Source organism: Longimicrobium sp., assembly GCF_036387355.1.
GTDB lineage: Bacteria > Gemmatimonadota > Gemmatimonadetes > Longimicrobiales > Longimicrobiaceae > Longimicrobium.
Genome location: NZ_DASVTX010000080.1, coordinates 1 through 50201, shown reverse-complemented (window position 1 = coordinate 50201; position 50201 = coordinate 1). Strand labels below are relative to the sequence as shown.

At 69.5% G+C, this 50201-nt stretch carries 49 protein-coding genes and 2 pseudogenes; 33 read left to right on the top strand and 18 right to left on the bottom strand.

Annotation, left to right across the window (positions count from 1 at the left end):
* A partial coding sequence (locus tag VF665_RS25850; protein WP_349263094.1) for a DUF6157 family protein occupies nucleotides 1-133 on the bottom strand: 133 nt, incomplete at its 3' end.
* Nucleotides 134-146: 13 nt separating this feature from the next.
* The gene (locus VF665_RS03920) at nucleotides 147-803 is read right to left on the bottom strand and encodes a hypothetical protein (protein WP_331052101.1); all 657 of its coding nucleotides are present in this window, start codon (nucleotides 801-803) and stop codon (nucleotides 147-149) included.
* A gap of 360 nt (nucleotides 804-1163) precedes the next feature.
* Between VF665_RS03920 and VF665_RS03915 the strand changes: the two genes are divergently transcribed.
* From VF665_RS03915 to VF665_RS03905, 3 genes are all read left to right on the top strand, one after another.
* Nucleotides 1164-1721 carry a hypothetical protein gene (locus tag VF665_RS03915; RefSeq protein WP_331052100.1) on the top strand — a complete coding sequence of 186 codons (558 nt, stop codon included), beginning with the start codon at nucleotides 1164-1166 and terminating at the stop codon, nucleotides 1719-1721.
* Nucleotides 1722-1840: 119 nt separating this feature from the next.
* Complete coding sequence (locus tag VF665_RS03910; protein ID WP_331052099.1) at nucleotides 1841-3535, top strand: alkaline phosphatase family protein; 1695 nt, start codon at nucleotides 1841-1843, stop codon at nucleotides 3533-3535.
* Nucleotides 3536-3757: 222 nt separating this feature from the next.
* Nucleotides 3758-3967 (top strand): hypothetical protein, encoded by a 210-nt coding sequence (locus VF665_RS03905; protein WP_331052098.1) that lies wholly within the window; start codon nucleotides 3758-3760, stop codon nucleotides 3965-3967.
* Between the two features lie 218 nt (nucleotides 3968-4185).
* On the opposite strand, the gene VF665_RS03900 is transcribed toward VF665_RS03905, so the two are convergent.
* The gene (locus tag VF665_RS03900) at nucleotides 4186-4905 is read right to left on the bottom strand and encodes an ABC transporter ATP-binding protein (protein ID WP_331052097.1); all 720 of its coding nucleotides are present in this window, start codon (nucleotides 4903-4905) and stop codon (nucleotides 4186-4188) included.
* Between the two features lie 230 nt (nucleotides 4906-5135).
* Here VF665_RS03900 and VF665_RS03895 point away from each other — a divergent pair, with 230 nt between their 5' ends.
* Together VF665_RS03895 and VF665_RS03890 are read left to right on the top strand one after the other, a co-directional pair.
* Nucleotides 5136-5486 (top strand): hypothetical protein, encoded by a 351-nt coding sequence (locus VF665_RS03895; protein WP_331052096.1) that lies wholly within the window; start codon nucleotides 5136-5138, stop codon nucleotides 5484-5486.
* Nucleotides 5487-5749: 263 nt separating this feature from the next.
* A complete protein-coding gene (locus VF665_RS03890) occupies nucleotides 5750-6190 on the top strand; it encodes a hypothetical protein (protein WP_331052095.1) in 441 nt (146 codons plus the stop codon).
* Between the two features lie 737 nt (nucleotides 6191-6927).
* Here the strand turns inward: VF665_RS03890 and VF665_RS03885 are convergent.
* Complete coding sequence (locus VF665_RS03885; RefSeq protein ID WP_331052094.1) at nucleotides 6928-7476, bottom strand: DNA-3-methyladenine glycosylase I; 549 nt, start codon at nucleotides 7474-7476, stop codon at nucleotides 6928-6930.
* Between the two features lie 333 nt (nucleotides 7477-7809).
* Here VF665_RS03885 and VF665_RS03880 point away from each other — a divergent pair, with 333 nt between their 5' ends.
* From VF665_RS03880 to VF665_RS03870, 3 genes are all read left to right on the top strand, one after another.
* On the top strand, nucleotides 7810-8754 hold the full coding sequence (locus VF665_RS03880) for a hypothetical protein (RefSeq protein ID WP_331052093.1): 945 nt from the start codon (nucleotides 7810-7812) through the stop codon (nucleotides 8752-8754).
* 354 nt (nucleotides 8755-9108) lie between these two features.
* Nucleotides 9109-10800: an AarF/ABC1/UbiB kinase family protein gene (locus VF665_RS03875; RefSeq protein WP_331052092.1), complete on the top strand. Its 1692-nt coding sequence runs from the start codon at nucleotides 9109-9111 to the stop codon at nucleotides 10798-10800.
* A 65-nt stretch (nucleotides 10801-10865) separates the two neighbouring features.
* Nucleotides 10866-11420 (top strand): DUF4142 domain-containing protein, encoded by a 555-nt coding sequence (locus VF665_RS03870; RefSeq protein WP_331052091.1) that lies wholly within the window; start codon nucleotides 10866-10868, stop codon nucleotides 11418-11420.
* 232 nt (nucleotides 11421-11652) lie between these two features.
* Here the strand turns inward: VF665_RS03870 and VF665_RS03865 are convergent, their stop codons facing one another.
* Entirely contained in the window at nucleotides 11653-11793 is a 141-nt protein-coding gene (locus VF665_RS03865) for a hypothetical protein (protein WP_331052090.1), read from the bottom strand.
* A 569-nt stretch (nucleotides 11794-12362) separates the two neighbouring features.
* Between VF665_RS03865 and VF665_RS03860 the strand changes: the two genes are divergently transcribed.
* The gene (locus VF665_RS03860; protein ID WP_331052089.1) at nucleotides 12363-13484 is read left to right on the top strand and encodes an MGDG synthase family glycosyltransferase; all 1122 of its coding nucleotides are present in this window, start codon (nucleotides 12363-12365) and stop codon (nucleotides 13482-13484) included.
* Nucleotides 13485-13608: 124 nt separating this feature from the next.
* Nucleotides 13609-14019: an SRPBCC family protein gene (locus VF665_RS03855; protein ID WP_331052088.1), complete on the top strand. Its 411-nt coding sequence runs from the start codon at nucleotides 13609-13611 to the stop codon at nucleotides 14017-14019.
* An 85-nt stretch (nucleotides 14020-14104) separates the two neighbouring features.
* Here VF665_RS03855 and VF665_RS03850 read toward each other — a convergent pair whose 3' ends face one another.
* Both VF665_RS03850 and VF665_RS03845 read right to left on the bottom strand, forming a co-directional pair.
* Nucleotides 14105-14956, bottom strand: a complete 852-nt coding sequence (locus VF665_RS03850; protein WP_331052087.1) for a formyltransferase family protein — start codon at nucleotides 14954-14956, stop codon at nucleotides 14105-14107.
* Between the two features lie 134 nt (nucleotides 14957-15090).
* The gene (locus tag VF665_RS03845) at nucleotides 15091-16668 is read right to left on the bottom strand and encodes a Ppx/GppA phosphatase family protein (RefSeq protein ID WP_331052086.1); all 1578 of its coding nucleotides are present in this window, start codon (nucleotides 16666-16668) and stop codon (nucleotides 15091-15093) included.
* A gap of 235 nt (nucleotides 16669-16903) precedes the next feature.
* On the opposite strand from VF665_RS03845, the gene polA reads away from it, so the two are divergent.
* Both polA and VF665_RS03835 read left to right on the top strand, forming a co-directional pair.
* The gene (gene polA / locus VF665_RS03840; protein ID WP_331052085.1) at nucleotides 16904-19732 is read left to right on the top strand and encodes a DNA polymerase I; all 2829 of its coding nucleotides are present in this window, start codon (nucleotides 16904-16906) and stop codon (nucleotides 19730-19732) included.
* Between the two features lie 879 nt (nucleotides 19733-20611).
* On the top strand, nucleotides 20612-21433 hold the full coding sequence (locus VF665_RS03835; RefSeq protein ID WP_331052084.1) for an HNH endonuclease: 822 nt from the start codon (nucleotides 20612-20614) through the stop codon (nucleotides 21431-21433).
* Between the two features lie 423 nt (nucleotides 21434-21856).
* On the opposite strand, the gene VF665_RS03830 is transcribed toward VF665_RS03835, so the two are convergent.
* A complete protein-coding gene (locus tag VF665_RS03830) occupies nucleotides 21857-22429 on the bottom strand; it encodes a hypothetical protein (RefSeq protein ID WP_331052083.1) in 573 nt (190 codons plus the stop codon).
* Between the two features lie 152 nt (nucleotides 22430-22581).
* On the opposite strand from VF665_RS03830, the gene VF665_RS03825 reads away from it, so the two are divergent.
* From VF665_RS03825 to VF665_RS03800, 6 genes are all read left to right on the top strand, one after another.
* Entirely contained in the window at nucleotides 22582-22842 is a 261-nt protein-coding gene (locus VF665_RS03825; protein ID WP_331052082.1) for a hypothetical protein, read from the top strand.
* A 114-nt stretch (nucleotides 22843-22956) separates the two neighbouring features.
* Nucleotides 22957-23583 (top strand): hypothetical protein, encoded by a 627-nt coding sequence (locus tag VF665_RS03820; protein ID WP_331052081.1) that lies wholly within the window; start codon nucleotides 22957-22959, stop codon nucleotides 23581-23583.
* Nucleotides 23576-23947: a winged helix-turn-helix domain-containing protein gene (locus VF665_RS03815; RefSeq protein ID WP_331052080.1), complete on the top strand. Its 372-nt coding sequence runs from the start codon at nucleotides 23576-23578 to the stop codon at nucleotides 23945-23947. Before VF665_RS03820 ends, VF665_RS03815 begins: the two co-directional genes overlap by 8 nt.
* A gap of 31 nt (nucleotides 23948-23978) precedes the next feature.
* Entirely contained in the window at nucleotides 23979-24704 is a 726-nt protein-coding gene (locus tag VF665_RS03810) for a di-trans,poly-cis-decaprenylcistransferase (protein ID WP_331052079.1), read from the top strand.
* Between the two features lie 221 nt (nucleotides 24705-24925).
* Nucleotides 24926-26644 carry a DUF4173 domain-containing protein gene (locus VF665_RS03805; RefSeq protein ID WP_331052078.1) on the top strand — a complete coding sequence of 573 codons (1719 nt, stop codon included), beginning with the start codon at nucleotides 24926-24928 and terminating at the stop codon, nucleotides 26642-26644.
* A 140-nt stretch (nucleotides 26645-26784) separates the two neighbouring features.
* Nucleotides 26785-27462 carry a hypothetical protein gene (locus VF665_RS03800; protein ID WP_331052077.1) on the top strand — a complete coding sequence of 226 codons (678 nt, stop codon included), beginning with the start codon at nucleotides 26785-26787 and terminating at the stop codon, nucleotides 27460-27462.
* An 81-nt stretch (nucleotides 27463-27543) separates the two neighbouring features.
* Here VF665_RS03800 and VF665_RS03795 read toward each other — a convergent pair whose 3' ends face one another.
* From VF665_RS03795 to VF665_RS03785, 3 genes are all read right to left on the bottom strand, one after another.
* A complete protein-coding gene (locus VF665_RS03795) occupies nucleotides 27544-28305 on the bottom strand; it encodes a hypothetical protein (RefSeq protein WP_331052076.1) in 762 nt (253 codons plus the stop codon).
* Between the two features lie 119 nt (nucleotides 28306-28424).
* Nucleotides 28425-29423 (bottom strand): tRNA glutamyl-Q(34) synthetase GluQRS, encoded by a 999-nt coding sequence (gluQRS, locus tag VF665_RS03790; protein ID WP_331052075.1) that lies wholly within the window; start codon nucleotides 29421-29423, stop codon nucleotides 28425-28427.
* A 564-nt stretch (nucleotides 29424-29987) separates the two neighbouring features.
* Entirely contained in the window at nucleotides 29988-30554 is a 567-nt protein-coding gene (locus VF665_RS03785) for a hypothetical protein (RefSeq protein ID WP_331052074.1), read from the bottom strand.
* 558 nt (nucleotides 30555-31112) lie between these two features.
* Here VF665_RS03785 and VF665_RS03780 point away from each other — a divergent pair.
* The 6 genes from VF665_RS03780 to dacB all read left to right on the top strand — a co-directional run bounded on the left by VF665_RS03780 (nucleotide 31113) and on the right by dacB (nucleotide 36771).
* A complete protein-coding gene (locus tag VF665_RS03780) occupies nucleotides 31113-31517 on the top strand; it encodes a response regulator (protein WP_414678104.1) in 405 nt (134 codons plus the stop codon).
* A gap of 2 nt (nucleotides 31518-31519) precedes the next feature.
* Nucleotides 31520-33421 (top strand): PAS domain S-box protein, encoded by a 1902-nt coding sequence (locus VF665_RS03775; protein WP_331052072.1) that lies wholly within the window; start codon nucleotides 31520-31522, stop codon nucleotides 33419-33421.
* Nucleotides 33422-33633: 212 nt separating this feature from the next.
* A complete protein-coding gene (locus VF665_RS03770) occupies nucleotides 33634-34023 on the top strand; it encodes a Panacea domain-containing protein (protein ID WP_331052071.1) in 390 nt (129 codons plus the stop codon).
* Between the two features lie 199 nt (nucleotides 34024-34222).
* Nucleotides 34223-34489: a hypothetical protein gene (locus VF665_RS03765; protein WP_331052070.1), complete on the top strand. Its 267-nt coding sequence runs from the start codon at nucleotides 34223-34225 to the stop codon at nucleotides 34487-34489.
* A 150-nt stretch (nucleotides 34490-34639) separates the two neighbouring features.
* The gene (locus VF665_RS03760) at nucleotides 34640-35236 is read left to right on the top strand and encodes a GNAT family protein (RefSeq protein WP_331052069.1); all 597 of its coding nucleotides are present in this window, start codon (nucleotides 34640-34642) and stop codon (nucleotides 35234-35236) included.
* A gap of 38 nt (nucleotides 35237-35274) precedes the next feature.
* On the top strand, nucleotides 35275-36771 hold the full coding sequence (gene dacB, locus VF665_RS03755; protein WP_331052068.1) for a D-alanyl-D-alanine carboxypeptidase/D-alanyl-D-alanine endopeptidase: 1497 nt from the start codon (nucleotides 35275-35277) through the stop codon (nucleotides 36769-36771).
* A gap of 377 nt (nucleotides 36772-37148) precedes the next feature.
* Here the strand turns inward: dacB and VF665_RS03750 are convergent, their stop codons facing one another.
* The 3 genes from VF665_RS03750 to VF665_RS03740 form a co-directional block, all read right to left on the bottom strand.
* Entirely contained in the window at nucleotides 37149-37658 is a 510-nt protein-coding gene (locus tag VF665_RS03750; RefSeq protein WP_331052067.1) for a hypothetical protein, read from the bottom strand.
* A 51-nt stretch (nucleotides 37659-37709) separates the two neighbouring features.
* Entirely contained in the window at nucleotides 37710-38867 is a 1158-nt protein-coding gene (locus VF665_RS03745; RefSeq protein WP_331052066.1) for a hypothetical protein, read from the bottom strand.
* A 150-nt stretch (nucleotides 38868-39017) separates the two neighbouring features.
* Entirely contained in the window at nucleotides 39018-39428 is a 411-nt protein-coding gene (locus VF665_RS03740) for a hypothetical protein (protein WP_331052065.1), read from the bottom strand.
* 125 nt (nucleotides 39429-39553) lie between these two features.
* Between VF665_RS03740 and VF665_RS03735 the strand changes: the two genes are divergently transcribed.
* The 3 genes from VF665_RS03735 to VF665_RS03725 all read left to right on the top strand — a co-directional run bounded on the left by VF665_RS03735 (nucleotide 39554) and on the right by VF665_RS03725 (nucleotide 41658).
* Nucleotides 39554-39901 (top strand): arsenosugar biosynthesis-associated peroxidase-like protein, encoded by a 348-nt coding sequence (locus VF665_RS03735; protein WP_331052064.1) that lies wholly within the window; start codon nucleotides 39554-39556, stop codon nucleotides 39899-39901.
* 113 nt (nucleotides 39902-40014) lie between these two features.
* Entirely contained in the window at nucleotides 40015-41061 is a 1047-nt protein-coding gene (arsS, locus tag VF665_RS03730) for an arsenosugar biosynthesis radical SAM (seleno)protein ArsS (protein WP_331052063.1), read from the top strand.
* 372 nt (nucleotides 41062-41433) lie between these two features.
* Complete coding sequence (locus tag VF665_RS03725) at nucleotides 41434-41658, top strand: pinensin family lanthipeptide (RefSeq protein WP_331052062.1); 225 nt, start codon at nucleotides 41434-41436, stop codon at nucleotides 41656-41658.
* Nucleotides 41659-41796: 138 nt separating this feature from the next.
* Here the strand turns inward: VF665_RS03725 and VF665_RS03720 are convergent, their stop codons facing one another.
* Entirely contained in the window at nucleotides 41797-41985 is a 189-nt protein-coding gene (locus VF665_RS03720) for a hypothetical protein (RefSeq protein WP_331052061.1), read from the bottom strand.
* Between the two features lie 331 nt (nucleotides 41986-42316).
* On the opposite strand from VF665_RS03720, the gene VF665_RS03715 reads away from it, so the two are divergent.
* Nucleotides 42317-44278, top strand: coding sequence for a RecQ family ATP-dependent DNA helicase (locus tag VF665_RS03715; RefSeq protein ID WP_414678090.1), 1962 nt, complete (start codon nucleotides 42317-42319; stop codon nucleotides 44276-44278).
* 77 nt (nucleotides 44279-44355) lie between these two features.
* On the opposite strand, the gene VF665_RS03710 is transcribed toward VF665_RS03715, so the two are convergent.
* Entirely contained in the window at nucleotides 44356-45513 is a 1158-nt protein-coding gene (locus VF665_RS03710) for a glycosyltransferase family 2 protein (protein ID WP_331052059.1), read from the bottom strand.
* 314 nt (nucleotides 45514-45827) lie between these two features.
* On the opposite strand from VF665_RS03710, the pseudogene VF665_RS03705 reads away from it, so the two are divergent.
* Nucleotides 45828-46031, top strand: a pseudogene (locus VF665_RS03705) (cold shock domain-containing protein); the annotation flags it as partial.
* Between the two features lie 255 nt (nucleotides 46032-46286).
* Here VF665_RS03705 and VF665_RS03700 read toward each other — a convergent pair.
* Both VF665_RS03700 and VF665_RS03695 read right to left on the bottom strand, forming a co-directional pair.
* The gene (locus VF665_RS03700) at nucleotides 46287-47357 is read right to left on the bottom strand and encodes an LLM class flavin-dependent oxidoreductase (protein WP_331052058.1); all 1071 of its coding nucleotides are present in this window, start codon (nucleotides 47355-47357) and stop codon (nucleotides 46287-46289) included.
* Entirely contained in the window at nucleotides 47357-48346 is a 990-nt protein-coding gene (locus tag VF665_RS03695; protein ID WP_331052057.1) for a hypothetical protein, read from the bottom strand. Before VF665_RS03695 ends, VF665_RS03700 begins: the two co-directional genes overlap by 1 nt.
* 350 nt (nucleotides 48347-48696) lie before the next feature.
* Between VF665_RS03695 and VF665_RS03690 the strand changes: the two genes are divergently transcribed.
* From VF665_RS03690 to VF665_RS03675, 4 genes and pseudogenes are all read left to right on the top strand, one after another.
* Nucleotides 48697-49059 (top strand): hypothetical protein, encoded by a 363-nt coding sequence (locus VF665_RS03690; RefSeq protein ID WP_331052056.1) that lies wholly within the window; start codon nucleotides 48697-48699, stop codon nucleotides 49057-49059.
* 64 nt (nucleotides 49060-49123) lie between these two features.
* Nucleotides 49124-49447 (top strand): hypothetical protein, encoded by a 324-nt coding sequence (locus tag VF665_RS03685; protein WP_331052055.1) that lies wholly within the window; start codon nucleotides 49124-49126, stop codon nucleotides 49445-49447.
* A 21-nt stretch (nucleotides 49448-49468) separates the two neighbouring features.
* Entirely contained in the window at nucleotides 49469-49831 is a 363-nt protein-coding gene (locus tag VF665_RS03680) for a cupin domain-containing protein (protein WP_331052054.1), read from the top strand.
* A gap of 46 nt (nucleotides 49832-49877) precedes the next feature.
* Nucleotides 49878-50201, top strand: a pseudogene (locus tag VF665_RS03675) (hypothetical protein); the annotation flags it as partial.

Here is a 50201-nt window from a genome sequence, read left to right as displayed (position 1 = left end):
TGTACGGGGCGGAGGCGAGCAGCTCGTACTGCAGCAGCGGCACGGTCTTCTGCCCCGCGCGCGGCTCGGGAACCACGCTGTGCGACACCGGGCAGTCCGGCGCAACGCGGATGAAGGTGTTCTTGTACGACATGCAGGTCCGCGGGTCAGAAAGGGTTGGGTGCGCTGCGCGCCCGCCGCTGGCGCGCGGGCCGAAGCCGGCCGCCGGCCCAGACCACCGGCTCCCTGGGCCGGTTGCGGGCCTCCGCCACGTGCGGGTGCTCCTCGTCCAGCAGCCACGGTACGTCAGTCCAGAAGCAGACCTCGATCAGTCCCGGGATGGGCTCCCGCAGGGGAGGCTTGAACGGGAAGTGGTAGACCAGCCGCTGCGGCGCCACCGACACATCCAGCCGAGTGGGACCGGAACGGAGCGGGTAGAACTGGTGCAGCCTGTCCGTCTCGAGCACGGCGTCTGAGCGGTACAGAGCCGGCCCGTCGCGCACCACGCCGACGCAGTGGTAAAAGACGCTGTACTGCGTCGTCGCGGGCGTCCGGTCCGCCGCCTTCCGGTCTGTCGTGAACGGGCGGGTCGCGTACAGGTCCGTGGGATCGGCGGGATCGATGCCCAGCCGGCGCAGCGCACTCGCCACGTCGGGCGGAAGCACGCGGTTCCACGCCGCCGCCCAGTTGCGGCACCACGCGCACCGGCATCCGCGCGCCAGCGCCGGTGCGGCCGCGATCGCGCGCGTCCCCTCCAGGTCCAGCGCAATGCGCCACGGGCCGAACGGAACGGTGGGCCGCCGGCGATGCACGGGCATCTTCATCCCTGATCCTCCTCGTCGGCACTCCGGGCGGGTCCGGATCCGTGAATCCCATCCGCGGCATCCCGCGCGAATGAAACCTCGTCAGGCGATCGCCGCCGCGCAACGGGGGCAGTCATCCGCAACCTCAGCAGCGGCGCGGAAATGTGCTGCCGGTGGCCGCTTGGGGTGGGCCGCAGCGCCCAATCCGCCAACCCGAACAAATCCCCAAGACACCTATCGCCATTTCGCGGTTATATTGCCACAGCAGCCTGTAGCACGGTTGAGCACGATAATGGCATTGGCGCCGCCGTACGCGGCCCACTGCGCACCGCCCATCGGCCCCAGAGGCCCGCGTTCTGAGTCACCCCCGGAGAGGCGAGGATGGACCAAAAGCGCTACGAGGTGGAGATCACGTTCCGCCAGACGATCCGCTACGCGGTGGATGCGACCAACCGCAAGCTGGCGGAAGCGTCGGCCATGGACCGCTGGAAGCACGGCGACGAAAAGATGGTGGTGGGCAGCGACTGCTGCGAACTCGTGGAGATTCGCGCCAGCCCGGTGCCCTGCGACGACCGGTGCGAAAAGGACGCGCGCGACGCGTACCGCTACCTTCGCGACCGCGAGCTGGTGATTGAGACGCTGGACGAAGACCAGTTCAACCCCACGGTGCACGACGCCGTGAGCGCCGAAGAAGTAGCCCTTCACCTTTCGTGGAAGCGCAAAGGCGAAGGCGTGGAAGGACTTGCTGACGTACCCCGCGCGGCCCGCGCGCTCGACCGCCTGTGCGCCGAGCGGCGGGTCGTCTGCTTTACGCGCGAGCGGGTGCGCGCCGGCGAGCGGGGCGAGATCCGGCTGTACTGCACGCCGCAGCACCTGGCGCTGCTTTCCGCCGCGCTGATGGAAGACGAGGACGCCGTCGCGGTGGGTACCGCGGCCTGACCTCCATCCGCACGATGATGACGTGACCGGCGCGGGTCCGCGGGGCATGCTCCCTGCGGACCCGCGCCGTTTCCCTCCCCTTCCCGCGATTTCCCTTCTCCCCGTCCCCCTCCATCGCCATGCGCAGGCGCGTCTGGATCATCCCCGCAGTGGCCGCGCTGGTCGTGGCCGGCGGGCTCTGGCACTTTCGCCGCTCCGGCGGAACCGTGCGCGAAATGGCGGAACTGGTTGCGCAGGGGGGTGAAAAGCTGCTGCGGGAACCCCTCCGCCCCGCCCGGCCCGGACCGCGCGTCCTGGTTCTGGCCCTGGACGGCGTGGGGGAGTCCATGCTGCGGCAGGCCATTGCCGGCGGCCGCCTTCCCCACCTCTCGTCGGTGCTGGGCGCCGCGCGCGCGGACAGCGGGCTTTTCGAGCATGGCTGGTCGCAGCCGGGGGTGCTGAGCATCCTTCCGTCCACCACCTACGCGGCGTGGGCATCGCTCTTTACCGGCGCGCCGGCCGGGGAGACGGGCGTGCCCGGCAACGAGTGGTTCGCGCGCGAAGAGCGGCGCTTCTACGCTCCCGCCCCGGTGTCGGTCACGCAGAATGAGGACGCCCTGCAGGTCTACACCGACCAGTTGATGGGGCGCGTGCTCAAGGTGCCCACGCTCTACGAGAGAGCGGAGGTTCGGTCGTACGTTTCGCTGCAGGCGTACCACCGCGGCGCCGACCTGCTCACGGTTCCGGAGCCGGAACGCTACGGCGCCATGGTAGGCGAGGCGGCGCGCGGGCTGGGAGGCAACGATTCCCCCAGCCAGGAGGCGTACGAAGAGCTGGACGTGTCGGCGGTGGCCAGCCTGCTCGGCAGCATTCGCGAGCGGGGCGTGGCGGACCTCCAGGTCATCTACTTTCCGGGCGTGGACCTGTTCACGCACGTGGCCCCGAATCCGCTGCAGGACCAGCTGCGCTACCTGGGCAACGTGGTGGACCGGCAGATCGGCGCGGTGCTGCAGGCGTACCGGCAGGCGGGTGCGCTGGACGACACCTGGATCGTGGTGGTGGCGGACCACGGCCACACCCCCGTGCTCTCCGACGACCTGCACGCATTGGGCGCCGAAGGGGCAGACGAGCCGCCGGAGGTGCTGCGCCAGGCGGGGTTCCGCACGCGTGCGCTGCACCTGGAGTTGGAAGAGTCCGAAGAGGACTTTCAGTCCGTGGTTGCGTACCAGGGCGCGTTCGCATACGTGTATCTGGCCGATCGCTCGGCCTGCCCGCGCCCCGGCAGCCGCTGCGACTGGAGCCGTCCGCCGCGCATGGCGAAAGACGTGCTTCCCGTGGTGCGCGCCTTTGATGCGGCCAACCGCACGGGGGCGGGCGTGCCGCAACTGCGGGGCGCGCTGGACCTGATCCTGGCGCGCGAACCGCGGCCGGCCGGCCGGGACGCGCTCCCGTTTCAGGTGTGGAACGGAACGCGACTCGTTCCGGTGGGCGACTGGCTGAGGGACCACCCGCGCCCCGAACTGCTGGACCTGGAACGGCGCCTGGCGGGGCTGGCCGCCGGCCCCTACGGCAACCACGCGGGAGACGTACTGCTGCTGGCGCGAACGGGGATGCACCTTCCGCTGGAGCAGCGCTACTATTTCAGCGGGCGCTACCAGAGCTGGCACGGCAGCCCCACGCGGCAGGACAGCGAGATTCCGCTGCTGGTGGCGCGCGTGGGGATGAGCGGCACCGCCGTGCGCGACCGGGTGCAGGCTGCCGTGGGCGCCCGGCCCACGCAGCTGAGCGTCACCCCGCTCATTCTGAACCTGCTGGCCGCGCCGGCGCAAAGGTAGGCGCCACACCGCGGCCCGGACCGTGCGGGCGGGCGCGGGGCGGGACGGGCGGGAACCGCAGGGGCTTGATTCGGTACGTGGTTTGTGAAATCTTCGGCTCGCGCCGTGCGCGGGCATGGCGGTGGCAGGTGCTCAACCCGCGGGACCTTCGTGCGATCCTGGCCCACGGTGGCCGGAGACGCGGATTCTCCTCTCCCTTTTCACGCAAACGGAGCAACGACGATGGGCACTGGAACGATGCAGGTATTTGCGCGGCGCGGGCTGCACGATGAGGACGAGGGCTGGGAGGAGCGCCTGTTCGACCGTTCGGATGACGACGACGAGGAGGAGGATCCCGATCTCCTGGAGGACGACGACGACCTGCTGGACGACGATGACGACGACCTCGACGAGGATGACGAGGACTTCGCCGACGACGACGATGACGACTGAGCCGCGCTGACCTCGCGGACCGTCATGGAAGAGACTGTGCCGCCAGCCCGGATGCATCGGGCGGCGGCACAGTTTGTTGTGGTACCTCGCTTTGCGATCGCCGCTTCTCACAACAATCACGGAGGTCACGGCGGGAACAGCGACTCAATTTCACACAGAGGCACAGAGGAGGAACGACGGAAGGGAGAGAATCCGAGATCCTTTGTTGTTCCTATTCCCTATTCCCTATTCCCTATTCCCTGTTCCCTGCCGTTCCCCCGCACCTCATCCGAAACCACGCGCCCGTCAAAGAGCCGCACCGTACGATGCGCGTGCCCGGCGTAGCGCGGATCGTGGGTCACCAGGCACACCGTCGTGCCCTCCGCGTGCAGCTCGGCCAGCAGTTCCATTACCGCTTCGCCGTTCGCCGAATCCAGGTTGCCCGTCGGCTCATCCGCCAGCAGAAGCGGCGGCTCGCCCGCGATGGCCCGGGCTACCGCGGCGCGCTGCTGCTGGCCGCCGGAAAGCTCGCCGGGCAGGTGCTCCATGCGGTCCGCCATCCCCACCCGCTCCAGCGCCGCCTCCGCACGCGCCCGCCGCTCCGCCGCCGGCATGCCGCGGTAGACCAGCGGAAGCTCCACGTTCTCGCGCACGGTGAGATCGCCGATCAGGTTGTAGGCCTGGAACACGAAGCCGATCTCGCGGTTGCGCACCCGCGCGCGCTCGGCGGCGGCGAGCACGGACACGGCGCGCCCGTTCAGCAGGTACGCGCCCTCGTCCGGCGCGTCCAGCAGGCCCAGAATGGCCAGCATGGTGCTTTTTCCGCAGCCGGACGGGCCCGCCACGGCCACGTACTCGCCCGCGTGCACGCGCAGGTCCACGCCGTCCAGCGCGCGCGTGGGCACGTCGTGCGAGGTGTAGGTGCGGCGGATCTGCTGCAGCTCAATCAGCGGCGTCATGGCGCGCGGCGGTGGCGGGAAGGGACGGCGAACGGGTCATTTGAAGCCGCGCCGGGGGCATGCGGTTGCCGCGGGCGGGCATCATTGTGCGCGCGGAACACTTGACCGCGCCGCGACTGCATTTTACGCTGTGTCGCGCCGCGCGAACATGCGGCCAGGTGAGGGCGGCGGACCGGGCGCACCGGCCGGGCGGCGCCGACGGAACGTGAGCCAAGCAACGAAAGACCGGAATGAGCAATTCGAGGGTGGAAGAGCGGTTCGACTCGCTCGTGTCGCAGGTGCATGACTGGGTGGAATCGGCGGTGGCGCTTGACGAGGGGCACTTTCCCAGCGAAATGCTCAGCGACCTGCGCGACCTGATCGAAGAACTGAAGTCGTTCCTGGAAGACGAGGAATCGACGACCGAGTACAAGCGCGCCGACGTGCTGGAAATCTTCGTCACGCCGGAGATGGCCGAGGTGATGCACCGCTTTCCCAAGGTGCGCCGCCTTCTGGAGAGCGCCTGGGGTTCCACGCTCACCGACCAGATTGAAGAAGAAGCCATGGGCTTCGAGTCCGACAGCGACGACGACGACGACTAGTTCGCTTGCGGACGGCGCCCGCGCGGCGCCGGCCGTTCGCACCGCGGGGCAGCGCCCGGCGACGGTTTCCGTCGGCCGCGGCGCTGCCCTGTCGTGCATTCAGCCACTGCTCCAAGTTGTCCGTACTTGTCCACTATTACCACTTCTTGGCCGCTCTTGCGCGGGTACGAACGAGCGTCTAGAATCTCCAGTGTGCCAAAACGCTTAGTGGACAAAATGGTCGCGATGTCCCCGCCATCTCGTTCGACGACGAGTGGCGCTCGGTGCGACTGGAGGAAATGCGCAGCTTCATGCACGAGCTCGTGCTGGAGACGAACCTGCGCGATGCCTCCGCGCTTGTCGGTCTGGGGCACGAGGCGCTGCGCAAGTTCGTCAACGGCGAAACGGACCGTCCGCACGAGCGCACGCGGCGCCGCATGGGCAACCTCTTTCTGGAGCGGCAGAAGCTGTCCGCCGCCGAAGGGGACTCGCGGCCCGTCGCCGGCCAGCTGAAGCTGCAGCTTCCCCGCGGGCTGGAGGCTGCCCGGGACGCCGTGCGCGCCGAGTTCGAGGCGCTGCGGCAGGCGGACCCCGATCGCCCCACGGCAGCGGCGCTGGAGAAGTGGCTGCTGCGCCGGCTGGAAGAGGAGTACGCCCGCGAGCAGCCGTACCCCGAGGAAAAGCCGGCCCGCCGTCGCAAGTCCGGCAAGAAGCCGCCCGCCTGACGCGCGGTTCCTGAATGAGTTGACGCCCTCCCCGGCCATGCCGCGGAGGGCGTTCTGTTTGCGGGAGCGGGCTTCGTAGCTTCGGGGCGAAAGGCGAGGATTGGTGCCGCCGGGAGGAGCTGAGCGACTGAAGTCGCCGCAACAACGGCGGAAAGTCTCCCCAAACAGACGGGGAGACTTCACCGGCACGAGGGCGGCGGATTGCCGGTGCAGGATGGATGGCTTCGCGTCGCGCGGAGTGTCCTGAGCAGATGAATCCGCCGCTCCAGAAGCGGTAAGCCCCGACTCGTGGCCGCTGACGCGCCCACGATCGGGGCTTCAACCGCACGGCGGGGGGCAGGGTGCCGTATGAAGTCCTCCCCTCTCCGTGCGCAGTTTGCACGGGGAGGGGCTGGGGTGGGGCCTCCGCGGCCCGGCGACGCGCGCCGACCTTCGCCCCGGCGCCGAAAGGCTCCCCCTCTCCCGCGGCGCGGGTGGAGGGGGCTGGGGGGAGGGGGCCTCTTCGGCCGCATCGGCACCGTCCGAAGCGCACGGATCTGCTGTCCTCCCCTCTCCGTGCGCAGTTTGCACGGGGAGGGGCCGGGGGTGGGGCCGGGGGAGGGGCGCCGTTGCCGTGTGCCCCCTCTCCCACATCTGTTCGTGGGAGAGGGTGGACGCGTCTCAGCGCGGCCGGGTGAGGGCGCGGACGGGTGAGGGCGCGGACGGGTGAGGGCCCCCGCCGGACGCAGGCACTCGCTTCACGCCCCCGCATCCCCCGTGCGCGTCCACGGGGGCGCGGCGGCCAGCACGCGGGGGTAGACGGGACACTCGGGAACGTGCGCGCCGGGCAGGTACCCCAGGCTCATCAGGAACTCGCCCACGATCTCCCCGCCCGTGAACCGGAAGGTTCGCTTGAACAGCTTCACCCACTCCGCCTTGGGCAGAGGATGATGGGCATCCAGCCACGCCGCGAACGATCCGTGCGACGCGCGGATCTGCTGGATACGCTGGGCGTTCTCGATGGCGGCATCCACCTTCAGGCGGTTGCGGATGATCCCCGCGTCCGCCAGCAGCCGCGCGCGGTCCACGCCGCCGTATCCGGCCACGGTGTCCAAGTCAAAGCCGTCGAACGCCGCCCGGAACGCCTCGCGCTTCTTGAGGATGGTGAGCCACGACAGCCCGGCCTGGTTGATCTCCAGCACCAGCCGCTCGAACAGCTCGTCATCCCCGCGCAGCGGAAAGCCGTACTCGGTATCGTGATACGGCCCGTGCCAGGGATGGCCGGGCGCGGCGTCGCAGTAGGTCATGGGCGGTTGGGGATCGTGGGGTCGCCGGGCGGCGCGGAATACGCGGAGGGGGCGCGGCGGGAACTCCGGGCGGGCCGACGGTTTTCTATCCATCCCGCCGCGGAAGGTCCGTACAGCGTTTTCGCGCCCGCCGCGGTCTCATCAGGCGGAACACAGTGGCCCCGGCCGGCACGCCGCGCAACGGACGCGGCGCCCCGTCGGCTGTGCGCATTGTACAGGATCAGGCCCGATCGGCGCGGTTTCGCGAAGGCGGGCGGCGCGCTAGGTTGTCGCGTTCACCTCGTCAATCCATCGGAGGACCGTTCATGGCCGGCACTCTCAGTGACCCGTTCCATGTCTGACGCGCAGGGCGACGCCGAGCGCCACCATCCGTTCGTCCTGGGCATCATCGGCGACTCGGGAAGCGGAAAGAGCACGGTCGCCCGCGGCGTCCGCGAGCTGATCGGCGCGGAGCGCGTGTCTACGCTGGAGCTGGACGACTACCACCGGTACTCCCGCGCCGAGCGGCAGGAGCTGGGGCTCACCGCGCTGAACCCCATGGTGCACAACCTGTCGCTCATGCAGGAGCACCTTCAGCTTCTGCGCCGCGGCCGGCCGGTGCGCAACCGCAGCTACGACCACACGGACGGCAGCTTTGGCCCCATGCGCACGCTGGAGCCGGAAGAGGTCGTGGTGGTGCGCGGGCTGCTGGGCTTTCCCACGGAGGAGCTCGCGTCCACGTACGACCTGACCGTGTTTCTGTACCCGGAGCCGGAACTTCTCTTTCGCTGGAAGCTGCGGCGCGACACCAAGACGCGCGGCTACACCGAGGCGGAGGTGCTCAAGTCCATCGCCCGCCACCTGCTGGACAGCAAGCTGTACGTGCTGCCGCAGGCGGACCGCGCCGACCTGGTGGTGCGCTACGAGGTGCCGGAGTGGGACGCGCCCGACACCGAGGTGCGCACCACGCTTCTCCTGCGCCGCGCCGCCGCCGAGGCCGTGCGCCGCGACGGCTTGGGCGGGCGGTTTGGCGAGCACGTGACCTCGGAAGATGGCGAGGGCGGCGAGCTTACGGTGCGCGTGGCGGCCACCGTGGACCGCGAGATGGTGGATGCGTGGGGCGCCGAGCTGTTCCCCGACACCTATGAGGCCGCGCACTTTGGCGTGCACCAGGACGACGACGGCAGCGAGGGACACAAGGTGCCGCTGGCGTTTACGCAGGTGCTGATCGCCGACCTTACGCAGAGGCTGCGTCGCCCGCACGACGCGCCCGTGGTGAACGCGAGCCAGCCCGCCTGACGCCGTCTCTGCTGGATGAAAGAGCCCGCCTCGATCGCGATCGGGGCGGGCTGTTTCGCGTCCTCGGTTAAGGGAAACTGAAACCGCGTCTCTCACGGAGTTCACGGAGCACGCACGGAGGTCACGGTACATCCGTGTGTCGTTCCGTGTTCTCCGTGAACCTCGGTGCCCTCCGTGAGAGACGCGGTTCAGATCCTCATTGCTGCCAAACAGTACAGTGCGCGCGATTGTACAAGGATCGTAAAACGTTGCACGCGCACGGTTTCTGCGCTTTGGGGTTCCAGAATCCGCACGTTCCGGGCACCCAGGGCACTCGGCCCGGGAACCGGGCAGGATCCCCGACTCACGCGTCTTATGGGCATTTCGCTCCGCCCCGAGCACCTGAAGCGCTACCGCGACATGGCCACGCTGCTGTGGAAGCACGGCCGCGGCGACCTGGTGCGCAACGCGGGGCTGGAGGACGCGCTGCAGCCGGACGAGGAGGCCGCGCTGGACCCCGGCGCTCCGCGGCGGGCGGACGAGCTGGCGGCGGATCTGGAGCGCATGGGGCCCACGTACATCAAGCTGGGCCAGCTGCTCAGCACCCGCCCGGACCTCATCCCCGCCACCTACGCCGATGCGCTGTCGCGCCTGCAGGACCGCGTGGAGCCGTTTCCCTCCGAGGACGCGGAGCGCATCATCGCCGAGGAGCTGGGCGTGCGCGTCAGCAAGGCGTTCCTGGAGTTCGAGCGCACGCCCATCGCCGCGGCGTCGCTGGGGCAGGTGCACCGCGCCGTGCTGCGCGACGGCCGCCCCGTCGCCATCAAGGTGCAGCGCCCCGGCATTCGCGAGCAGATCGTGCGCGACATGGACGCCATCGAAGACGTGGTGGAGTTCATGGACCGGCACACCCGGGCGGGTCGCCAGTACGAGTTCGGCCGCACGCTGGATGAACTGCGCCGCAGCCTGCTGGCGGAGCTGGACTACCGGCGCGAGGCGCGCAACGCCAGCACGCTGGACGCCAACTTGGCCGAGTACCCGCGCATCATCGTCCCCCGCCCGGTGGAGGACTTCACCAGCGCGCGGGTGCTTACGATGGAGCTGGTTCGCGGCCGCAAGATTACGGCGATCAGTCCGCTGGCCCGGCTGGAGGTGGATGGCGAGGAGCTGGCGGAGGAGTTGTTCCGCGCCTATCTGAAGCAGATCCTGGTGGATGGCTTCTTTCACGCAGATCCGCACCCCGGCAACGTGTTTCTGACGGATGACCGGCGGATCGCGCTGCTGGACCTGGGGATGGTGGGCGTCATCAGCCCGGAGCTGCAGCAGCACCTTGTGCGCATGCTCATCGCCATCAGCGAGGGGCACGGGCAGGAGGCGGCGGACGCGGCCATGGAGGCGGGAACGGTGCGGTCCGGCGCGCACCCGGACCTGTTCTCCGCCGACGTGCAGGCGCTGGTGAGCGACTTTGCCCACGCGGGGAGCGCGCGCAACCTGCAGGTGGGCCGGGTGATGCTGGAGGTGACCCGCAGCGCGGCGGAAAACGGCATCCGCCTTCCCGTGGAGCTGACCATGCTGGGCCGCGCACTGCTGGCGCTGGACCAGGTGGGGCGCACGCTGGACCCGGACTTTGACCCCAATGCCTCCATCCGCCGCAACGCGAGCGACCTGCTGCGCCGCCGCATGCTCAAGAACGCCTCGCCCGGGCGGGTGTTCGCCAACATGCTGGAGCTGAACGAGCTGGTGCAGAAGCTTCCCGGGCGGCTGAACCGCGCGCTGGAAGCGGTGAGCGACCAGGGGCTGGAGGTGCGCGTCCGCGTGCCGGAAGAGGTGTGGATGCTGGCCGGGATGCAGAAGATCAGCAACCGCATCACCCTGGGGCTGGTGGCCGCCGCGCTGATCCTGGCCGCGGCGATGATGATGCAGGTGCCCACGCGTTTCACGCTCCTGGGCTATCCGGGGCTGGCGATGCTGCTGTTCGTGGCGGCCGTGGTGCTGTGCTTTGTGCTGGTGACGGACATTCTGCTCAGCGACGTGCGGCAGCGGCGGCGCCCGCGCGACCGCGAGTAGGTGGCACGGCATCCGCAGTCTGCCGCCGTGTCCCCATCCTTTTCCGCCCGCCGGAGGCTCTGCGCATGCGTGCCCGCCCTCTCGTTCTTGCCGCGATCATCGTGTCTGCCACCAGCGCGGCGTGCGGCCCGGGGTTCCCCGATCCGCAGGTGCAAGCGGCGTCCATCGGGATGGCGAACCCGGACGTGGCCGACATCGCGCTTGCCGCCAACCGCGCGGAGATCGAGACGGGGCAGCTGGCGGTGCAGCGCGCGGAGTCACCGGCGGTGCGCACCTACGCCCAGCGGATGGTGACGGAGCACACGCAGGTGGAGGAACAGATGCGCGCCACGCTGGAGCGCGCCGGCATCGCCCCGCGCGAAACGGAGCGCAGCCGGGCACTGCGGCAGAGCACCGCCACCACGCTGGTGCCCCTGGGCCAGCGGACGGGGGCCGATTTTGACCGCGAGTACATGCGCGTGCAGGTGCAGCAGCATCGCTGGTTCCTCAACGCGCTGGACGAGAGCCTCGTTCAGGCCGCGGCCAACGACGCGCTGCGCACGCAGTTGCAGCGCATCCGCCCGGCCGTGGCCACGCATCTGCGCGACGCGGAGCGCCTTCTCCGCACGCTGGGCGGCTGATCGGTTTCGGCTTGGTGGATGAACAGAAGCGGGCGGCGCCGATGGTCCGGTGCCGCCCGCTTTCCATCGCCCGCAACCGCCGCCAACGGGTCGCCCCCCGGATCGCGGACGATGCCGGGGGGCGCAGGTGTACTTCATTGCGATTGAACGAGCCACACTTCGGTTTCGCGGCTGGGCCTCCGCCCGCCGATGCCCGACTGAAGGGCAACCGCCGTGCCAGAACAGATGCAGGTCAGGCCCCGGGCGCGCCCGCAGCGGCAAAGGCGAGCAGGGCCAGCATCCACCCCGCGACCACGTCACCGGGATAATGCACGCCACCGCACAGCACAGGCTTACGCGGCAGGGCGCTGTCATCCTGATCGAAGCGCTGCACGGCGCCTTCCACCGCGCCGGACTGTGGCGCGGGCTCGAAGGATCTACTCGCCGCCGAGCCAACGTCGCGACCCGCACGCCCGTTCTCACGGGGACAGCAGATCCTTCGTCGGCGCCAGAGCCGGGTGCCGCGGCAAGTGCCTCCGGCGCCTCCTCAGGATGACAAGCTGCTGGGTTGTAACCAGTTAGGGGCACAAGCCCTGTCATCCTGAGCGAAGCGCTGCACGGCGCCTTCCACCGCGCCGGATTGTGGCGCGGAGTCGAGGATCTACTTGCCGCGGAGCCAACGTCGCGACCCGCACGCCCGTTCTCCCGCGGACAGTAGATCCTTCGTCGGCGCCAAAGGACGGTGCCGCCGACACCTCGGCCGGCGCCTCCTCAGGATGACAAGCTGCTACGTTGTAACCAGTTAGGGGCACAGAGGCGTCCTCCGCCGGGGTGCGGTGCGGGCATCGGCGTTGCGCGGAGCTTGCGCGGCGCGGTGCCTTTCCCGAACGTGCGCGTGACGGTGCCGTGACCGCGCTCCGCCAAGATTTCCGGCATCCGCTTCCCGCCACCCGCGACCGCCCGATGCACGCTCCCCTGCTGCTGCTTTCCGCCGCGACCGGCACCGGGCACCTGCGCGCCGCCGCCGCCGTGCGGCAGGGGCTGGCCGTCCACGCGCCCGACCTGGCAGTGGAGGAGGTGGAGCTGCTTTCCATTGCGCCGCGGTGGGTGCGCGCCTTCTACGGCTCCATGTTCGAGGCCGTGGTCACCCGCGCGCCCAAGGTGTGGGGCGGCATCTACCGCATGACGGACGGCTACGAACAGGACCACGCGCGCTGGGGTCCGCTCGCGCGGCGGCTGCTCTTTGCCGAGTTCCGCCGCCTGCTGATGTCGCGGCCCTGGAGCGCCTGCGTCAGCACGCACTTTCTGCCCTGCCAATTGGCGGCGGCGCGCCCCGGTTTTCCGCGGTTCGGGCTGGTGGTGACGGATTTTGAGATGCACCGTGTGTGGGCGCAGCCGGCCGTGGACCGCTGCTTCGTGGCCACCGACACGCTGGGGCACGAACTGGCGCGGCGGGTGCCGGGCGCCCGGGTGCACGCCACGGGCATCCCCATCTCCCCCGCGTTCACGGCGGCGCCGTCGCGCGCGGATGCACGGGCGGAACTCGGCTTGTCGATGGACCGGCCCATCGTGCTGGTGATGGGGGGCGGGCTGGGGATCGGGGTGGAAGAGGCGGTCGCGGCGGCGCTGGACGCGGCGGATCCCGCGGTGCAGATCGTGGCGGTGTGCGGCCGCAACGAGGGCGCACGCATCCGCCTGGCCTCGTGCGGCGCGCACCCGGAGCGGCTGCGCGTGTTCGGCGAGGTGCGGGGGATGGAGCGGTTCATCGCCGCGGCGGACGTCGTGGCCACCAAGCCCGGCGGGCTGACGGTGAGCGAGACGCTGGCGCTCGGAAAGCCGCTGCTCCTCACCCGCCCCATCCCCGGCGCGGAAGAAGGGAACCTGCGCGCGGTGGTAGCGGAGGGCGCGGCGCTGGGCGCGTTTACGGATGCGGAGATGCGGCAGGCGTTCGCGGCCGCCTTTGAGAGCCCGGCGGTGCTGGAGCGACTGTCCACGCAGGCGCGCCGCATCGGCCGCCCGGACTCCGCCCGCGCCATTGCCGAGATCATCCACCGCGAGTACGGTCCCCGCGCCGCCCTCGCCTGATTCAGCCCCGACACGCACTCCGGCCGCCGAGCCGCTGTCCCGCCCCGAAGGCGGGTGTCGAATTCCGCGCTGCTCGTTCGACGCGTGGGTGTGCAGCGCTTTTCACCTCCGATTTGAGACTCCGATGAAGATTACCGTTGAGACGCTCGTAAAGGCCGGCCTGGGCAAGGTGTGGGATGCGTGGAACTCGCCCGAAGACATCATGCAGTGGAACACCGCCCACGAGAGCTGGCATACGCCCCGCAGCACCGTCGATCTGCGTGAAGGGGGAACGTTCCTGTCGCGCATGGAGGCCCGGGACGGCAGTATGGGCTTCGACTTCGAAGGAACGTACACGCGCATCGTGCCGCAGCGGCTCATTGAGTACAGCCTGGGCGACGAGCGCACGGTGAGCGTGGAATTCAGCGAGCAGGAGGGCGGGGTGCTGGTGCGGGAAACGTTCGATGCCGAAACCCAGAACGATGCGGAGATGCAGCGGCAGGGGTGGCAGGCCATTCTGGACAACTTCGGCCGGCACGTGGAGCAGAAGGGCTGAGGCTCGCCCGCGCTCGGCGGTCGCGTATCCAGACGAAAACGCCGGCGGAGCATCGTGCTCCGCCGGCGTTCGTTGTTCCAAATAACTATCGCTCTTTGGCGGGCGGCAGCGTCACCGTCGCGGGCGTGGCGAGGTCGGCGGGGAGGATGAGGCGTTCGGGATCGGCGCACAGCGGGCGCCACGCGTCAAAAAGCGCGCGGGCGCGGACATCGGCGGGCAGGGCCCGGTGCCGCCGCGCTTCGTGATCCGTGGGAAAGGTGAACAGCGGATAGCGGGCGGACTGCGGGGTGCCCGCCGGCAGTTCCCCGCCGCCGACGATCGCCTGCACCGCGTCGGCCATCATCTCCGCGGCGAGCTGCAGGCAGTTCAGTTCGAGCGCATCCAGCGTGGCGCCTTCCGTGCCGACCGGGATCAAGCGACGCTGCAGGATGGCGCCGGTGTCGATCCCGCGATCCACCCGGTGCAGCGTGGCACCGAGCGCGACCCCGTGCTCCAGCGCGTGCCCCGTGACGCCGGTTCCGCGAATCCACGGAAGCAGCGCGGGATGCGCGTTCAGCACGCCGAGGCGCGCCGCCGCGATCACCTCGTCGCGCAGGATTCCTCCGCCCCCGAGAACGATCCAGTCCGGCGACAGCGCGCGCAGATCGCGCAGCAGCCGCGGGCTGTTCATCGCGCCCGTGCCGACCACACGCGCACACCGGCTGGCGTACGCTGCCCGCCGCTCCCGCACGAACCGCAGCCGGCGCCGCGCCGTTCGGGCGACGGCACGCGGCCACTGGGCGATCCGCCCCATGAACCCCACGCCTCGCGGCGCCGGGAGTCCATATCCGCCCGTAAGATACAGCGCCGCGTCCAGCACGATGCCGCGTTCCCACAGCGCCTGCAGCACGCGGCGCCCGTGCATGCTGTCGTTGGTGATCAGGACGACGCGGGCCATGCAGCCGTGGGTGGCCGGAGAGGTGCGCCGCGGGAGCAACCCGCCGGGCGCGGAAATCATGCGGAACGCGGAGCGGAAATCATCCGTTCTCGCGAATGCGGAGAGCGCGGGGAGGGACCCGCCGCGCCGCCCGTCTACTCGGACTTTTCGCCCGCGACCTCCACCTCGAGGCCGAAGGTCTCGGTGAACAGGCCCGCCTTTCTGCGCAGGGCCCAGCGCTCCAGCAGCAGGTCACCTTCGCCGTCCAGCTCCAGCGTGAGCCTGGTCTTGCTCGTGTTCGCCTTCACGGAACGGACGGCCTGCAGATGCTCGCGGTCCAGCGCGTCGGCAATGCGCAGCAGCGAGGCCAGCTTGACCACCCGCTCGCGGTCGTCCGAAGCCAGGCGGGTGAAGTGCTCGTGGTGGACCGCCGGCGTGCCCTTGCGGTGGTAGCGCGCCACGTTGGCCATGATGTCGATTTCCCGCGGCGTGAATTCGGGAATTTCGCTCTGGCCAATGATGTACAGCGAGTGCTTGTGGTGCTTCTTGTGGCCGATGAAGATGCCGATGTCGTGCAGCACCGCGGCGGCCATCAGAATGCGGCGGTCGGAGGCTTCCAGCCGATGCACCTTCTGGAGCTGGTCGAACAGCGACCCCGCCAGCCGCGCGACGTGCGTGGCGTGGTTTTCATCGAACAGGTAGCGCTTGCCCAGCGCCAGCGCGCCGGCCACGGCGTCGCGCTCCTTGCGGTCTTCGTGCGCCTCGTGGGTGGTCAGGTCCTCCACCAGGTCCACCAGCACGCCGTCCTTGAGGCCCACGGCGGGCACCAGGATCTCCGTCGCGCCGGCCAGCGACGCCACGCGCTCGTACACCATCGCCGCGGGGAGAATGACGTCCGCGCGGTCTTCGCGCAGGCCAAGCTGTTCCACCCGTTCGCGATACGAAAGGCGCGACAGCTTGTCGATGGCGCCGCGCAGGTCCGCCAGCGACACCGTGGCCAGCCGGCCGCGTCCGGGCTCCGCGCCCACCAGCCGCGCGAGCGCCTCGATGTTGCCGCCCGTGGCGATCAATCCCGCCGGGTTCCACTGCTTGGTGATGACGGGAATGCGCAGCGTGGCCGCGTATTCCGCCAGCAGGCGCTGAAAGCGGCCGGGCTCCTCGCCGGAGGTGGCCAGCTCTTCCAGCAGGCGCACCGAGCCCATGGTGTGCGACTCGCTCCACAGAATGCTGCTGGAGTCCACCAGCGACACCTCCACGCTGCCGCCGCCCAGGTCCACCAGCATCCACTTCTTCTTGCCGAACGGCGTGTTGGCGCGAATGGCCTCATAGACCAGACGCGCCTCTTCGCGGCCGGTGATGACCTCCAGCTGAATGCCCGTTTCGCGCGCCACGCGGGCCACGAACTCGCCGCCGTTGCGGCTTTCGCGCGTGGCGCTGGTGGCCACCGCGCGGTAATGCGCGATCCCGAGCGATTCCATGCGGTCGCGGAACCCGCCGATGGCTTCCACGGCGGCTTCCATGGCGGACCGCGCGAGCTTGCCGCTCAGGAACACCTCATGGCCCAGGCGCACGGGCTGGCGCACCTCGGCGAGGACCTTGTAGGTGGTGAGCCCGGTGAACTCCGCGGCCAGAAAGCGGATGGCGTTGGAGCCCACGTCCACGGCCGCCGCGCGCAGCGGAAAGCCGGGCACGGCATCGGGGGCCTTGGACGAGCGAGACAGCAGCTGGATCATTGGCAGACCGGTCAGGAGGTGCTTGGGACGGGCGCAAACCCCGGACCGCGGGTAACGACAGGGAATAGGGAATGGGGAATAGGGAATAGGGACTGATGAGGATGATCCCTCATCCTCCGCGCCTCTGCGCCATACGGGCGGATCGGCGCGATCACCCATGGCTTGGCGGCGGCGCGTGCGGACGGGTAGATTGCCCGCGCTCCATCCATCCCATGACCCGGCCTGCGAACGCCCCGTGGAAAAGCCCGAAAAAACCCGCGAACGCCTGTACCTGATCGACGGATACGCGTTGATCTACCGTGCGTTCTTCGCCCTGATCTCGCGCCCGCTGGTGTCGTCGCGCGGCGAGAACACCTCGGCGGCGTTCGGGGTGGCGCGCTTTCTCATCAAGATCATCGACCAGCACCAGCCGGACTACCTGGGCATGGTGTTCGACGCGGGCGACAGCGAACGCGTGGAAATGTACCCCCAGTACAAGGCCACGCGCGAAAAAATGCCGGACGAGCTGGCGCTTTCCATCCCCCGCATTCGCCAGCTCGTGGAGGCGTTCCGCATTCCCGTGCTGGAACTGCAGGGCTACGAGGCCGACGACGTGATCGGCACGCTCGCAAAAAAGGCGGTGGATGCGGGGCTGGAAGCGGTCATCGTGAGCGGCGACAAGGACTTCTACCAGCTCATCCGCCCGCACGTGTGCCTGCTGAACCCCGGCCGCGGCGGCCCCACGGCGGTGGAAGAGGAATGGGTGGATGAGCGCAACGCGCACGAGCGGCTCGGCGTGCCGCCCAGGCACGTGGTGGACTACCTGGGATTGATCGGCGACAGCAGCGACAACGTCCCCGGCGTCAGCGGCATCGGACCCAAGACCGCCATTCAGCTGATCGAGCAGTACGGCTCCATCGAAGACATCATCGCGCACACGGCGGAGATCAGGAGCAAGCGGGCCCGCGAGGCACTGGAGGCTTTTGCCGACAGCGCCCGCCTGTCGCGCCGGCTGGTGACCATTCGCGAAGACCTTGCGGTGGAGCTGGATGCGGATGCGCTGCGGCTGCGCGAGCCGGACCGCGGCGCGCTCAAGGACCTGTTCCTGGACCTGGAGTTCAACACGCTGGCCCGCGAGTTCGCCGCCTCCCTTCCCGCCAGCACCGGCGAAGCGGGCGACGGCGCACCCTCCGCCCCCAGCCGCCTGGCCGGCGAGTACCGCCTGCTGAGCACCACGGAAGAGGTGCACGAGCTCGTGGCCCGCGCCCGCGAGGCCGGCCGCTTTGCCGTGGACACGGAAACGGACAGCAAGGACCCCATGCGGGCCACGCTGTGCGGCATCAGCATCGGCGTGGTGGTAGGCGAGGCGTTCTACCTCCCGTTCCGCCACCGCACGCGCGGGCCGGACCAGGGCGAGTTGCTGGGCGACGATACGCCCGTCGTGGGGCCGGACGGCCCGCAGTGCGCCGTCCTGCGCAACCTGCCGGACCTGCACTCGGCCGAGATGCGGCCGCTGCTGGACCTGCTGGAGGACGCCGCGGTCGAAAAGGTGGGGCAGAACCTCAAGTACGACTATCTCGTGTTCCGCCGCGAGGGGATCGACCTGCGGGGGATCGCGTTCGACACCATGGTGGCCAGCTACGTCCTGGAGCCGGGGCGGCGCGAGCACGGGATGGATTCGCTCGCGCTTCAGCACCTGGACCACAAGACGATCACGTACGAAGAGGTCGCCGGAAAGGGCAAGGCGCAGATCCCGTTCGCCGAAGTGGAGCTGGACGTCGCCTGCACCTACGCCGCCGAGGACGCCGACATCACGCTGCGGCTGGCGGACAAGTTCGGCCCGGAGATGCAGGCGCTGGAGCTGGACCACCTGTTCCGCGACGTGGAGCTTCCGCTGGTGCACGTGCTGGCGGAAATGGAATACAACGGCATTCGCATCGACGAGCCGTTCTTTGCGCGCATGAGCGAGGACCTGCGCGCGCAGCAGAGCCAGCTGGAGCGCGAGATCTACGCGGAGGCGGGCGAGGAGTTCAACATCGGCAGCACGCCGCAGCTGCGGGAAATCCTGTTCGGCAAGCTGGGGCTCCCCGTCATCAAGAAGACCAAGACGGGTGCGTCGACGGATGTGGACGTGCTGCAGGCGCTGGCCGCGCAGGGCCACCGCCTGCCCACGCTGCTGATGCAGTACCGCCACGTGGACAAGCTGCGCGGCACCTACGTGGACGCGCTGCCGCTGATGGTGAACCCGGAGACGGGTCGCATCCACACCTCGTTCAACCAGACGGTTGCCGCCACGGGGCGCCTGTCATCTACCGACCCCAACCTGCAGAACATCCCCATCCGAACGGAGATGGGGGCCGAGATCCGCCGCGGCTTCGTCCCCGCGGAGGGGCACGTGTTCGTTTCCGCGGACTACAGCCAGATCGAGCTGCGCATTCTGGCCCACTACTCCGAGGACGAGGCGTTCGTGGAGGCGTTCCGCGCCGGGGCCGACATTCACCGGCAGACGGCGGCGCTGATCTTTGAGGTGCCGGTGGAGTCGGTGACCAAGGAGATGCGCGACCGCGCCAAGACGGTGAATTTCGGCATCATCTACGGGCAGGGGCCGTTCTCGCTGGCGCAGCAGCTGGGGATCAGCCAGGCGGAAGCCAAGGCGTTCATCGAGGCGTACTTCACGCGCTTTCCGGGCGTGCGGCGCTACCTGGACGAGCAGATCGAGCTGGCGCGCACGCGCGGGTACGTGGAAACGCTCACGGGGCGGCGGCGGTACATTCCCGAGATCCAGTCCCGCAACTGGAACGTGCGGGCGTTCGGCGAGCGGGCGGCCACCAACGCGCCCATTCAGGGCTCGTCGGCCGACCTGATCAAGATCGCCATGATCCGCATTCAGAACGACATCGCGGCCGGCGTGGTGCCCGCGAAGATGCTGCTGCAGGTGCACGACGAACTGCTGTTCGAGACGCCCATCGGAACCGAGGACGCGGTGCGCGAGTTCGTGCGGGAGCGCATGGAGGGCGCGGCCACGCTCAAGGTGCCGCTCAAGGTGGCCGGTGGCGTGGGGCACAGCTGGTTCGAGACCAAGTAGGGTCGAGGAACCCGCGGCCAAGGAGCGGTTCTCCCGGGATCGTTGCCGCCTCGGCTGTGGCCCTCACCCGTCCGCGCTGAGACGCGTCCACCCTCTCCCACGAACAGATGTGGGAGAGGGGGCACACCCCAGATTGGCGCGGGAGGCGAAGTTCGGCGCCGCGGAGAGAGGCCCCCATCCCCGACCCTTCCCCCAGAAAACCCTGGGGTAAGGGAGACCTCAGCGCGAGGGCTGCGTTCGGCATCGAACTCATCGCCCGAGCGGGAGCAGCCTCACAGCTGTATCGTGAGGCTTTCAGCCGTTGTTGCGGCGACTTCAGTCGCTCTGCAGGCGCCCCGCCGAGCCCGGATCCCCACCCGAAACCTCACGCCCCGGCAACCCTCCCCCAGTCTTTTTTGGCGAGGGTGGGCCGGTGGTGCCGGCCCGGGTGGGGGCCGCCCTGGACTCCGCGACCCCCACCGGCATCCGAACGCACGTGCAGGTACAGTCTCCCCGTCTGTTTGGGGAGACCTTCCGCCCGTGTTGCGGCGATTCATCCCCCAGCTCCCCCACGCCGGTCCGGGCGGCGGATCCAGCGACAAGACTCTTTCGTTTCCGCGCCCGGCACACTACCTATTGTGCACGACGGCCCGTCCGGAGCCGCCGGGACCCAACCCGTGCCCACCCTCCTCCTTTCCCGGACACCCCGCTGAAACTACCAGGACCGGTACACGGTACAACGGATACGTACACGTGGGGCCGCTGTGACGAGCAGCGGCCATCCTTGGCACCGAAGTAGCACTTCCGCAGACCAGACATCCCCTACCCGCGCACCGCACGGCAGGCGGTACGCGGGCCGCACCGGCCAGCAGGCCGGCACTCCTTTGACCGGGAGCGTACGTGCGCGAACACGGATCGGGCGGGGCGCTGCAGCGCGAGCTGGAGCACCGCATCAGAAACGGAAGATGTGTGTACTGCCGGGCCCCCGCGGCACCGGACCGGCCTTTGACCCGGGAACACGTGATCCCGCAGGCACGCGGGGGACGCAGACGAGACGCCCGCATCATTGTTCCCGCCTGCGCCGACTGCAACCAGCGGCGGGGCTGCCAGGAAATCGTTCTCTTTCTCCTCGCCCGTCCCGGGCGCATCCTGGCTTTTCTGGAATACCTCTCCACCCTCGATCAGAATACCGTCCGCCAGATCGACGTCCGCGTGTTCGCGGAGGTCTACGCGGCCATGCTGCTGCTGGCGGAAAGCTCCGCCGGCGACCAGCCCTGGCGCACGCAGCTGGACCGGCTGTGCGCCGGCCGGCGGCTGCACCGGCGGCGCTACGCCGCGCGCCGCATCGTGACGGCGGCCGCGGTGCGGCTGGAGCGCACCCGCGACCGCACCGTGCCCGAGGCGCCCAGCTGCCTGCTTCCCGCAGCGATGGAAAGCGGTGACGGGCTGCACGCCGCCACCATCGCCCGGGGGATGGCGGCGCTCATCGGCACGCTGGCGCTGGTGTGGGAGGCGCCCGCTGAGCGCGTGCTGCAGGAACTGGAGCGCGAACGGCGGCGCGCGCACCGCACGGGTGCGGGCCGCGAGGACGCGGCCGCGGACGAGGAGGCGAACGAGAGCAAGGTCGTTTCGCTGGACGGATGGAAGCGGCGCCGCGGACGCCGCCGCCGGCTGCGCGTGGATCCACGCGGCGGCCGCACCGGCCGTCGGGGGGCGGCCTGATCGAAGGAAACGAAAGAGCCCCGGGCGCGGAATGCGCCCGGGGCTCTTTCGTGATCGGACCAGAAGTCCGGCGCGGCGGACGCTGTGGCCCTCACCCGGCTCGCTAAAGCTCGCCACCCTCTCCCACGAACAGATGTGGGAGAGGGGGCAAACCCCAGGTCCACGCCGGAAACCCGGCCCGGCGTGCAGGTGAAGCCCCGATCATGGACGCGTCAGCGGCCATAATCGGGGCTTACTGTTGTTCGAGCGGCGGATTCATCCGCTCAGGAGAGCCTTGGCAGCGCGGATCTGTGCATCTGTCACCGGCCTTGGCCCCCCCCGAGCAGGTGAAGTCCCCCCGTCTGTGTGGGGGGACTTTCCGCAGTTGTTGCGGCGAATTCATTCGCTCAGGGGGTGTGCACCTCCACTGCCCCCCTCCCCACCCTACCGCATCGGGCCGTAGAAGTCGCGGCCGTAGCCGCGGAACTCCTCGTCGTAGCGGCCGTAGGAGGCCTCGCGCTCCCACCCCATCGGCATGCCGCCGCCACGCATGGTAGACGATCCGCCAATGGTGTTGTACGGCCGCCAGTAGCCGGTCGTATCCACGATGCGCTGGTCGAAGTCGCCGCCGAACGCGTTGTAGTTCTCGCGGAACTGGTTGGGCTGCGGGTTCACGTAGTCCCGGTTGTACCGCTGCGTCACCCGGTTGTTGTACGTGGGATGACCGCGGTACGGCGCATCGTAGCTCCCCGCCATCCCGCTCATCCCGCCCCCCGCGTTCGTTCGGCCCGCGCCGTTGAATCCGCCGCCACCGCTCGCGTTCATCCCGCCCGCGCCGTTGTACCCGCCGCCCGTGCGCCCGCGCGGGCCGAAGTCGCGGTCGTACACGCGCATCCCTACGGGGCGGCGGTCCGGCGCCGTCTGGCTGTATCCGCGCAGCCCGAAGTCGTATCCGCGCGGACGTGCGCCCTGCATCCCGCGGTCGTATCCCCGGCCGAATCCCTGATCGTATCGCATCGGTTCTCCCTGGTGTGCGTCCGCGTGCGCCGCCGCTGCTGCCGCACGGCTGGCAGCGTGACTTTGCAATCGACGTTCCGGCGCGCCACGGCACCCCGTTTGCGCGCGGCGCTTTCCGCATTCACCCACTCACGTGCCGACGGGGAGCATCGATGGCCTGTCCTGCGATCACACTCACGGGGATCACCGCCGAGGTCTGGGAGTGCTGCCGGCGCGAGGCGCGGCGGCTGGGCGTTACCTTTCCCGACACGGACACCGGCTCCGTTCACCACGCCGACGCCGATGCGGACTACACGTGGAACCGGAACGACGGCACGCTGCAGGTGACGTTCACCCGCACGCCGTCGTACATCCGCTGCGAGATGATCGAGATGCGCCTTCGCGAAGGCGCGCGCCTCTGCGGCGCCAGGTAGCCCGCTGGCCGCCCCCGAATCCGGGCCGGAGCCGGAGAGTTCCACGGCACGCGAGTTGCTTTGCAATGCAAAGCACTTGACATCCGGTCCGGAACGCTGCATCCTACGGATACCATGGCGAAGATCCTCCCCATCCGGCCGCTCCCCCAGGAGCCCACTGACCCGAGCCTCGACCTGAGCGCCCGGGCGATGGACAACCTGCGCTTCATCCGCGAGACGATGGAGCGGGCGGGCAGCTTTACGGCCGTCAGCGGGTGGGGGCAGGTGGTGATCGGCGTCGCGGCGCTGCTGGCCAGCTGGCTGGGGGCGCGCCAGCGCTCCGCCGAGGACTGGCTGGCGCTGTGGATGGTATCGGCGGTGGTCTGCCTGCTCATCGGCGTGCTGACCACGGCCATGAAGGCCCGCAGCGCGCGCATGGGGCTGCTCACCGGCCCCGGCCGCAAGTTCGCCCTCAGCCTGGCGCCGCCCATGGTGGCCGGCGCCATCCTCACCATCGTGCTGTACCGCGCGGGGATGGCCACGGGGCTCCCCGGCCTGTGGCTGATGCTGTACGGCGCGGGGATCATGACGGCCGGCGCGTTTTCCGTCCGTGCGGTGCCGCTGATGGGGATGTGCTTCATGGCCGCGGGGACCGCCGCGGCCTTTTCGCCCGCGGGGTGGGGCAACGCGTGGATGGCGGCCGGCTTCGGCGGGCTTCACATCATCTTTGGATTCCTGATCGCCCGGAGGCACGGTGGGTGACGCCAAGCGGGCGCAGCAGCCCGCAACTTCGTCCGTTCTGCGCAGCGTGGCCGGCGCCGCCGACGACGCCGCGGCCGAGCTGGACCGTCTGATTCACGAGCGCGTTCGCCTGGGGATCGTGAGCGCGCTGGCGGTAAACACGTCGCTGTCGTTCAACGAGCTCAAGAGCATGCTGGGGCTCACCGACGGCAACCTGAGCGTGCACGCCCGCAAGCTGGAGGAGGCGGGCTACGTGGAGTGCGCCAAGAGCTTCGAGGGGCGCACGCCCCGCACCGAGTTCAGCCTGACCGCCGCCGGGCGCGGCGCGCTGGAAGCGTACCTGAATCACATGGAAGCGCTCATTCACGCCGTTCGCGAACGCTGACCCGTCCCTTTTTTTACCCGGATACTTTACGATGCAAAGCACTCTGTCCATTCACCGTCCCGCCGGGCTGCACGTGGCGCTCATCATGGACGGCAACGGCCGCTGGGCCAACGCGCGGGGCTGGCCGCGGCTGGCGGGGCACCGCGAAGGGGCGAGAACCGTCCGCACGATCGTGGAGGCCGCGCCGGGGCTGGGGATCGGCACGCTTACGCTGTACGCCTTCAGCAGCGACAACTGGGGGCGGCCCTCGCGCGAGGTCGCGGGGCTCATGCGGCTGTTCCGCAGCTACCTGGCGGCGGAGGCGCAGCGGTGCGTGGAGAACGGGGTGCGCATGCGCATCATCGGGCGGCGCGACCGGCTGCCGGAAGTGCTGGTGCGGCAGATTGACGCGGCGGAAGGCGCCACCGCGCACGGCCGCAGGCTCACGCTGCGCATTGCCCTGGACTACTCGGCGCGCGACACGCTGATGCGCGCCGCCGCCACGCTTTCCGCCACGGCCGAGCCTACGCGCGAGCAGTTCGCGGCCGCGATGGCGGGCGCCATGGGCGAGCAGGTGCCCGCGCCCGACGTGGACCTGCTGGTGCGCACCGGCGGCGAGCAGCGGCTGAGCGACTTTCTGCTCTGGGAAAGCGCCTACGCGGAACTGTACTTCACCCCGCTCGCCTGGCCGGACTTCACCCCCGCCGCGCTGGGGCAGGCGGTGGACTGGTTCCACGGCCGCGAACGGCGCTTCGGGCGATTGAAGGAGTCCGCCTGACGGCACCGGGACTCTGCCGATCACCGGCCGGTCCGCCGGACGCGGCGGCGGTCGGTTCGATCGATCGCAACCGACCGGAAGCGCCATCCACCGGAGACGCTGGCAACCGGAGTTCGGTTGGATGACCCATCGACGCCGCGCGTGCCGGGCGGCGACAATCAGGCCCCGCCGCGGCCGCGTGCCGCGCGTGAACCGACGACTACGGAAAGGACGTTCCGCTGATGAATACGATGGACATGGCCGGCGCCGCCGGGCCCCACCCCGGAACCCGAACCGGCCTGAGCGCCCGGACGCGCACCGGGCTGGGCATTGCCGCCACGGCTGTGGGGGTGGGCATCGCGGGGGATCTGCTGCTGCGAACCTCGCCGTGGGGCATCAGCCTGCCGCTGTGGACCGTGCTGCTGGTGGCGGCCATCGTGGGGCTGCAGCGCTGGACGGAGGCGCAGGACGCGGCGGTGGGGTGGATTCCGCTCGCGCTCGGCGCGGCGTCGCTGGCCGCGTGGCGCGACTCTCCCACGCTCAAGGGGCTCAGCATCACCGCCGTACTCGTGATTCTCGCGCTGGCGATGATGCGGGCGCGCGGCGGAAGCGTACGGCTGGCCGGGCTGGCGCACCACGCGCTGGGCATCGCCACCTCCGCGGGCGACGCGGCCATCGGCGCGGTGTCGCTGCTCTTTGGCGACGTGCAGTGGAAGGAACTGCGGTCGCGCGGCGGATCCAGCACGACGCTCGCCGTCATTCGCGGCGCGGCGTTGGCGGTGCCGCTGCTGCTGGTGTTCGGCGCGCTTCTGGTGTCGGCGGACGCGCGGTTCGAGAGCCTGCTGGGCGGCCTGTTTCAACTGGATGCCGCCGCGCTCATCGGCCACCTGCTGTTCAGCGCGCTGGTGGCGTGGATCGCGGGCGGCATCCTGCGCACCATGGCGCTGGGCGGCGACAAGCCGGGGCCGGACATCGCGCGCCCCGCATCGCTCTCCCTGGGCATCGTAGAAACGGCCACGGCGCTGGGGCTGCTGAACCTGCTCTTTCTCGCCTTCGTCCTCGTTCAGCTCCCCTACTTCTTCGGGAACGCCGAGCTCATCCAGGCGCCCGGCTCCACCTCCTTTTCCGACTACGCGCGGCGCGGCTTCTTTGAACTGGTGACGGTGGCCGGCCTCGTGCTCCCCATGCTCCTCGCGGCCGACTGGCTGGTGCGGCGCGACACGCCCGCCCATCACCGCACCTTTCGCATCGTCGCCGGCGCGCAGATCGCCCTGCTCTTTGTGATGATGGGGAGCGGCGTGCACCGCATGCGGCTGTACTGGGGCGCGTACGGGCTCACGGAGCTGCGCATTTACACGATGGCGTTCATGCTGTGGCTGGGCGTGGTGGCGGGATGGTTCGCCTGGACGGTGCTGCGCGGACACCGCCAGCGGTTTGCGTGGGGCGCGCTGGTGACGGCGCTGGACATGGTGGTGCTGCTGCACCTGGCCAACCCCGACGGGCTGATCGTGCGGGTGAACGCCTCGCGCCCGGACGCGGCGCTGCGCTTTGACGGCGCGTATGCCGCCACGTTGAGCGCGGACGCGGTGCCGCCCCTGCTGGCCGCGCTGCCGGGGATGAGCAAGGGCGCGCGCTGCCGGGCCGCGGACGAACTGCTCGCGCGCTGGGCCGACGGCCCCGGCGACTGGCGCAGCTGGAGCCTGTCGCGCCAGCGGGCCCACCGCGCCATGCAGGCCCATCGCAAACGGCTGGATGGGATGCGCTGCCCCGAGCCCGAGCCCTACACGCCGCCCGTGGGGGTGACGGTCACGCCGGCCGTCGTGGTTCCGGCCGCCGATGCGAATGTGATGGCCGCGCCGCAGCCCGCCGTCCCCGCCGCGGCGGCGCCCGCCTCCCCCGCCCCGGCGCAGCCCGCGCCGTACGGCGGCCGGAGCCAGGGGGAGTACGGGAGCGAGTTGTGAGCGCGCCGGAGGCCGTTTCCGCGGCGCCACCGATGGCGGGAACGGAGATCCGTCCATCGATGGCGCTGGTGCCGGTCAGAAAAGAGGGCGCCCCGCCGACCTCGGTGCCGCGTGTGAGCACGGGCCCGGAACCGTCCACGGTGATGTATGTCCTGTGGTACGGCTCCATCGCCCTGATCCTCGCGGGGGCCGCGGCGAGTGCGTGGATCGGCGACGCGAGCTTCGCGCTCTACATTCTGGCCGCCCTCGTTCTGGGCCTGAGCGGGCTGGCCCTCGCCATCCACACGCTCGTCCGGCCCACGGAGGGCAAGTTCCGGCACGCGCTGCTCGCGTTGGGCGCGCTGGTGGCGAGCATCGTGGCCTCGGGTCCCATGCAGGCCGCGGGAACGGAGATTCGGCTGGCCGGGCAGGTGGCCGAACTGCAGCCGGTGGCGAATGAACTGATCCGCTTTGGCCGGCTGCGGGAGTGGCGGCGCGGCGGCGGGACTCCGCAGAGCTTGAACGGCTACCAGGGAACGTTGGCCGGCGACGTGATGGTATCGCCGACAGATTCCACCGGCCGCACGCTGGACTACGTTCTGGGGCTGAGCGGCACCCCGCGGGCGGAGTACGACCGCGTGGTCCGCATGCTGGAAAATGCGGGGATCGCCGAGGCGCAGGTAGATGAGGGTGGCGTCGCGCTGCGCACCGAGGAGCACTTTCGCGAAGTGCTGCTGTTTCTGCCGCCCGGGCGCGCGTGGCAGCCCGCCAACCGGATCTTTGGCCAGGCCAGCTGGGGCAGCATGCCGCTGGGCGGCGGGTGGTACCACCTGCGCTGACGGCCGGGGGCAGGCAAACGAAGGCGGCGCCGCTCCGGAAGTCCGGAGCGGCGCCGCTCATCATCCACCAGAAGCGCTCGATCAGAAGCGCCAGGACACGCCGGCGCGCAGCAGCAGAATGTTGCTGGTGGAATAGTCCACGTTGAACGAGGTGTCTTCGCCCTCGAAGAAGTCCGTGCCCAGCTCGCCCTCACGCAGGCGGATGCGGTCGCGGTCCAGAAAGGTGATGTAGTCTTCTACCGCGAACGAAAGCGCCACGCCGCGCGAGTTGAGCATGGTGACCGCGTCCACGCCCAGGTTGAGCGCGAACTCGCGCGAGGTGGAGTTCACGTTGTCGCTGAAGCCCGAAAGCTCCGGGTAGTTGCTCCACACCACCGCCGGCGCCACGGTAACGAACGCGGCCGGGTGATAGCGGCGGTTGTCGGGAATGGGGTCGGGCAGGCGGTACTGCACGCCGGCCTTCAGAAAGGTGACGGCCGGGCCTTCCAGGATGTAGCCGTCCGTGTTGCCTTCCGCGTCCGTGAACACGACCTGGTCCTGGTCCGCCGGCGAGTAGCCGATGGCGGCCACGGCGTTCACCGGGCCGTAGACGCGCGCTTCACCGGTCAGGCCCACGGCCACGTTTCCGCCGCGCGACGTGCGCACCGAAAGCGTGGCGGCGTTGCCCACGGCGGCCACGTCGTTGTAGCCGGTGGGAAGGCGGTAGCCCACCCAGGGAGTCACGGTATAGCGGGCGGGGGGCACCAGGTCCGGGCTGGGCGGGGCGTCCACGCCGGTCACCTGGGCGGCGGCCACGGCCGGAAGCGCCAGCGCACCGGCGAGTACGAGCACACCGAAACGCATCGGTCTTTCTCCTGATCGGGTCGAAGAAGGGGGGACTGCGGGGCTTCTTCGGAGGGAAAATCGGGTGATTGGCGGGCAAAGATAGTACGCCGCGGACGCTTGCGGAATACTGTCGCGCGTCAGCCCCCGTCTTGTGGATGCACTGCTTCAGCGCTCCGGAGCAGATGCAGATCGCGATCAGTGACCACGGTGGGCGCCACGGGGAGCCGCGCGACGTCGAACCGCTCGATGAGCTGGCGCGGATGCAGCCGCTCGCCCGGCGCGGCCAGGCCGCAGGTGCTGGCGAGCCATCCTGCGACGGCGTCCGGCGGCACCCCGGCCCCACGCAATTCGCCCAGCGAAACGGCGCCGTGCCGCTTGGCCAGCCGCTCGCCGTCCGGCCCCAGCATGAGGGGGACGTGCAGAAAGCGGGGGACGGGCAGGTCCAGCGCGCGGTAGAGCAGAATCTGCCGCGCGGTGGACGACAGCAGGTCCGCGCCGCGTACCACGTCGGTGATGCCCATGGCCGCGTCGTCCACCACCACGGCGAGCTGGTACGCGGCCACGCCGTCCTTGCGGCGCACCACGAAGTCGCCCTCGTCCGCGGGGTCAAAGGCGCAGGGGCCCAGCAGCCCGTCCGTGAACGGGACGGCTCCCGCCGGCGCCGCCACGCGCAGCGCGAACTGCGAGCGGCCGAAGTCCGTCAGCGAGGCGGGGCCGGGCTCCACGCGGCGGTCGCGGCAGGTGCCCGGGTAGCGCGGCCCTTCCTCGCCGGCGTGCGGCGCGCTGGCGGCCCCGGCGATGTCGCGGCGCGAGCAGGTGCAGGCAAAGAGCATCCCCATTTCCGCCAGGCGGCGCAGGGCGGCCTCGTACAGCGGCTGGCGCTGCGACTGCACGTACGGCGCGTGCGGGCCGCCCACGTCCGGACCTTCGTCCCAGTCCAGCCCCAGCCAGCGCAGTTCCTCCAGCTGCCGCTCCATGTAGCCGGGCCGCACCCGCCCGAAGTCCAGGTCCTCCACCCGCATGACGAACCGCCCGCCCGCCGCGCGCGCGTGCAGCCACGCCAGCAGCGCGGACCGCGCGTTGCCGGCGTGCAGGGCGCCGGTGGGGCTGGGGGCAAAGCGGCCGCGCAGGGTCAAGGGAAGTGCGTGAGTGCTGGGTGCGTGAGTGCGTGAGTGCGGAACTGCAGTACGAGAGTACGAGAGTACGAGAGTACGAGAGTACGAGAGTACGAGAGTACGATTACAGGATACGGCGCGCGGCGAACGAGTGCCATGCGGCTATCCGCAGGGTCAGTTGAAGTCCCGATCGTGGGCGCGACAGCGACCACGAGTCGGGGTTACCGCACTTTAAGCGGCGTATTTATCCGCTCAGGGATGCCCGTCATCCGCGATCACCTCCTCGGCGCAACCCGTAGCCGTCGAGCAGGTGAAGCCTCACAGCAGTACCGTGAGGCTTTCAGCGGTTGTTGCGGCGAGTTCACTCGCTCAGGCTGCCTCGCACCCTGCGCGACCCACCCAACCGTCCGCCTCCGTGCAGGTGAAGTCTCCCCGTCTGTTCGGGGAGACTTTCCGCAGTTGTTGCGGCGAATTCATTCGCTCAGCAGGGCGGCGGAGCGCAGAATCCCGCCTTCCGCAACCCGCCATCCGACGAAAAAGCCTCCCCCGCATGAACGGGAGAGGCTTTTCTGTCGATGCGGTGCGTCAAAGCCCCAGCATGCGGTCCACGCGGGCTTCCAGCGACGGCTTGGTGGCGCCGCTGAGCGCGCTTTCCAGCAGGTCCGCCAGTTCCTCCCCAAAATCTCCCGGATGACGGCGGCTGATGCGCACCAGCGGCGCGAACGCCAGCAGAATGGTGCGCGGCGCCTCGTCGTCATCCGCCTCGCCCGCGTCGTCCTTCCACCCGTCCGCGCGCCACCCTTCCGCGCCCGGCTTCCACGGCTCGGACTCGCTCTCCTCGGCCTCCACCTCTTCCGGCACCATGCCCTCGGGCAGTTCATCCACCGGAATGCTGAGCCCCACCATGGCCTGGATCTCCTGCGCGGGATCCTCCGGCTCTTCGGCCATCAGCCCCAGCCGCACCGGGCCCGTAATGACCTGGTGCAGGATGTTCACCGTTTCCGGCGGCAGAAAGGCGCGGAACGAGGGCGTCTCGTTCAGGCCGGAAAAGAAGGCCATGGGAATGAGCCCCGAATCGGGATCCACCAGCCCCTCGGCCTCCACTTCCCTCATCTGCAGATCGACCGGCTCTTCCCGAAGGTACACGTGCATCGTAAGCCCCTAACGCGTTGTGCCACAACACTCGCCGCCACGGCGGTGCCCGGCCTTTGCAATCCTTTCCACGGCTTCGCCTTGGTACACTCCATCCACCTCAGGTTCCCCGCCGGGGCACCGTGCAGGATGTCGTTATCCGCCAGCGGCGTGCAACCGCAATCCGGTGCAGCCGCTCCCCTACAGTCGCCGGGAACGGGGTGTCCGCGCAAGCGCCTTCGCTGCCTCGCGCGCACCCGTCCCCGACCGGACGCGCGACGGACCGCGGCGTCACCTCAGCCGCCATCGCCCGGCCAACTCTGCGACGCCGGGTCTCACGAACCCCGGGGCGCGGCGCGGGAATTGCCCGCCGCGGGGTGGATCGTATCTTCGGGATTTCCAGACGCATCGGCCCCGCAAACCGCACCGCAGCACACCGGGACCGGGGCCTTTGCCGTCTGCCCGAACCTGCAGTGGCGGAACGGGCGCGTGTGGGCGGGGGCGGACGAAGGCTGGGGCGCATCGTCCGGTTGCGCGAGCCCGGAGAACCTGACGGAGCGGCGCCGCGTGAGCGAACCCATGCTGAACATCCTCCTGGTGGAGGACGACGAGGTGGACGTGATGAACGTTCGCCGCGCGTTTCAAAAAAACAACATCCGCAACCCGCTCTGGGTGGCCGGCAACGGGCTGGAAGCGCTGGAGACCCTGCGCGGCAGCGACATGCCCCGCGAGCGGCGGCTGGTGCTGCTGGACCTGAACATGCCGCGCATGAACGGCATCGAGTTCCTGCGCGCCCTGCGCGATGACGCCGAGCTGCGCCCCACGCCGGTGGTGGTGCTCACCACCAGCGCCGACGAGCGCGACCGGGTGGATGCGTACAACCTGAACGTGGCCGGATACATCCTCAAGCCTGTCACCTTCGTCAGCTTCGTAGAGACGATGGCGACCCTCAACAAGTACTGGACGCTGGTCGAGTACCCCTGACCGTGGCCAACCCCGACTCGTACCGCATTCTGGTCGTCGACGACGACGAACTGGACCGCATGGCCGTCCGCCGCGCCCTGCGCGCCGCCGGCCTGGACGCGCACGTGGACGAGGCGGCGGACGCGCCGGCGGGCCTGGCCGCCCTTCGCACGGGCGGATACGACTGCGTGCTGCTGGATTTTCAGCTCCCCGGCGGCGACGGCCTGTCGGTGCTGCGGGCCGCGCGCGAGGCGGGAATCGACACGCCGGTGATGATGCTGACCGGCCACGGCGACCAGGAAACCGCGGTGGAGCTCATGAAGTCCGGCGCCGCCGACTTCGTGAGCAAGGGCGCCATCACCCCCGAGCGGCTGGCCCAGGGAATCCGCCACGCCGTCCGCGTGTTTCGCGCGGAGCAGCAGGCGCGCCGGGCCGAGAACGCCCTGCGCGAAAGCGAGGAGCGCTTTCGCAGCGCCTTTGAGGACGGCGGCGTGGGCACGGCGCTCGTGGGGCTGGACGGCCGCTTTCTGCGGGTGAACTCGGCGCTCAGCCGCATGCTGGGCTACACTGCGGAGGAGCTGCTGGAGCGCCGCTTTGCCGACGTGTCGCACCCCCGGGGCCGGGCCGACGACCAGGCGCGGATGGAGCGCGCGCTGGGCGGCGAAGTGCGCTCGTACCAGAGCGAAAAGCGCTACCTGGCCCGCGACGGACGCGCCGTTCCCACGCTGGAAAGCGTGTCGCTGGTGCGCGGCGCGGACGGCGAGCCGCTGTACTTCGTCACCCAGGTGCAGGACCTGACCGAGCAGGAGGAGGCCCGCGCCGCGCTGCAGGAAAGCGAGGCCCGGCTTCGGCGCGTGTCGGAGTCGGGGATGGTGGGAATGCTCTTCTGGTCCATCGATGGCGGGGTGACGTCGGCCAACGAGGCGTTCCTTCGCATGACGGGGCACACGCCGGAAGACCTGGCCCGCGGCCGCGTGGACTGGGTGGCCATGACGCCGCCCGAGTGGGTGGCCGCGGACGCCGCCGCCATGGCGCAGCTGGCGGACCGCGGCGTGGCGGAAACGTACGAAAAGGAGTTTGTGCGGCCCGACGGCGAGCGCGTCCCCGTTCTGGTTTCCGCCGCTACCTTTGAGCAGACGGCCGACCAGGGGGTCACGCTGGTGCTGGACATGACCCAGCGCAGGCGCATGGAGCAGGAGCGCGAAGCCGCCCTGGCGTCGCGCAGCCGCTTCTACGCCGCCATGAGCCACGAGCTGCGCACCCCCATCAACGCCATCCTGGGCTACAACGACCTGCTCCTTTCCGGCGTGTACGGCGACATGACGGAGGTGCAGAGCGCCGGCGTGGAGCGGTCGCAGCGGGCCGCGCGGCACCTGCTGGACCTGGTGAACGACGTGCTCGACATCAGCAAGCTGGAAGCGGGGAAGATGGAGATCACCCCCGAGCCGGCGTCCATTCCGGAGCTGGTGACGGACCTGTTCGCCACCGTGCGCCCCCTGGCGGCGGACAGCGGCAGCGCGCTGCACCTGGAGACGGAAGACGCGGACAATCCCATCCTCACCGATCCCCGGCGGGTGCGGCAGATTCTGCTGAACCTGCTCAGCAACGCCATCAAGTTCGGCCGCGGGCGCCCGGTTTCGGTGCGCGTGCGCGGCGCGGGGGACGGCGGCGTGGTGGTGGAGGTGATGGATCAGGGCGAGGGGATTCCCGCGGACCACCTGGAGCGCGTGTTCGAGGAGTTCGTGCAGCTTCCGGACGCCAACCTGGGCGGCACGGGGCTGGGGCTGCCCATCTCCCGCCGGCTCGCCGCGCTGCTGGGCGGCCGGCTGGAAGCGGAATCCAGCGAAGGTACCGGCAGCGTCTTTCGCCTCGTCCTCCCCCCCGCCTTCCCCGCCGCCACGCTGGACGTCGCCGCCACAGCCTGAGCCCTGGGCGCGCCGGTTCGCTCCAGCCGACCCCGCGGCATCCCGGTTTAAGAGCCTGAATGGATGACCACAGTGTCCGGTCTTGACTGGCTGGTTTGGTGTGGGTAGATTCGTTTTCGGGTGATATTCGGTGCACGGGCGAGGGGGCGAGCATGGCATCCGCTCACGATGTTGCGGCGTACATCCTGGAACGGCACAGCCCGATTTCCGCGATGAAGCTGCAGAAGCTGGTCTACTACTCCCAGGCCTGGTCCCTGGTGTGGGACGACCGCGCGCTGTTCCACGAACCCATCCAGGCCTGGGCCAACGGGCCGGTCGTGCGGGAACTCTACGCGCGGCACCGCGGGCAGTTCGACGTGCGCGAGTGGCCGTACGGCGACGCAACCGTGCTGGACGAAAAGGCGCGCGAAACCATTGACGCGGTCCTGGGCTACTACGCGCCGCGAAGCGCGCAGTGGCTTTCGGATCTCACGCACCGCGAGTCGCCTTGGCGGCAGGCGCGGCAGGGAGTGCCCGACGGCGAGCGAAGCGACCGGGTCATCAGCCTGGAAAGCATGATGGAGTACTACAGCACGCTTCCCGCCGACGAGGACCGTGACTGACCGCGGGCGCAAGCGGCCTGCTGCTTCTGTCCCGGACCGCGGCAAGCAGCCGCGGTCCAATCTTTCGCGCGGCGAAGACCGCACTCCACGGTCAATTCCTGCAAATCCACGGGCCCGTTCCCCCACGTGGGCCTTCCGCATCGTGGACCTGGGCGGGCCGTGGTGCTGGCGGACCATCGACGGTGACGGATTGGTGGAGGTGCTGGGGAAACTGAAGAGCTTCGAGTCGATGACCTGGGAGGAAATCGACGGACCTACGGGCAGTCACGGCGTGGAGGTGGGGAAGCTGAGCCGGGACGCGCAGGAGCGCCTGGTCCGCATCCACCAGGACGACGTGGACCAGCTCTTCTCGTTGCGCATCAGCGGCCGGCGGCGGGTGTGGGGCATCATGGACGAGCACGTGTTCCGGGTGCTCTGGTGGGATCCGGAGCACCAGGTCTGCCCGTCCGCCAAGAAGCACACCTGATCGCGTGATGGACGGACGGAAAAGGGAGAGCCGCGCCGCTCTCCCTTTTTTTCGACCCCTGCCACCGAACGTGGCACACCGCCCCTCCGCGATTGCACAACCCGCCGCCGCTCCTCATCTTCGCATCCGCAACGCATCCGGAGATGAGCGATGATCAAGCTGGAGCCGGTGGTGCTGGAGGGGGCGCACGTGCGCCTGGTGCCGATAACGGCGGAGCACGTTCCCTCGCTGTGGGAGGCCGCGGACGATCCGGAGCTGTGGCGCTACACCCTCACGCAGGTGCACTCGCACGACGACATGCGCCGGTACGTGGACGCCGCGCTGCGCCTTCAGGAGCAGGGGACGGCGCTGCCGTTCGTCACCACGGAGGCGGCGACGGGCAGGGTCATCGGCAGCACGCGGTTCGGCAACGTGGAGGCGTGGCACCGGCGCGTGGAGATCGGGTGGACGTGGATCGCCGCGCCCTGGCAGCGCTCGCCCATCAACACCGAAGCCAAGTTCCTCATGCTGCGCCACGCGTTCGAGACGCTGGGCTGCGTGCGCGTGGAGCTCAAGACCAGCGCGCAGAACCAGAAGTCCCGCCGCGCCATCGCCCGCATCGGCGCGCGCGAGGAAGGCATCTTGCGGAAGCACGCCATTTCCGAGCACGGCGTCATTCGCGACACCGTGTACTTCGGCATCGTGGACGACGACTGGCCTCAGGTGCGGGCGCGGCTGCAGGCCATGCTTGCCGCCCCCCGCGCCTGACGCCGCGCATCGCCGCGATTCCCATCCTCAAGACTGCCATGAGCCTGCGTCCCTTCCCCGCCCTGCTGGCCGCGGCCGCGCTGGGCGCGTGCGCACCCGCCCTTGCGTCCGGGCCCGCGCCGGTGGCCGCCCACCCGCGCACCGCAGTGGCAGCCGCGGTGGACTCCATCTTCAACGACACCCTGTTCGCGCCGGCGCAGTGGGGCGTGCTGGTGCGCTCGGCAGAAACGGGCGAGGCCGTCTACGCGCGCAACGCCGACAAGCTGTTCGTCCCCGCCAGCAACATGAAGATCGTGACCGCGGCGGCGGCGCTGGAAACGCTGGGCGCGGACTACCGGTACCGCACACGGGTGGCCGCCACCGGGCCGGTGCGCGGCGGCGTGCTGCAGGGCGACCTGGTCGTCATCGGCAGCGGCGACCCCACCATCAGCGAGCGGTTCGCGGGCGACGTGCGGACGGTGTTCCGCTCCTGGGCAGACTCGCTGCGCGCCCGCGGCATCACCCGCATTACCGGCAGCGTGGTGGGCGATGACGACCGGTTTGACGACGTCCCGTTCGGCCGCGGGTGGGCGTGGGACGACCTGCAGGACTCCTACTCTGCCGAGATCGGCGCGCTGGAGCTGAACGAGGGCTTCGTGACCGTGCGCGTGCAGCCCCGCGCGGGCGCGGCGCCGGCCGTAACGCTGCGCCCCGCAAGCTCCTCCCTTCCGGTCACCGTCACCGCCATCACGGGCCCGGCCCGTTCTGAAAGCACGCTGCAGGTCACCCGCGCGGCGAGCGGGCCGGGGATCGTCGTGAGCGGCGCCATTGCGGCGGACACCGCGTTCATCGAAGAAGAAATCTCCCTCCGCAACAACACCGCGCACTTCACGGCGGTGCTGCGCGATGCGCTGGTGGAGTCGGGAATCGCGGTGGGCGGCGCGGCGGTGGATGCGGATGACCTTTCGCCGGCCGCGCGACGCGCGGCGGCGGACCTGTTTACGCACACTTCCGTTCCGCTGCGCGACATCCTTCCCGGCTTCATGAAGCCGAGCCAGAACCAGATCGGCGAACTGCTGCTCAAGACCATGGGTGCGGAACTGCGCGGGGCGGGCACGGCGCAGGCGGGGATCGCCGTGGTGGACAGCGCGGCGCGGGCGTGGGGGCTGCCGCGGCGCCTGCTGGCCCAGGCGGACGGGTCCGGCCTGTCGCGCTACAACCTGGTGGCGCCGTCGTTCCTGGTGGCGCTGCTGGATCACGAGCGCCGCAGCCCGCTGTCATCCGTCTTCTACGCGGCGCTCCCCGTGGCGGGTTCGGACGGCACGCTGCGGGCGCGGATGCAGGGCACGCCGCTGCAGGGGAACGTGCACGCCAAGACGGGCACGCTGTCCGGCGTCCGCTCGCTCTCCGGCTACTTCACCACGGCCGCGGGCGAGCCGATGATCTTCAGCATGATGGTGAACAACCACACCCTGAGCGCCCGCGACGCCGACCGCCTGGCCGAAGCCGCGCTGCTCCGGCTGCACGCCATGCCGCGAGCCGTGATCATGCCCTGAACCCGGCAGCGGAATCCGCGTGGACGCGCCTCTTCCCGGGCGCACCAACACTCTGGATAGATCTCTTTCTTCGACGTACTCCCGCAGAGTTCGGGGACGGTGCGGGGTGCGGAGATGCCGCGCCCGCCATTCTGCAACAGGAGACACGCTCCTGAAGCTGGATCTTGAGATCCTCGCCGCGGAAACCTTCGCCACGGCCGGCCGGAAGAACGAGGCCGAGCCGGCCCGCAGCGGCTCGTGGACGCGTGAAGACCGCAGCTCGGCGTGCATTGTGCCCACCTGTCAGTACATGGCCTGCTGAGCGCAACGACCCCAACGATCAAACGGCCGGAACCCGCGGGGGTTCCGGCCGTTTCTCTTTCCATCCTCCCACCCCGTCAGCGCGGGCGGCGGTCATCGGGGGCGGGGCCGCGCGGATCGTGGCCGGGCGCGCCGGGAAGCGGAGGCGTGCGCGGCATCACCGGCGGGCGGCCGATGCCCTGCGACGCCATCAGCGCCTGCTCCGCCCGCTGCACCCGCTGGCTCAACCGGCCCACCAGAATGCGGGTGGCGCGCAGGTCGTGGTTGCTCTCGATCAGCATCAGCCCCATGTCCGCGGCGCCCCACAGCAGGCCGGCGAACACGATCAGCCGCGTGGCCTCCACCAGCAGCCGCGGAATGGCGGCGTTGCCCTGCTCCATCAGCCCGATCACGATTTCGGCGATCAGCAGAATGATGAGCAGCAGGCTCAGGATCTTGAACAGCCGAGCGATGTAGCGCAGCCCGGCGTGCGGCTCCAGGTCCTCGTCGCGCACGTCCATCTCCGGCGCCACGTACGTGCTGCTCGTGCGCGGTTCATCCCGCCGCTCCACCCGGAGCTGGTCCGTGTCCCGTCCGTCATCCGCCACCGTGTGCTCCTCGGCTTGGTGTGGGTTCCCTCGTCGCCGCGCGCGCCCGGGCTACCAGCGCGCGCGAAAGCCCCGGGTGTCGATGTGCACCATCCCCTGGTGCCCGCCCGTGGGGGGATAGTAGTGCATTCCGCCCACCAGGTTGGGGTACTTGGCCTCCACCCGGTCCACCGCCGCGCCGATCACCCGCGCGTCGGCCAGGTTGATGCGCCCGTCCCCGTTCAGGTCGTCCATGATGCCGTTGTTGTCGTTGTCCACGGCAATGTCCATGGCATCGCCGTACATGTGCCGGCTCAGCTTGCCTCGCCCGGTGGGGTTGCCGCCGCCCGCGTTGTAGTTGGGCGTGCGGAACCCGCTCACGGCAAAGATGTTCTGAACCGGGTGCCCCATGGCGGCCAGCTCCTGAATCACCAGTTCCACCTTGTCCAGCACGCGCGGCTGCACCGCCACGTACTTGGGCCACACGTTTTCCTGGCCCTTGGTGATGAAGTCCTTGAGCTGGATGTGCTCCGAAAGCCAGAGCTCCTTGTTCTCGGGCGTCACCTCGATGAGCCCCGCCGGAGGCCGGTACACTTCCTTGGGCGCGCCGCCCTGCTCGAACGGCCAGTTGCCGATGTTGTACCGGCCGATGCGCCCGTTCTGCTTGGCCGAAAGGGGCACCAGGGTGATGACGTGCACGTCCGAGGCGGGGCGCACGGCGTCGCGCATGCGCAGCGCCACGTTCCAGATGCCGCCCTCGCGCGTGGTGCCGCTGGCCGGAAGCTCCTGCCCGCCCTCGGTGTTGCGCAGCACGATCTGCGCGCCGCCGGGGAGCGAGTCGGCCCCCTGCGGAAGCTGCATCTGCTCGCCCGGGCGCACGATGTCTACCTTGAGCGCACCGCTCTGCCCGCCCACCTGCTCCTCGAAGTCCGACTCGAACGACTGAACGAAGCGGTCCACCAGGAACGCCGGTTCGGGCGCCGTTTCGGCGTTCAGCGGGCTGCGCATCAGCTCCGTGGTGATGCGCGCCACGGCGGGCTGGTTGGGGTCCAGGTATGCGCGCGGCGCAAACCCGATGGTGTACACCCAGCCGGTAAGGAACACGGCCACCAGCAGGGTGGCCACCCGGTTGAAGACCCATTCCTTCCGGGGGTCCAGGCCGGAGCGCTCCCAGCGGGAGTAGGGCTCGGTCCAGAGCGGAAAGAGAAATTCGTCCCGTGCGTATTCCATAGGCGGCGCCGGTTCTTCATCATCCGTGCCGCGCCCCGGTGCGTGGAGCGCGCGCGTCGAGGACGGGCGCTTTTGCAAGCTCCCGGCCAGACATGCCTATCTGGTTGCCGTGCCGTCGCTTGGATGGATGAACCGCCCTTGGGCGAACCGTCAGCGGTCGCGGATGCGGTCCAGGCGCAGGCGGGGAAGGATGACGGGAATGCCGCGGGGGCGGATGGTGACGCGCATGCGGAGGTCATCGCCAAAGGACGCAATCAGCTGGCGCGGGTTCACCCACTCCAGCCCGGTGAGCAGAAAGGTGTTGTAGGCGTGGCCCACCACGCGGCACGAGAGCAGCCGCAGGTCGTGGCTCAGCAGCGCGAACACGGTCGCCTCCTCGAACGGGCAGTCCTGGTCGCCGATGAGCAGATATCCATCGTCCACCTGAAACTGGTGCAGCATCACGTACGCGGGAATGCGCACGTCCGTCGGCTCCCCGTCCGCGAACAGGCGGGTGCGCAGGGGCCAGCTTTCGTACGGGCCGGCGTGCTTTTCCAGCGAGAAACGGTCGGTGCGGATCATGGGCGGTCAGCGTGCGTTCGCAACAGAAAGCGTGCGGCGGGTGGCGGCGTGCGGGTCGGCGCGGTTACGATGTACAACCTGCGCCCAAGGTGCGGCGCGTTCTCCCCGAACCCTCACGGACGCCGATGTCAACCCCCGCGCACACCCACTACTACGACTCGCATGATCTTCCGCGTTTCAGCGAGATCGGCAAGGACGCGCCGCAGCTGGCGGAGAAGTTCTTTGCCTGGTACACCGCGGTGTTCGCAGAAGGTGCCCTGACCGAGCGCGAAAAGTCGCTGATCGCGCTGGCCGTGGCGCACGCCGTCCAGTGCCCGTACTGCATTGACGCATACTCTTCGGACTGCCTGCAGAAGGGCGCGGACACGGAGCAGATGACGGAAGCCGTGCACGTGGCGGCCGCCATTCGCGGCGGCGCCTCGCTGGTGCACGGGCTGCAGATGCGGAACCACGCCGACCGGCTGGGGATGTAGAGGAACGGCGGTGCCCAGTGCTCAGTGCGCAGTGCCCAGCCGGACCACCTGGGCACTGGGCACTTGATCCTGGGTACTTCTCTGTGCCGAACTTTCCCCCGAGCCGAACCATCATGTCCCGTGTTCTTCCCACGCTGCAGAAGCGCGCCTCCACCCTGTCGTCCACGCGCGAACAGCGTGGAATGCTGGGACGGGTGCCCGTGGCGCTCTCGTTTGAGTCGGCGCTGCAGGGCGCGGGGCTGTTTCCCCTGACGGCCACGGGAATCGACATCTTTCAGATCAACGTGGGCCGCAAGTGCAACCAGACCTGCCGCCACTGCCACGTGGACGCGGGCCCGGACCGCACGGAAATGATGCCCGACGCGGTGATGGATCGGTGCCTGGAGGTGATCGAGGCGACAGACATCCCCACCGTCGACATTACCGGCGGCGCGCCGGAGCTGCACAAGCGGTGGCGGGAGCTGGTGGTGCGATCGCGGGCGGCCGGCAAGCATGTGATGGACCGCTGCAACCTGACCATTACGCTGCTCCCCAACTACGCGTATCTCCCCGAGTTCTTTGCCGAGCACGCGGTGCACGTGGTGGCCTCGCTGCCGCACTACCGGCCCAAGGGCACGGACGCGCAGCGCGGCGATGGCGTGTTCGGGGAGTCCATCCAGGCGCTGCAGCGGCTCAACGCGCTGGGCTACGGCGATCCGTCCACGGGGCTGCAGCTGGACCTGGTCACCAACCCGGTCGGCACCTTTCTGCCGGGCAACCAGGCGGGGCTGGAGGCGGAGTGGAAGCGGCAGATGGAGCGGCTGTACGGCATCCGCTTCAACCGGCTGTTCACCATCACCAACATGCCCATCAGCCGCTACCTGGAGTTCCTGGAGGAGAGCGGCAAGCTGAACGAGTACATGGAACGGCTGGTGACGGCCTTCAACCCGGCCGCCGCGGCGGGGGTCATGTGCCGCAACACGCTTTCCGTGGGGTGGGAAGGCACGCTGTACGACTGCGACTTCAACCAGATGCTGGAGCTTTCGGTGGATCCGCGCGGCCCGCGCACCATCTTTGACTTCGACCTGAACGCGCTCGCCCACCGCGAGATCGTGCTGGGCCCGCACTGCTTCGGATGCACCGCCGGCGCCGGCTCAAGCTGCGGCGGCGCAACGGCATAGGACGAGCGTCTTTCCAGCGGACGCGACGAGCGGCTTCCGGACCTCCTCCGGAAGCCGCTCTTCGTCGTGGATCAACCTTCCAGCTCGCGACAACTGATCCCGCCGCCGAAGTTCGCCGAATCCCGAACCGGACACCCGCGCTACGCGGCCATCCTCTTCGTCACGCGGACCTTTTGCGCCGTCGCGGCGTGCGCATCGTGGATGGTCACCTAAACAGGCAAATTCATATTCCGCCAGTAGATGGCACAGCGTCTGCACAAGGGTACGCCACGCAGGCCAACCGGATCACGTCGCAATTACGCGTGTTCACGGTGGCCGAGGGAGCGCACCGCGGCGGAGTGCTCCCCCACATTCAAGGAGAGGGATCGCGAGATGAAGAAGATCAAGCTGAACCTGGAAAACCTGACGGTCGACAGCTTTGAAACGGATGCCGCGCAGAGCGGGCGCGGCACCGTGATGGGCCACGTGCCGCCCACCGTGAACGGACAGCGCTGCGGGTCGGCGTACGATGCCTGCCATACCGGCCTGTGCACGGCCGACTGCGGCGAGACGTACAGCCCGGCTGCCTGCCCCACCTACTATCCGGAATACTGCTGATCCACAAGCCGCTCCCGTCCACCAGGCCGGGAGCGGCCGCACGGAAAAGCAGCGAGGGTCACGAGGGGCCGGATACGGCTCCTCGTGACCCTCGTTCGCGTTTGGTGGCGCCGCTCCGCGGCGGCCGGGTTCAGCGCATCAGGGCTGTGCGGGAATGAAGCCCGTGGTGTCCGTGGGAGTGGCGCCGCCGGGCATGGTGATCTCCGGCTGGTCCAGCTCGCCCGCCCCGGCCATCGTGGGCGAGCTTCCGGAGCACGCCGCGCCCGCGGAGGCGGCGATGATGACGGCGGCGGCTGCGAGAGTGCGCTTCGCGTTCATGGAATCCATCCCTCAGAATCCGTTTCCGCTGCCCGCCTGTTCCGCGGGCCTTTGGGGCGCCGGTCTCTCGCATCTTGCGTGCCGACAACCACATAGCCGCCATCCCTCCGGGGCGGGTTCCCGCGCTGGGTCCCGGGCCGCGATCCCGCCTGTGTCGGCTTCCGGGTCGATGCGCTTTTTACGCCAGCGATGCGCGTTTCACCACTTCTGCGCCACGTCTCGGACCCGTTTCCCGACACCCCTTGACCCTGTGTATCACGTCCACTTTCTTCGTGGACGCGTTCCCGCTCCGCGCCCGGTCGACCGGCCGGCCGCGCTCCACTAGCTTCGGGTGGTCGCCATGCCGCTTTCCACTGAACTCCCGGAACCGCCCGTGTCCCACGCCGCCGCCACGCCCGAAGACCTGCTGCGCGAACGCTTTGGCCTGCCCGGCTTTCGCCCCGGGCAGCGCGAGGTGATCGACTGCCTTCTGGAAAGCGGCGGCGCCCTGGCCGTTTTTCCCACCGGGGGCGGAAAGTCGCTCTGCTACCAGCTTCCCGCGCTCCTGCTGGAGGGCGTCACCGTCGTGGTGTCGCCGCTGATCGCGCTCATGAAGGACCAGATCGACTACCTGCGCGGCCGGGGCATCGAGGCCGCGCGGCTGGACAGTTCGCTCACCCGCGAGGAGGCGGGCGCGGTGGAGCGGGGGCTGCGGTCGGGGACGCTCAAGATCCTGTACGTGGCGCCGGAGCGCTTCAACAACGAGCGCTTTCTGGACCAGCTGGGCCGCGCGCGCATCTCGCTGTTCGCGGTGGACGAGGCGCACTGCATCTCGCAGTGGGGCCACAACTTTCGCCCCGACTACCTGAAGCTGGCGGAGACCGCGCGCACGGTTGGGGTGGAGCGCGTCCTGGCGCTCACGGCCACCGCCACGCCCGCCGTGGTGCAGGACATCTGCTCCACCTTCGCCATCGACCGGGCGTGCGCGGTGGTCACCGGCTTCCATCGCCCCAACCTGTTCCTGTCCACCGTGCCCACCGCCTCCACCCGCCGCGACGCGGTGCTCCGCGAGCGCATCGCCGGGCGGCGCCCTGGGCCGGGAATCGTCTACGTCACCCTGCAGAAAACGGCGGAGCGCGTCGCCAAGCTGCTGGCGGAAGCGGGGGTTCCGGCGCAGGCCTACCACGCGGGGATGGAAACGGAGGACCGCACGCGGGTGCAGGAGTGGTGGAAGGGCTCCGACGAGGCGATGGTGGTGGCCACCATCGCCTTCGGGATGGGGATCGACAAGGCGGACGTGCGCTACGTCTACCACTACAACCTGCCCAAGGGGCTGGAAAGCTACAGCCAGGAGATCGGCCGCGCCGGGCGCGACGGCCTCCCCAGCACCGTGGAGATGCTGGGGAGCCTGGAAGACGTATCCACGCTGGAGAACTTTGCGTACGGCGACACTCCCGACCGCGAGGCGCTGCACGGCCTGGTGAAGGAACTGGCCGCCGCCGACGCCACCTTCGACGTGGCGCCCCGCACCCTGAGCAACCGGCACGACCTGCGCGAGCTCGTGCTGCGGACCGCGCTTACCTACCTGGAGCTGATGGGCGTGGTAAAACAGGGCACGCCCTTCTACGCCGGGTACCGCATCAAGCCGCACGTGCCCGTTCCCGAGCTCGTGTCGCGGTTCACGGGGGAGCGGGGGGCGTTCGTGGAGGGGATCTTCAAGCGCGCCAAGTTCGGCCGCAGCTGGTACACGCTGGACCTGGACGGCGCCGATCCGGACCAGCGCAGCCGCATCATCCGCGCGGTGGAGTACTTCGGCGAGCAGCAGCTGGCGGAGGTGTCGGTCACCGACCTGCGCCTGCGCTTTCACAAGCTGGTCGCCAAGCCCGACGCGGACGGGCTGGCCGAGACGCTGTACGAGCAGTTCGTGCGCCGCGAGCAGGCCGAGGTGGAGCGCATTGGCGACATGGCGCGCCTGGTGACGTACGACGGCTGCCAGACCAACGTGCTGCTGGCCTACTTTGGCGAGGCGCCCTCGCAGCCGTGCGGGCACTGCACCTGGTGCGCCGACCACAAGCCGAGCGCCTTTCCGCCCATGCCCCCCGCGCCCGACATCGGCGCGCGGGTGAACGCGGCCACGCTGCGCGCCCTGGTGCAGGAGCATCCGCAGGCGCTCGCCACGCCGCGCCGGCGCGCGCGGCTGCTCTGCGGTCTTCCCAGCCCGGCGCTCAGCGGGGCCAAGCTGACGCGCCACCCGCTCTTTGCCTCGCTGGAGGACGTGCGCTTTCCCGACGTCCTGGCCTGGTGCGAGCAGGACGGGGGCTGACGGGGCACGGACACACGGACGCCCGTCTCGCCTCCGTGCCTCCGTCCGCGACCGCCGTTCAGAGGCCGGAAGGCGGATCAGATCCGGTTGGCGCGCAGTTCGTCCAGCGGGTAATGGGTGCCCCGCCACTCGATGCCGCGGTTGATCAGCGCGTAAAAGGTGGCGTTCCAGATCACGATGATGAACAGCGCGGACGCGATGGGAAACGCCACCCCGTGCCACCACGTGGCCTTCTGCGCCCGTGCGGAGCCGGCGTACAGCCCCAGGATGAGCAGCAGCGACACGCCGTACAGCACCTGCGTCCACCCGCGCGTCAGGAACACCGCGGCGAACGGCCACATGAAGAAGACCAGGTGCACCGCCGTGGCCAGCATCACCAGGCTCACGCGGTAGTCCACGCCGGCGAATCCGTTCTTGCGCAGCCCGCGGATGGCTTCGGGAATGCTGCTGTACCACTCGACTTCAATCAGCTCCGGGCCCAGCACGAAGTCCTGCAGCATCCCGTTCTTCTTCACCAGCTTGCCCAGCTTCACGTCGTCGTCAGGCCGCATGGCGATGGCACGGTGCGTCCCCATTCGGCGGTAGCTGTCCGCACGCACCAGGTTGAAGGCGCCGATCCCCACGTGCTGCCTGCTGCGGGGGTCGCGCACGCGCCAGGGACGCGTGTACAGGCTGAAGAAGATGGTAAATACGACGCCGAACGCGGTCAGCATGCGCCCGGGCATGTTCACGTGCGGGGCCACGGTCAGGTGGTCCAGCCCCTCGCGCACCAGGTACCCCGCCGCGCGCGCCACCGCGTCCGGCGCCATGACGATGTCCGCGTCGGTAAACAGCAGCAGCTCGCCCCGGGCGGACTGCGCGCCCATCCACAGCGCGTGGTTCTTTCCCAGCCATCCCGCGGGCAGGTCGGTGACGTGCACCACCCGCAGCCGGGAGTCCGCGGCGGCCATGCGGTCCAGAATGGCCCCGGTGGCGTCCTCGGACCGGTCGTCCACCACGATCACCTCCATTTCGGCGCCGCGCTGCCGCAGGAGCGAACCCAGCGCATGCTCGATGGCGCGCTCCTCGTTGCGCGCGGCGACAATGATGGAGATGGAAGGCGTTTCTGCCTCGGGAAGTGGCGGAATCTGGTGCAGGCGGCGCAGGCGCGACCCGCCGATTCCCATCTCCACAAAGACGCCGACAAAGAAGATGGCGGTAACCGCCGCCAGCCAGAACAGGATCGCGTGGGCCATGGTGCCTGCGTGAACGATGAATCCGCGTCCGGGCTCGTGCCGGAGCGCTTCCCTACCCCGCGAAGGCCCCGCGGAGCCGTCCGGCGCGGGATGAACGAGCCGTGCACCAACCCTGTGCGCACCTTGCAGGCCGATCCGCGTGGCGTGCTGTACTGCCCCGTCAAGCTGTTACAGTTCTCCATCCCGTTGAAACACGGGGCTTTGAACAAGTTCAGGCGCTTCCCGTGCCGGGGTGCCACCAAATCCGGAATGATCCGTGCGAAACCGCACCCCGCTCAAACGGTCCACCGCTACTCCAGCCACACTGGTCCCACATGGAACACGCATCCGGCACGGTAAAGTGGTTCTCGCAGGAAAAAGGCTTCGGCTTTGTGACCCGCGAGGACGGAACGGACATATTTGTCCACCACAGCGGCATCACCGGCCGCGGGTTCAAGACGCTCGAGCAGGGCGAGCGGGTGGAGTTCGACATCCTGGAAGAGCCCAAGGGCCTCAAGGCGCAGAACCTGGTGCGCCTGGACGCGCCGGAGGGCGGCAGCACGCGGAGCGCAGACGAGGGCTACGGCAACCGCGCCGGCGCGGGCGAAACCGGCTACGGCGGCGGCAACCGGTCCGGCGGCTACGACCGCGGCGGGTACGGCGGCGGTTCGGGCCGCGGCGGCAACAGCGGGTACGGCAACAGCGAGTGGTAGCGCCATCGCGCGGAGCGGCCCGGCGCCTCCTGGCACCGGGCCGCGCTCCGTGCTCCTGCCGCGCCGCTCCGATCGCGGGGTTTAGGCTGCGGCGGACAGTTCGCCCGCGTCCTCCCGCGGGCGCGCCTGGTTCACCAGCGGCATCACCTGCTCCGCAAAGCGCTCCATCTCCTCCGCCTGCGGGCTGAACTGCAGCAGCATCAGGTCCAGCCCGGCGTCCTGAAAGGCGACCAGCCGCTCCGCCACCTGCTCCGGCGTTCCCACCAGCCCGCTCTTGAGGCCGCGGTTGCTCACGGAGTAGTCCTCCAGGCTCACCCGCTGCTCCAGTTGCGTGTTGCCGATCCAGTCCTGGTAGTTGGCGTAGCCGCGCGCGCTCTGCTGCACGTCGGTAATGCGCGCAACCTCGCGCCGGGCTTCGTCTTCCGTGTCGCGCACCACCACGTACCCCGCCGCGCCGTAGCTCATGGGCGGCAGCCCCAGCGCCTCGCGCCGGCCGCGCAGGTCCGCCACCTTGGCGGCGATGGTTTCCGGCGGATCGCCGTGGGTGAGCCACGCGTCACACTTCTGCGCGATCAGCGACTTGGCGGCCGGGCTCTCGCCGCCGGCGTACAGCGTGGGGCGCGGATTGCGCACCGGCTTGGGCTCCAGGATGGCGTCATCCACCGAGTAGTACCTGCCCGTGTAGCTGAAGCGCGGCTGCGACCACATCCCCGTCACCACGTCCAGCCACTCCGAGGTGCGCGCGTAGCGGTCGTCGTGCTGGTCGAACTGCACTCCGTACTGCCGCGCCTCCGTGGCCCACCAGCTCGACACCACGTTCAGCGACAGCCGCCCGCCGCTGATGCGGTCGATGTTGGCGGCCTGCTTGGCCAGCAGGCTGGGCAGGTGAAAGGTGGGGCGCACGGCCACCATGATCTCCAGCCGCTCCGTTACCGCCGCCAGCGCCGCGGCCGTGCTCCACGCGTCCAGCGAGGGCGCGTCCATCCCCTTGATGTCGTTCAGGTTCAGCTCGGCCACCAGCGTGAGGTCAAAGCCGATCTGTTCGCTGCGCTGCGCCAGGCGGCGGACGTACTGCCAGCTCGCCTCCATGCGCTCGTCGTCCACGTTGCGCAGCCACCCGCCGAACACGGGGAGCCAGTACCCGTAGCGCATCAGGCCGCCTCCTTTCGCGCGCGGGCCTCTTCGGCCGCGGCGGCCTCGCGCTCCAGCCAGTCCGCCAGCCGCGCGAACGGATCGAAACCGATCACGTTCGGCGCATCGGCCACGAAGTTGGAGAGCGCGTTGATGTCGTAGTAGTACAGCTGCCCGTCGCGCGCGTCCACCATGTACTCGATGCCGCCCACCTCAATGCCGCTTTCCGCCATGATGCGCTCCACCGCCTCAATGACGGGGCGCGGCGGCTCGTATCCCTCCACCCGCAGCCCGCGCTTGGGCGCGTCTACGGCGCAGATCTGCGCGTCCAGCTCGGCGCCGTCCACCCGCTGGCAGACGTCCGCGGGGCACAGGTCAAACGAGGTGCCCGGCGTGTAGATGCGGATGCCGTACAGGTAGGCGCCGCCCAGCACCTCCACGCGGGTAATGCGGCTTTCTTCCTGGATGATGAACTCCTGCACCAGCGCGGTGCTGTCGATCCCCAGGTCCAGCCCGTCCACGGCCTCGGCCAGCGCCTCGGGCGTGTCGAAGCGCCGCACGCCCGCGCCGCTCCCGCCGATGTTGGGCTTCACCGCCACGGGAAAACGCAGCCCCTCGGCCGCGGCGGGCGCCTGCTCCGCACGGTGGATGACGCGGGCGCGCGGGTACGGCAGCCCCAGGCTTTCCAGCAGGGCCAGCTGCCCGGCCTTGCTGATCTCATTGGCGAAGGCCTGCGCTCCGTTCACCACGCGCACGCCGCGGCGCTCCAGGTGCGCCAGCCACGACTGCGTGTAGAAGATGGCGTCGCCGCGGCCGCGCAGGTACGCGGAGGGGCTCATGCGGTTGAAGACCAGCGAGTACGCCGGCTCCTCGGCCGGGTCAAAGGTGTGCTCGGCGGCGTTCAGCTTTACGTACGGCGTGCCGCGGCGGTCCAGCTCCGCGAACAGCGGCTTGAACCACTCGGGGTGCTCATAGAAGATGGCGATCGGTCGTTCCAGTCGTGCGGGCATCGCTCGCTTGTCCTGATCCCTGGGGTGAAACGCAGAAACGCCGCCGCTCCGGAAGGGGAGCAGCGGCGTCGGTTGCTGTCGCGGTCGCCGGGGTGTCTACCCGGCGGACGGGGTCACTCCAGACCCCGGTTCGCGCACGTGAACGCTGTCGCCTGCCCTCCCGTCTCGCGGAAGCACATGCAACAACACATCATCGGGGCGCGGGCAGTGGTCTGCATGGGGATGATGGTAGCCACACACGCGTGTTTGCACAAGTGCGTCCGGCCGGTGGCGTAAACTGTACAGTGTTGACACCAGCCCAGGTCTTCCCTAGCTTTCGGTGCAGACCCGAAACAGGGAGGGTACGGCCGATGGGGGTGCCCAAGCGTGAGCGCCTGCAGGAGTCCTACCGAAGATTGGCTGCCGCTCCGGCTGCTGGTTCGTTCGAGGAGATGTTTCAGCAGTACGCCAGCATCATGAACCGGATGGAAGACGAGTTAACGGACGTGCCGTACTCCCCGGCCGACTTTCTTACGGATGGCCGGCTGTATCCACCGCAACGTGACAGGATTGTCTCGGAATCGCGTGACGGCCGCGTCGTCAAGCTGAGAAGCCGCGGGCATTATACGTTCATGGGCCGCAACGGCTCGATCGAAGTGACCGCGAAGGACGGGACAGTGGAATTTCGCAAGGCAGGCGCAGACGGAGTTCACGTCTGGGAACAGGGTGCATGAGGTGCGATTGGTGCATCACTGCGGATGTAGCAGCTCGCCTCGGAAACCAGAATCGGAGTGGGTGATGAACGTCATGGAGCAGCTCTGTGCCCGGATCAGAGCCCGATTTCCGTCCGCCAGCACTACGCTCGAAAATCCCGTCTCTGACACGGGTAGTTGGTGGCTGGACAGCACACTCGAAGGGCATCATGTGGTCATAGAATGGAGACCGGGCGTAGGCTTCGGCGTTTCCGCGCCCTTCAAGGACGATTACGGTGAGGGGGCGGATGAGGTGTATCAGACCGCGGACGAGGCCTGCGAGCGCCTGTCGGAACTGCTGCTCACGCGCGCGCACACCTTCGCCCACACGGACGGTACACGCTCCGGGCGGACGGCCCGGGTCGCGTAATCTCGCCCTCCAGAGGACTCGATGCCGGAACCGATCAGCCTGCGCGAGAAGCTGTCGCGCTTTGACGACCACTGGAACCCGCGGGTGATCGCGGAGCTGAACGGGCAGCACGTGAAGCTCGCCAAGTTCCGGGGCGAGTTCATATGGCACGACCACGCAGACGAAGGCGAGCTGTTCATGGTGCTGCGCGGGTCGTTCCGCATGGAGTTCCGCGACCGCACCGTGGAGGTGCGCGAGGGAGAGATCCTCGTCGTTCCGCGCGGCGTGGAGCACCGCCCCGTGGCCGACGAGGAGGTGCACGTGCTGCTGTTCGAGCCCGCATCCACCCGGCACACCGGCGACGTAGTGGACGCGCGCACCGTGACCGAGTACCAGTGGATCTGAAGCCGGGCCGCATCCCCCATCTGCCGAAGCCGCTGTGCCTGAGTTGATGAACGTCCGCCGCGCGGCGCCCTGCCGGCGCTGGCGCACGGCACGCGTGGTGGGATGGGCCTGCGCCGCGCTACTGGCGCTGCTCGCGATCATGCGCGTGCTGCTGGCGCCCGACCCGTCCGCGGCGGAGGGCACCCGCGTGGCGCTGGCGCAGCTTACGCACCTGCGGCCGGATCTGGAAGGGCGTGCCAACCGCATGCAGGAACTGTTTCCCGAAGGGCGCGTGTTCACTCTGGCGCTCTACGGGCTTGCGTGGGTGGACGTGGGCCGCGGCACGTCCGACCCCGCCCTGCGCGCGCGTGCGCTGTCCGAAGCCCGCTGG

Coding starts and splice junctions, on each gene's coding strand:
- VF665_RS03920 (WP_331052101.1), bottom strand. CDS start 803: ATGAAGATGCCCGTGCATCGCCGGCGGCCCACCGTTCCGTTCGGCCCG.
- VF665_RS03915 (WP_331052100.1), top strand. CDS start 1,164: ATGGACCAAAAGCGCTACGAGGTGGAGATCACGTTCCGCCAGACGATC.
- VF665_RS03910 (WP_331052099.1), top strand. CDS start 1,841: ATGCGCAGGCGCGTCTGGATCATCCCCGCAGTGGCCGCGCTGGTCGTG.
- VF665_RS03905 (WP_331052098.1), top strand. CDS start 3,758: ATGGGCACTGGAACGATGCAGGTATTTGCGCGGCGCGGGCTGCACGAT.
- VF665_RS03900 (WP_331052097.1), bottom strand. CDS start 4,905: ATGACGCCGCTGATTGAGCTGCAGCAGATCCGCCGCACCTACACCTCG.
- VF665_RS03895 (WP_331052096.1), top strand. CDS start 5,136: ATGAGCAATTCGAGGGTGGAAGAGCGGTTCGACTCGCTCGTGTCGCAG.
- VF665_RS03885 (WP_331052094.1), bottom strand. CDS start 7,476: ATGACCTACTGCGACGCCGCGCCCGGCCATCCCTGGCACGGGCCGTAT.
- VF665_RS03880 (WP_331052093.1), top strand. CDS start 7,810: ATGTCTGACGCGCAGGGCGACGCCGAGCGCCACCATCCGTTCGTCCTG.
- VF665_RS03875 (WP_331052092.1), top strand. CDS start 9,109: ATGGGCATTTCGCTCCGCCCCGAGCACCTGAAGCGCTACCGCGACATG.
- VF665_RS03870 (WP_331052091.1), top strand. CDS start 10,866: ATGCGTGCCCGCCCTCTCGTTCTTGCCGCGATCATCGTGTCTGCCACC.
- VF665_RS03860 (WP_331052089.1), top strand. CDS start 12,363: ATGCACGCTCCCCTGCTGCTGCTTTCCGCCGCGACCGGCACCGGGCAC.
- VF665_RS03855 (WP_331052088.1), top strand. CDS start 13,609: ATGAAGATTACCGTTGAGACGCTCGTAAAGGCCGGCCTGGGCAAGGTG.
- VF665_RS03850 (WP_331052087.1), bottom strand. CDS start 14,956: ATGGCCCGCGTCGTCCTGATCACCAACGACAGCATGCACGGGCGCCGC.
- VF665_RS03845 (WP_331052086.1), bottom strand. CDS start 16,668: ATGATCCAGCTGCTGTCTCGCTCGTCCAAGGCCCCCGATGCCGTGCCC.
- VF665_RS03830 (WP_331052083.1), bottom strand. CDS start 22,429: ATGCGATACGATCAGGGATTCGGCCGGGGATACGACCGCGGGATGCAG.
- VF665_RS03825 (WP_331052082.1), top strand. CDS start 22,582: ATGGCCTGTCCTGCGATCACACTCACGGGGATCACCGCCGAGGTCTGG.
- VF665_RS03820 (WP_331052081.1), top strand. CDS start 22,957: ATGGCGAAGATCCTCCCCATCCGGCCGCTCCCCCAGGAGCCCACTGAC.
- VF665_RS03810 (WP_331052079.1), top strand. CDS start 23,979: ATGCAAAGCACTCTGTCCATTCACCGTCCCGCCGGGCTGCACGTGGCG.
- VF665_RS03805 (WP_331052078.1), top strand. CDS start 24,926: ATGAATACGATGGACATGGCCGGCGCCGCCGGGCCCCACCCCGGAACC.
- VF665_RS03795 (WP_331052076.1), bottom strand. CDS start 28,305: ATGCGTTTCGGTGTGCTCGTACTCGCCGGTGCGCTGGCGCTTCCGGCC.
- VF665_RS03785 (WP_331052074.1), bottom strand. CDS start 30,554: ATGCACGTGTACCTTCGGGAAGAGCCGGTCGATCTGCAGATGAGGGAA.
- VF665_RS03780 (WP_414678104.1), top strand. CDS start 31,113: ATGCTGAACATCCTCCTGGTGGAGGACGACGAGGTGGACGTGATGAAC.
- VF665_RS03770 (WP_331052071.1), top strand. CDS start 33,634: ATGAAGCTGCAGAAGCTGGTCTACTACTCCCAGGCCTGGTCCCTGGTG.
- VF665_RS03760 (WP_331052069.1), top strand. CDS start 34,640: ATGATCAAGCTGGAGCCGGTGGTGCTGGAGGGGGCGCACGTGCGCCTG.
- dacB (WP_331052068.1), top strand. CDS start 35,275: ATGAGCCTGCGTCCCTTCCCCGCCCTGCTGGCCGCGGCCGCGCTGGGC.
- VF665_RS03745 (WP_331052066.1), bottom strand. CDS start 38,867: ATGGAATACGCACGGGACGAATTTCTCTTTCCGCTCTGGACCGAGCCC.
- VF665_RS03740 (WP_331052065.1), bottom strand. CDS start 39,428: ATGATCCGCACCGACCGTTTCTCGCTGGAAAAGCACGCCGGCCCGTAC.
- VF665_RS03735 (WP_331052064.1), top strand. CDS start 39,554: ATGTCAACCCCCGCGCACACCCACTACTACGACTCGCATGATCTTCCG.
- arsS (WP_331052063.1), top strand. CDS start 40,015: ATGTCCCGTGTTCTTCCCACGCTGCAGAAGCGCGCCTCCACCCTGTCG.
- VF665_RS03725 (WP_331052062.1), top strand. CDS start 41,434: ATGAAGAAGATCAAGCTGAACCTGGAAAACCTGACGGTCGACAGCTTT.
- VF665_RS03720 (WP_331052061.1), bottom strand. CDS start 41,985: ATGGATTCCATGAACGCGAAGCGCACTCTCGCAGCCGCCGCCGTCATC.
- VF665_RS03715 (WP_414678090.1), top strand. CDS start 42,317: ATGCCGCTTTCCACTGAACTCCCGGAACCGCCCGTGTCCCACGCCGCC.
- VF665_RS03710 (WP_331052059.1), bottom strand. CDS start 45,513: ATGGCCCACGCGATCCTGTTCTGGCTGGCGGCGGTTACCGCCATCTTC.
- VF665_RS03700 (WP_331052058.1), bottom strand. CDS start 47,357: ATGCGCTACGGGTACTGGCTCCCCGTGTTCGGCGGGTGGCTGCGCAAC.
- VF665_RS03695 (WP_331052057.1), bottom strand. CDS start 48,346: ATGCCCGCACGACTGGAACGACCGATCGCCATCTTCTATGAGCACCCC.
- VF665_RS03690 (WP_331052056.1), top strand. CDS start 48,697: ATGGGGGTGCCCAAGCGTGAGCGCCTGCAGGAGTCCTACCGAAGATTG.
- VF665_RS03685 (WP_331052055.1), top strand. CDS start 49,124: ATGAACGTCATGGAGCAGCTCTGTGCCCGGATCAGAGCCCGATTTCCG.
- VF665_RS03680 (WP_331052054.1), top strand. CDS start 49,469: ATGCCGGAACCGATCAGCCTGCGCGAGAAGCTGTCGCGCTTTGACGAC.